This window comes from Paenibacillus sp. V4I5 (assembly GCF_030817255.1).
GTDB lineage: Bacteria > Bacillota > Bacilli > Paenibacillales > NBRC-103111 > Paenibacillus_E.
The window spans coordinates 2249067-2306737 of sequence record NZ_JAUSZB010000002.1 but is presented as its reverse complement, the minus strand read 5'-3'; the positions used below and the strand labels follow the sequence as shown (position 1 = coordinate 2306737).

The 57671-nt window shown below is 45.6% G+C and carries 42 protein-coding genes and 4 pseudogenes (2 of these 46 cut by a window edge); 37 read left to right on the top strand and 9 right to left on the bottom strand.

Translation table 11 applies throughout. The features are described from left to right. From QFZ78_RS12375 to QFZ78_RS12355, 5 genes and pseudogenes are all read left to right on the top strand, one after another. Nucleotides 1-399 carry the 3' end of a carbohydrate ABC transporter permease gene (locus tag QFZ78_RS12375; RefSeq protein WP_307547841.1) on the top strand. It extends 483 nt beyond the left edge of the window, so the window shows 399 of its 882 coding nt (coding positions 484-882); its start codon lies beyond the left edge, outside the window; it ends in the stop codon at nucleotides 397-399. Between the two features lie 54 nt (nucleotides 400-453). Next, complete coding sequence (locus tag QFZ78_RS12370; protein ID WP_307547839.1) at nucleotides 454-1962, top strand: extracellular solute-binding protein; 1509 nt, start codon at nucleotides 454-456, stop codon at nucleotides 1960-1962. A gap of 99 nt (nucleotides 1963-2061) precedes the next feature. After that, entirely contained in the window at nucleotides 2062-4311 is a 2250-nt protein-coding gene (locus QFZ78_RS12365) for a helix-turn-helix transcriptional regulator (RefSeq protein WP_307547837.1), read from the top strand. Between the two features lie 52 nt (nucleotides 4312-4363). Continuing rightward, nucleotides 4364-5482: a glycoside hydrolase family 88/105 protein gene (locus tag QFZ78_RS12360; protein ID WP_307547835.1), complete on the top strand. Its 1119-nt coding sequence runs from the start codon at nucleotides 4364-4366 to the stop codon at nucleotides 5480-5482. A 59-nt stretch (nucleotides 5483-5541) separates the two neighbouring features. Continuing rightward, nucleotides 5542-5688 (top strand): annotated as a pseudogene (locus tag QFZ78_RS12355) (TetR-like C-terminal domain-containing protein); the annotation flags it as partial. 18 nt (nucleotides 5689-5706) lie between these two features. On the opposite strand, the gene QFZ78_RS12350 reads toward QFZ78_RS12355, so the two are convergent. Next, complete coding sequence (locus QFZ78_RS12350) at nucleotides 5707-6627, bottom strand: LysR family transcriptional regulator (RefSeq protein WP_307547833.1); 921 nt, start codon at nucleotides 6625-6627, stop codon at nucleotides 5707-5709. A gap of 142 nt (nucleotides 6628-6769) precedes the next feature. Here QFZ78_RS12350 and garD point away from each other — a divergent pair, with 142 nt between their 5' ends. The 17 genes from garD (at nucleotide 6770) to QFZ78_RS12265 (ending at nucleotide 32426) form a co-directional block, all read left to right on the top strand. Then, nucleotides 6770-8305, top strand: a complete 1536-nt coding sequence (gene garD / locus QFZ78_RS12345) for a galactarate dehydratase (RefSeq protein WP_307547831.1) — start codon at nucleotides 6770-6772, stop codon at nucleotides 8303-8305. A 282-nt stretch (nucleotides 8306-8587) separates the two neighbouring features. Further along, complete coding sequence (locus QFZ78_RS12340; RefSeq protein WP_307547829.1) at nucleotides 8588-10951, top strand: helix-turn-helix domain-containing protein; 2364 nt, start codon at nucleotides 8588-8590, stop codon at nucleotides 10949-10951. Nucleotides 10952-11215: 264 nt separating this feature from the next. Then, nucleotides 11216-12076, top strand: a complete 861-nt coding sequence (locus QFZ78_RS12335) for an ABC transporter permease (RefSeq protein WP_373460379.1) — start codon at nucleotides 11216-11218, stop codon at nucleotides 12074-12076. Between the two features lie 58 nt (nucleotides 12077-12134). Continuing rightward, on the top strand, nucleotides 12135-13013 hold the full coding sequence (locus tag QFZ78_RS12330) for a carbohydrate ABC transporter permease (protein ID WP_307547825.1): 879 nt from the start codon (nucleotides 12135-12137) through the stop codon (nucleotides 13011-13013). Between the two features lie 26 nt (nucleotides 13014-13039). Further along, a complete protein-coding gene (locus QFZ78_RS12325; RefSeq protein ID WP_307547824.1) occupies nucleotides 13040-14635 on the top strand; it encodes an extracellular solute-binding protein in 1596 nt (531 codons plus the stop codon). A gap of 26 nt (nucleotides 14636-14661) precedes the next feature. Next, complete coding sequence (locus QFZ78_RS12320) at nucleotides 14662-16266, top strand: glycoside hydrolase family 43 protein (RefSeq protein ID WP_307547822.1); 1605 nt, start codon at nucleotides 14662-14664, stop codon at nucleotides 16264-16266. A 299-nt stretch (nucleotides 16267-16565) separates the two neighbouring features. Beyond that, a complete protein-coding gene (locus QFZ78_RS12315; protein ID WP_307547820.1) occupies nucleotides 16566-17852 on the top strand; it encodes a glycoside hydrolase family 1 protein in 1287 nt (428 codons plus the stop codon). 149 nt (nucleotides 17853-18001) lie between these two features. Beyond that, entirely contained in the window at nucleotides 18002-18757 is a 756-nt protein-coding gene (locus tag QFZ78_RS12310) for an SDR family oxidoreductase (RefSeq protein ID WP_307547818.1), read from the top strand. A gap of 231 nt (nucleotides 18758-18988) precedes the next feature. Then, the gene (locus tag QFZ78_RS12305) at nucleotides 18989-19954 is read left to right on the top strand and encodes an ABC transporter permease (RefSeq protein ID WP_307547817.1); all 966 of its coding nucleotides are present in this window, start codon (nucleotides 18989-18991) and stop codon (nucleotides 19952-19954) included. Between the two features lie 14 nt (nucleotides 19955-19968). Beyond that, entirely contained in the window at nucleotides 19969-20853 is an 885-nt protein-coding gene (locus QFZ78_RS12300; RefSeq protein ID WP_307547815.1) for a carbohydrate ABC transporter permease, read from the top strand. Nucleotides 20854-20951: 98 nt separating this feature from the next. Next, complete coding sequence (locus QFZ78_RS12295) at nucleotides 20952-23045, top strand: hypothetical protein (RefSeq protein ID WP_307547813.1); 2094 nt, start codon at nucleotides 20952-20954, stop codon at nucleotides 23043-23045. Nucleotides 23046-23219: 174 nt separating this feature from the next. Next, nucleotides 23220-24974, top strand: coding sequence for a sensor histidine kinase (locus QFZ78_RS12290; protein WP_307547811.1), 1755 nt, complete (start codon nucleotides 23220-23222; stop codon nucleotides 24972-24974). Beyond that, nucleotides 24971-26584: a response regulator transcription factor gene (locus QFZ78_RS12285; RefSeq protein WP_307547810.1), complete on the top strand. Its 1614-nt coding sequence runs from the start codon at nucleotides 24971-24973 to the stop codon at nucleotides 26582-26584. The genes QFZ78_RS12290 and QFZ78_RS12285 overlap by 4 nt, the downstream gene beginning before the upstream one ends. Nucleotides 26585-26687: 103 nt before the next feature. Beyond that, complete coding sequence (locus QFZ78_RS12280) at nucleotides 26688-28217, top strand: ABC transporter substrate-binding protein (RefSeq protein WP_307547808.1); 1530 nt, start codon at nucleotides 26688-26690, stop codon at nucleotides 28215-28217. Between the two features lie 519 nt (nucleotides 28218-28736). Next, a complete protein-coding gene (uidA, locus tag QFZ78_RS12275; protein ID WP_307547806.1) occupies nucleotides 28737-30539 on the top strand; it encodes a beta-glucuronidase in 1803 nt (600 codons plus the stop codon). A 100-nt stretch (nucleotides 30540-30639) separates the two neighbouring features. Next, complete coding sequence (locus tag QFZ78_RS12270) at nucleotides 30640-31401, top strand: SDR family NAD(P)-dependent oxidoreductase (protein WP_307547804.1); 762 nt, start codon at nucleotides 30640-30642, stop codon at nucleotides 31399-31401. Nucleotides 31402-31865: 464 nt separating this feature from the next. Continuing rightward, entirely contained in the window at nucleotides 31866-32426 is a 561-nt protein-coding gene (locus QFZ78_RS12265) for an NADPH-dependent FMN reductase (protein ID WP_307547800.1), read from the top strand. Between the two features lie 268 nt (nucleotides 32427-32694). Here QFZ78_RS12265 and QFZ78_RS12260 read toward each other — a convergent pair. The 3 genes and pseudogenes from QFZ78_RS12260 to QFZ78_RS12250 form a co-directional block, all read right to left on the bottom strand. Beyond that, a pseudogene (locus QFZ78_RS12260) lies at nucleotides 32695-33341 on the bottom strand (aldo/keto reductase); the annotation flags it as partial. A gap of 87 nt (nucleotides 33342-33428) precedes the next feature. Beyond that, complete coding sequence (locus tag QFZ78_RS12255) at nucleotides 33429-35009, bottom strand: FAD-dependent oxidoreductase (RefSeq protein WP_307547799.1); 1581 nt, start codon at nucleotides 35007-35009, stop codon at nucleotides 33429-33431. 348 nt (nucleotides 35010-35357) lie between these two features. Further along, nucleotides 35358-36137 carry a sporulation protein gene (locus QFZ78_RS12250; RefSeq protein ID WP_307547797.1) on the bottom strand — a complete coding sequence of 260 codons (780 nt, stop codon included), beginning with the start codon at nucleotides 36135-36137 and terminating at the stop codon, nucleotides 35358-35360. 489 nt (nucleotides 36138-36626) lie between these two features. Here QFZ78_RS12250 and QFZ78_RS12245 point away from each other — a divergent pair, with 489 nt between their 5' ends. The 7 genes from QFZ78_RS12245 to QFZ78_RS12215 all read left to right on the top strand — a co-directional run bounded on the left by QFZ78_RS12245 (nucleotide 36627) and on the right by QFZ78_RS12215 (nucleotide 45627). Continuing rightward, nucleotides 36627-37523, top strand: coding sequence for an ABC transporter permease (locus tag QFZ78_RS12245; protein ID WP_373461115.1), 897 nt, complete (start codon nucleotides 36627-36629; stop codon nucleotides 37521-37523). A gap of 20 nt (nucleotides 37524-37543) precedes the next feature. After that, nucleotides 37544-38425 (top strand): carbohydrate ABC transporter permease, encoded by an 882-nt coding sequence (locus QFZ78_RS12240; RefSeq protein WP_307547795.1) that lies wholly within the window; start codon nucleotides 37544-37546, stop codon nucleotides 38423-38425. 38 nt (nucleotides 38426-38463) lie between these two features. Further along, entirely contained in the window at nucleotides 38464-39975 is a 1512-nt protein-coding gene (locus QFZ78_RS12235; RefSeq protein ID WP_307547792.1) for an extracellular solute-binding protein, read from the top strand. Nucleotides 39976-40051: 76 nt separating this feature from the next. Further along, the gene (locus QFZ78_RS12230) at nucleotides 40052-41095 is read left to right on the top strand and encodes a glycoside hydrolase family 88/105 protein (protein WP_307547790.1); all 1044 of its coding nucleotides are present in this window, start codon (nucleotides 40052-40054) and stop codon (nucleotides 41093-41095) included. Nucleotides 41096-41514: 419 nt separating this feature from the next. Further along, entirely contained in the window at nucleotides 41515-43782 is a 2268-nt protein-coding gene (locus QFZ78_RS12225; protein ID WP_307547788.1) for a helix-turn-helix domain-containing protein, read from the top strand. 251 nt (nucleotides 43783-44033) lie between these two features. Continuing rightward, nucleotides 44034-44777, top strand: coding sequence for a C40 family peptidase (locus QFZ78_RS12220; RefSeq protein ID WP_307547785.1), 744 nt, complete (start codon nucleotides 44034-44036; stop codon nucleotides 44775-44777). 529 nt (nucleotides 44778-45306) lie between these two features. Further along, nucleotides 45307-45627: a hypothetical protein gene (locus QFZ78_RS12215; protein WP_307547783.1), complete on the top strand. Its 321-nt coding sequence runs from the start codon at nucleotides 45307-45309 to the stop codon at nucleotides 45625-45627. Nucleotides 45628-46463: 836 nt separating this feature from the next. Here QFZ78_RS12215 and QFZ78_RS12210 read toward each other — a convergent pair. From QFZ78_RS12210 to QFZ78_RS12195, 4 genes are all read right to left on the bottom strand, one after another. Next, nucleotides 46464-46712, bottom strand: a complete 249-nt coding sequence (locus QFZ78_RS12210) for a hypothetical protein (protein WP_307547781.1) — start codon at nucleotides 46710-46712, stop codon at nucleotides 46464-46466. Between the two features lie 294 nt (nucleotides 46713-47006). Further along, nucleotides 47007-47639, bottom strand: coding sequence for an IS110 family transposase (locus tag QFZ78_RS12205; RefSeq protein WP_307547780.1), 633 nt, complete (start codon nucleotides 47637-47639; stop codon nucleotides 47007-47009). Between the two features lie 460 nt (nucleotides 47640-48099). Beyond that, nucleotides 48100-48609, bottom strand: a complete 510-nt coding sequence (locus QFZ78_RS12200; RefSeq protein WP_307547778.1) for a dihydrofolate reductase family protein — start codon at nucleotides 48607-48609, stop codon at nucleotides 48100-48102. A gap of 51 nt (nucleotides 48610-48660) precedes the next feature. Beyond that, complete coding sequence (locus tag QFZ78_RS12195; RefSeq protein ID WP_307547776.1) at nucleotides 48661-49551, bottom strand: alpha/beta fold hydrolase; 891 nt, start codon at nucleotides 49549-49551, stop codon at nucleotides 48661-48663. A gap of 266 nt (nucleotides 49552-49817) precedes the next feature. Between QFZ78_RS12195 and QFZ78_RS12190 the strand changes: the two genes are divergently transcribed. Together QFZ78_RS12190 and QFZ78_RS12185 are read left to right on the top strand one after the other, a co-directional pair. Further along, nucleotides 49818-50159, top strand: coding sequence for a winged helix-turn-helix transcriptional regulator (locus QFZ78_RS12190; protein WP_307547775.1), 342 nt, complete (start codon nucleotides 49818-49820; stop codon nucleotides 50157-50159). A 126-nt stretch (nucleotides 50160-50285) separates the two neighbouring features. Continuing rightward, entirely contained in the window at nucleotides 50286-50573 is a 288-nt protein-coding gene (locus tag QFZ78_RS12185; RefSeq protein WP_307547773.1) for a hypothetical protein, read from the top strand. Between the two features lie 108 nt (nucleotides 50574-50681). On the opposite strand, the pseudogene QFZ78_RS12180 reads toward QFZ78_RS12185, so the two are convergent. After that, nucleotides 50682-50842: pseudogene (locus tag QFZ78_RS12180) on the bottom strand (DDE-type integrase/transposase/recombinase); the annotation flags it as partial. Nucleotides 50843-51135: 293 nt separating this feature from the next. On the opposite strand from QFZ78_RS12180, the gene QFZ78_RS12175 reads away from it, so the two are divergent. The 6 genes and pseudogenes from QFZ78_RS12175 to QFZ78_RS12150 all read left to right on the top strand — a co-directional run. Next, nucleotides 51136-52335, top strand: a complete 1200-nt coding sequence (locus QFZ78_RS12175; RefSeq protein WP_307547771.1) for an aspartyl-phosphate phosphatase Spo0E family protein — start codon at nucleotides 51136-51138, stop codon at nucleotides 52333-52335. Between the two features lie 498 nt (nucleotides 52336-52833). Further along, nucleotides 52834-55797 carry a rhamnogalacturonan lyase gene (locus tag QFZ78_RS12170; RefSeq protein ID WP_307547769.1) on the top strand — a complete coding sequence of 988 codons (2964 nt, stop codon included), beginning with the start codon at nucleotides 52834-52836 and terminating at the stop codon, nucleotides 55795-55797. Between the two features lie 163 nt (nucleotides 55798-55960). Beyond that, nucleotides 55961-56089 (top strand): hypothetical protein, encoded by a 129-nt coding sequence (locus QFZ78_RS12165; RefSeq protein WP_307547767.1) that lies wholly within the window; start codon nucleotides 55961-55963, stop codon nucleotides 56087-56089. 56 nt (nucleotides 56090-56145) lie between these two features. Next, a complete protein-coding gene (locus QFZ78_RS12160; protein ID WP_307547765.1) occupies nucleotides 56146-57036 on the top strand; it encodes an SDR family oxidoreductase in 891 nt (296 codons plus the stop codon). A gap of 264 nt (nucleotides 57037-57300) precedes the next feature. Beyond that, nucleotides 57301-57384: pseudogene (locus tag QFZ78_RS38525) on the top strand (DoxX family protein); the annotation flags it as partial. Nucleotides 57385-57516: 132 nt separating this feature from the next. Further along, nucleotides 57517-57671, top strand: partial view of an ArsR/SmtB family transcription factor gene (locus tag QFZ78_RS12150; RefSeq protein ID WP_307547763.1) — the 5' end (the start) only. The gene runs 175 nt beyond the window's last position; the window shows 155 of its 330 coding nt (coding positions 1-155); the start codon lies at nucleotides 57517-57519; its stop codon lies off the right edge, out of view.

The window sequence follows — 57671 nt, the reverse complement described above, 5'->3', positions numbered from 1 at the left end:
TTTTTTCAGCAAATTCCCGACAGCTTGGTAGATTCAGCGAAGATTGATGGCTGTAATGATTTAGGGATTTTGTTTCGTATTGTTTTGCCATTATCGATGCCGGCGATGGCTACCTTTGGACTTTTCTATGCTGTAGGACATTGGAATACATTCTTTAATGCGGTGATGTACATGAACGATGCTGAGAAGTTTCCGGTCCAGGTTATTTTGAGACAAATTGTTTTGTTATCTCAGGATCAAATCGGGAACACCACATCACAGCAAGATCCAACCGACTATTTACCGCAGACCATTCGAATGGCTTCTATTGTAGTTGCGACCGTCCCGATTGTGCTCGTCTACCCGTTCTTACAGAAGCATTTTGCCAAGGGTGTACTATTAGGATCGGTAAAAGGATAACTCTATTTCAAAGAGTAACCGTTTACATAAACAAACATTCAGGAGGGGTTATGTATGGTAAGTAAGCGTTTTATCACTTTGGTTTCATTGCTGACGACTGTAAGTGCTTTAGCGGGGTGCGCAGGCGAGAAGAGTTCGCCAACTGCACAACAGGACAATACGCCGCTTCAAGTTACTATTGCTACGCCTCAAATCGGGGAGGCTCCGAAAAAAGGCAGTGAAGTAGAGCAGGCTATCGAGAAATACACGAATTCGAAAATTGATTTTCAATGGATTCCATCCGCTGCTTTCGAAGATAAGAAAAATATCATGATTGCTTCTAATGAAATGCCCAAAGCATTTAAAATTACGTCAAACGCCACTACGCTTAGCGCGATCCAATCCGGCTTGTTTTGGGAGATCGGCCCTTTGTTGAAGGATTATAAAAACTTATCAGGCGCTAACGCAATGTATTATGACAATTTAAAGGTTGATGGAAAGTTATATAGTTTGCCCTTGTACCGGGACATCGGCCGTGCCGGTATCACTTACCGGAAGGATTGGTTTGATGGACTTGGCCTAAAGACTCCGGTAACTTTAGACGACTGGTATAATCTCATGAAAACCATCGCGGAGAAGGATCCTGATAAGAATGGGCAGAACGATTCGTACGGTATGTTTCTTGAAAAGTCCTATAACGACCCGGTTGCTAGCAGCTCCTATCTGACCCGACTCGCAGTTTCTCAGGGAGCGCCGAATAAATGGGGATTAGAAGGAGGTAAGGTGATAGCTGAATTTATGACCAAACCGTATTTGGATTCCATGAAGCTGCTTCGCAGATTATATCAGGAAAAATTAATCAATCAGGACTTTTCCGTTGTTCAGGCAGCTGATGCCGATAATAAATGGAATGCAGGTAAGGTTGGGATTCGGATCAATACCGTTGCCTCGGCAGGTGCGACCTCTCAAGACAACCTAAAGAAGGCTGTACCTAATGGCGTAGTTGATATTGCCCCTTATATGGGACCATCCGGAAATCGTGTACCGGCTGAGCCCGGCAATAACGGCTTCTTCGTCTTCCCGAAATCGAGTGTTAAGTCAGAAGCGGAATTAAAGCGACTGCTGGGCTTCTTCGATAAGTTAATGGACCCGGAGATGTCGACACTTCTGACCAGAGGGATTGAAGGTAAGCATTTCACGAAGACCGATGACGGAAAAGCGCAGTTTAAAGACTTGACCCTATTTAATCTCGAGGTTAAGCCTTATCGTGACAGTCTGCCTTCGTTTGAGGTGACCGGAACGGGTCTTCCTTTGAAATTATCGGATTTGCAGGCAAAAGGCTGGAAGGTCATTGCTGACAACCTGAAGAATGTGGTGCCCAATGTAGCGTTAACAATGAACTCCAAGACTTATTCTGAAAAGGGTGGAGAATTGGATACATTAATTCGTGATGCCCAAACCAAATTTATTATGGGGAAAATTGACGAGGAAGGGTGGCAAGCAGAAGTAGAGAAATGGAGAAAAGCCGGCGGTGACAAGGTGATTGAAGAATATACGGCCGAGTATTCGAAGCAGAAGAAGTAAGACGATCTAGTTCTAGCATTTGTAAGCATAGGCATCGTAGATTCATTTGATATAATGGTAATGTCGAATCCTTGAAAGCGAAGAAAGGAGAGGTTTCCGTTGCCTAAATACTTATATCGAATGCTTGTCTTCTCTCTTCTGTTGAGCGCAGTTCCGGTCGTTTGCATCGGGCTCATCTCCTACTATATTGCTTCAAAGGATATTGGGAAGAAGGTTAATGAGGGTAATGTACAGATCCTGCTACAAAACCAAATGCGAATGGAGCAAATCTTAAAGAACGTGGAAATGGGAGCCGTACAATATATCAATTCACCTTTGGTAAGCGATTTCATATACCATGATTTACAGAATGATGATTTTCAAACGATCAATAATCTATCCAAAGGCTTATATAATCTTCATTCTATTGCGGGTGTGGCCGACACACAGCTGATTAACTTAGAGCACGACTGGATGATCAGCAATCTCGGTTTTACATCAACCGAAGATTTTGTAAATCGAGGTTTACTGAGCGATTATGCCAAGCGCCAGCAAAATTTATTTTGGTTAGCTAATATCGGTACCTCCTTAGATGAAAATAAGATCCGGGTGGTCGTCAAGCTTCCAATGATTGCCTCTACGACCACTCCTAAAGCGTTGTTGATTATTGACATGTCGCACGATGCGTTACTGAGCAATTTGGCCCAAAACACCCAATTAGGAAATATTTATGTACTTAATCGAAACAGGGAGCCGTTCTTGGCCAGTTCCAGCCCTGTAGGGATCCAGTCTTCCATTCTGGAAAAGATGAATGTCGCGACAGAACCGGAGGGGTCCTTTGAAACGGGCGATATGGGGGTCAACTATAAAGTTTCCTCATATAACGGCTGGTCCTATGTTTCTATCGTTTCCATTGATGCAATTACGAAGGAATCTAAGAAAATTGCATTCATCACCTTAAATGCTTGCGTGATTATTTTTATTCTAATCACATTGGCCGCCTTCTACGGAACCAGCCGCATGTATAGGCCGATCCATCGGCTATTTATGATGATGGAGCAGTTGGGAGGAGAGTCCAAAGGGAAAAAAAAGCGGGATGAATTCGCTTTAATCGAAGAGCGGTTTTCTTCCTTGTTCAGCACGAGAAAGCAGCTTCAACAGCAGTTGCAGGTTCAGAGTGGGCAAGTGAAGGAATTTTTCCTATTGAAGTTGATAATGGGACAGGTCACTGAGAGTGAATTCTCCTACAAGTATGAGACTTACGGCTTTGGGGAAAAGGGAAAGGCTCTCGGAGTGCTTGCCCTGCAAATTGATTCTCTTGAAGACACCCGATACTTGGATAGTGATAAGGAGCTGCTATTATTTGCGATCAATAATGTCGTTGGGGAGCTAATCTCTAATGACCGTATCTTGGGTACTTTGCTGCTGGATCAGTCTCAGGTAACGATACTGTTAGGCGATTCGGAGGATCCGGATGAGCTCAAGGGCTACTTCTACCAAATGGCGGAGCTTATGAAGTCAAAGGTTCACGAGCTGCTTCAACTCAAAATCAGTATCGGCATCAGTCGGCCTTTTCATAGGTATACGAATGTGATGGATGCCTACTCAGAAGCGTTGGAGGCTCTGAAACGTAGAATTAGTCTTGGAAATGAGCTCATCCTGAACTATGAAGATATCGAACCGGTTCATCGGAACAGCGTTCAGACTGGTGCTTCTTGGAATCACATTGAAGAGAGCTTGATGAACGGGCTTAAAACAGGCGATGCTGCTTCTGCTTACGAGTATTATAACCAATATGCATCAGCGATTTTGGAGAAGAGCATTTCGTTCAATGATTTTCAAATATTTATGCTTCAATTAATCGCCAAAATGTATCGGCTTGTTGGGCAGCAAGGTGGCATGCTGGATGGATTAGTCGGCGCCAAATCGGTCATTATCCGATTCATGAAATTGAATACGGCGGAGGAAATTATGACGTGGTTTAAGACGGAGCTGATCCCGCCCACCCTTGCCTTCCTGCAGAGCCGTATTGATTCGCAATATATCAATATTGCACACCAAATGGTTGAGCTCATTCATGATAAATACGATCAGGATCTTACTTTGGAATCGTGCGCTGCGCAATTCCGTTTTCATCCTGTCTATTTAAGCCGAGTATTCAAGAAAGAGATTGGAACGACGTTTATCGATTATTTGACGAATTACCGGATGAATATGGCGAAAGTGTGGTTAAAGGACAGCAATATGAAGATTACGGAAATCGCGGAGCGTCTTAACTATACCAACTCCACTGGATTTATCCGGACCTTCCGCAAAGCTACTGGCATGACACCGGGCCAGTATCGAGATGCCCTTTCGAGATCACAGTAATTGCTAGCTCGTTGACTGACCTAATCGCGTTATCCATCATGGAGGTGTACCTGTGACCTATGAATTGGTAGAAAAACTGAAAGCAGAATATATGTCCAGCGAGAATTGGTATTCAGTAAGGTGGCATTATATCGAGGGCTGTATCTTAAAGGCGTATTTGGACAGCTACGAGCAAACCGGTAGTGAAAGAGATTATAACTTTGTAAAAAGCTATATGGATCAGCTGTTTGACTCGGACGGCAATATCCCTGAAATCCAAATCAGCAGTTATAATATCGACCAATTCCGGATGGCTGGAATTTTGTTTACTCTATACCAAAGAGAGCGGGATCCCAAATATAAAACGACCATGGATATGTTGTATCAGCAGTTGGCTTCTTATCCGAGAACGAGTTCCGGTTCGTTCTGGCATAAAGAAAACTACCCCTTCCAGGTTTGGTTGGATGGATTGTATATGGGGCAGCCTTTCTATGTTCAGTACGTGAAGCAATTTGTAGAGGCGAAGGATTATTCCGATACGCTGCAGCAGTTCAAAAATGTCCGCCAATCTATATATAACAAAGAGAAGCGGTTGTATAGCCACGCTTATGATGAGAGTCGCAACATTTTCTGGTGCGATAAATCAACAGGGCAATCACCAAATGTGTGGGGGCGTGCGGTCGGCTGGTTCGCGATGGCATTGGTGGATGTGCTGGAGCTGCTGGAAGGAGAGCCGGCGGATACCGGCATCCTCAAAGCCTATCTCAAGGAACTTATAGATGACATGCTGCCGTACCAGCATAGCGAGGGTATGTGGTACCAGGTTGTGGATAAGCAGGAGCATCCGGGCAATTATCTCGAAGCCAGCGGTACGCTGATGTTAGCTTATGCCATTCTGAAAGGTGCTCGATTGGGATATGTGCCAAAGGAGTATGCCGTATACGGCATACAGGCGTTTAACGGAACGATTGCATGTTACCTTAGGGAAGAAGACGGTGAAGTGCGACTAGGGGGCATTTGCCGAAGTGCCGGCCTTGGCAAAAAGCCGGAAACCGGTCAAATGCGAGACGGGAGTCTTGCGTACTATTTCTTTGCAGAACAGATCGTGGACAATAACGGTCATGGTGTAGCTCCGCTGCTGATGGCCTATAACGAGATTAAACGGCTTGGCTATGTAAAAGTTCATGATTGATACACTTGATGGGCACAAATGACATTCAAAATGCCCTGAACCGCAAGCCGCTGCATCATGCCGGAATTCAAAAAGACATCGCGATATGGTACGGTTCGGCAGCCTTGATCGGCACGATTGTGGCTTGGGTCCGAAACGACATGCCTTATACACCACAATTTTTAGCCAAACCGTTTTTTTTGCTGCATCGGGTCTTGGGGAGATGAATATCATGCTTAAATTTTTTATCCGTAGTTCATCATTTTTTTTGTCCAGTAATCCGTAGAAATTCGTATTAGATCATGGGCTACATTGCATAGGTAGCTGCCTTTTTTATAACTAGCTGCTACTTCCCACTCTGGATTTTGTTTAATCGAAAAATAGGAGATGTTCGTGCTGGGCTTGGCGTACGTAATCGGAAATATAGAGCAGCAGATGCCCTCCGCAACCATTTTGAATAAGGTTTGACAGCTTCTGGTTTCCAACAAAATGTCAGGACTGATGTTTTCTTCGTTGATCAGATGATCATAGATTTCGCGAAGGGTCGAACCTTTTTGCATAATGGCAAAGGAGTCGTTTTCAAAACGCTTTAAGCTTATTTCAGGGAGTTGTTCGCCAATCTTACCTCCTAAATGTGCAAGAGGATGAGCATTTGGAACACCTAAAATAATCTTTTCAGAACAGATATGGATATAATGATCATTCGTTTTTTGGGAGTTTTGCAAAGTTAAAAATCCAATATCAAGATTACCTTGAGAGATTTCATATTGTTGTTTTTTGACAGGCATTTCAATAGGCTCAATTTTTACATTCGGATATTTTTTATAGAGAATAGGGTATATAGCTGCAAACATCTTAATACCGCGCTCCGGAGTTAATCCAACAATCAATTTTCCTTCTTTTATCTCAAGCATATCGTTAATCCGGTTGTACGTTTCTTTTTTTATGCGTACGATTTCTTTTGCGTTCTCGACATAAATTTTCCCGGCATGCGTCAGGTGCCAATTGCTTCTTGAGCGTACGAAAAGCTGTGTGCCAAGTTCTTTCTCAAGTCTTAAAAGCTGCTGGTTTAAGGCCGATTGGGTGATAAACAGTTTTTCCGCAGCTTTTGTTATATTGTTTTCTTCCGCTATTTTAATCATATAATCCAATTGTTTTAAATCCATTCGAAAAAAATCGCCTCCTTACTCTTAAATTTATTTAGAGAAATCTAAATATTTACACTTTTACTTAATTACAAATTCAGATTACGATGTTTTTGGATATATAACAAGTAAAAAGCAACTTATCCGGATGGAGGTCACCCTCATGACTTTGAAACAAACGCGGAATGAAACTCCTCTTTATATTAAAGTACATCCCAATGACAATGTTGCGATTATTGTCAATGAAGGCGGATTGCCTAAAGGAACGGTATTTTCTTGCGGGCTCGAGCTAACGAATCATGTTCCTCAAGGACATAAGGTGGCGCTAAAAGATCTCAATCAAGGCGAAGCGATCATGCGTTACGGAGAAATGATCGGGTATGCCGTTCAACCGATTGTAAAAGGCAGTTGGATCGACGAATCGTTGGTTCAGCTTCCGACACCGCCTAGGTTAGAGGAACTATCGATAGCTAGCAACGTGCCGGCATTGTTGCCTCCTCTTGAGGGCTATACGTTTGAGGGTTACCGGAATGTAAATGGCAGCGTTGGAACGAAAAATATTCTTGGGATTACGACCAGCGTGCAATGTGTCGCCGGCGTACTGGAATATACGGTAAAGAGAATCAAAGCGGAGCTACTTCCGAAATATCCGAATGTCGAGGATGTCGTAGCATTAACGCATACTTATGGATGCGGGGTTGCGATCAATGCGCCGGATGCAATTATTCCGATTCGCACGATTCTAAATCTTGCCCAGAACCCTAACTTTGGCGGAGAACTCATGGTCGTTGGATTGGGCTGCGAGAAGCTGAATCCTGAACGTTTGGTGCCGGAAGGGGACTCCGGTAAGATCATATCCTTGCAGGAGCATCATGGATTTATTCCTATGGTCAAATCGATCATGGAGATGGCGGAAGTCCGGCTCGATCGATTAAATCGCCGAAAGCGCGTCACTTGCCCCGCTTCCGATTTGGTCGTCGGTTTGCAATGCGGTGGAAGCGATGCGTTCTCAGGTGTTACGGCCAATCCGGCAGTCGGTTATGCCGCCGATTTGTTAGTACGCGCCGGAGCGACGGTCATGTTCTCCGAAGTCACAGAAGTGAGGGATGCCGTGCATCTCTTAACACCGCGAGCATCCAGCGAAGAAGTCGGCCGGGCCTTGATTCGTGAGATGAAATGGTATGACGATTATTTGCAGAATGGTCAATCCGACCGAAGCGCCAATCCAACACCCGGCAATAAAAAAGGCGGTCTCGCCAATGTGGTTGAAAAGTCGCTCGGATCGATTGTGAAATCAGGCACCAGCCCGATTGTCGGGGTCCTATCCCCTGGCGAAAGGGCTGTCGAAAAAGGACTTATTTTCGCTGCAACGCCAGCTAGCGATTTTGTTTGCGGTACTTTGCAACTAGCCTCCGGTATCAACTTGCAGGTGTTCACGACGGGGAGAGGGACGCCTTACGGTCTGGCTGTTGCTCCGGTGATTAAGGTGTCGACAAGAAATTCTTTGGCGGAACAATGGCATGATCTGATCGATCTGAATGCGGGGAGAATCGCAACGGGAGAGGCAACCATCGAGGAAATCGGCTGGGAAATCTTCCACTTGATCCTGGATGTCGCCAGCGGACGTAAGAAAGCATGGGCGGATCATTGGGGACTATACAACGATTTGGCATTATTCAACCCTGCGCCTGTTACCTGATCCGGGTTCATATCTAGCCCGGAAGGCTTCTAGATTCAAGGTCTGGCTGGTGGCTCAGAAAAAGGATATAGTATAAAAGTGTCCGGAAGGGCACTTTTATATTTTAATAAAAACAAATGCGCACGCAAGACAATAAAAAGTATACAATTAAATTAAGAAATGAGTTAAATTAGAGTTTTCTGCAACCGTTTACATCATGCAATACCGACTACAGGATTCATAATACCCTCCTCAAATAAATATGGCCCGGATCCCTGGTACTGTTCAAAAGGAGGATACGCTTTGAAATTAATCCCGCAAAGTTTAAAGGTATTTAAACAAAAGAGTATCTTTGTGAAAATGTTGTTTCTGTTTAATATTTTCATTTTGATCGCTATTCTTGCATTTGGGTATGTTTCGTATACCCAATCCTCCTCTCTGCTCATTGAGGAAGTAGTGAAATCGAACTATAAATATATCGAGCAGGCTAGAGACAACATCGATGAAACATTGACCTCCCTGGATAATTTGTCCTTTCAGATTTCACTTCAATCGCAGATCCGACGGGCGCTGTATTTATCGGAAACCACATGGGATCTTGACCAATTGCTGTTTCTTGATATTATTAAATATTTAAAAAGCGTCAAGCAGGCGAATACATTGATCTCGGATATATGGATCCAGTTCTACCGCTATCCGATCGTATTGAATCAGGAATCCAAATACAATCTTGATTATTATTATGAAGATATTTACAAAACCGGGCAGTCCATAGATTGGACAAGTCCGAGTCAAAACCACCATGGGCTTAATCCTATCGGCAGATTTCAAGCAAACTCGTATGGAATAAGCTCATCCGTAATTACATTTGCGCGGACGGTTCCTCTAAGTGAAATCAAGCCTATGGGCGCTTTGTACCTGAATATCAAAACGGATGATTTTTCCAACAGGGTTCAAGGTGTCAGTGATCCTTATCCGGCCTTCATCTATGCGTTGGACACCAAGGGAGAGGTTGTATTTAACAGCAAAATTCGCAGCGATCAGGATGAATTGATTAATTCTGTCAAAGGGGCCATTACAGAGAAAGTTAGAGGAAACAGTGCTGATAAAGGCTATCTGGAGCAGACGATTGCAGGTAAATCGTATCAAATTTTGTTTACTTCATCGAAGGTGAATGAGTGGACGTATATCAGCGTGGTACCGACGGCTTTTATCACGGAAAAGGCAAATGCGATCCGTCAATTTACATTTGTAACGGCTATTATTTGTCTGATAGTCGGCTTGATTATATCCTATTTTTTGACCAACCGAATTTACCGTCCCATCAACAAAATTGTCGGATATATTAACGTATTAGGCCGCACTCCGCCCTCCAGCCAGGACAATAATTCCAAGGAAGATGAACTTGGCTTTATCGATCGAATCATTAATTATGTGTATTATGAGAATCAAAGCTTGAGGGGCTCTTTTGAAAAAAACCTTCCGGCACTTCAGCAAAAATTTCTCTATGACCTCATTGATGGCAGAGTATCGTCGGCCAACGTGCAGCAGCTTGCAGAGGAAATTCAATTGGAGTTCAACTACGATTCGTATCAAGTGATTGTGTTTGAAACCGTCGACTTTTCTCTAGAGGATAAAATCAATCTGCGTTACCGGGATATTCTGGAAATCGTGGATGGGATGGTTAGTGAGCTGGACGACGTACATCTGGGTGTACGATCAATCCGCAAGCGCAATGACAAAATCATTTCTCTGTTAAATCTTGATCATCCCAATCCGAAGCCTGAGGTGATTCACGACTTTATTCAAAAGGTCATCTCCTTCTTCGAGCAGGAGCATTCCCGGACTTTCACGGTGGGGATCGGCAATATTTACAGCACGGTAGATGAGGTGCCCCTATCTTATGTAGAAGCTTTGTCCGCTTTGCAGTACAAGATCGTCAAGGGAGAAGGCAGTGTGATCTTTGTTGATGAGGTTAACAAATTTCCCGAGAGTTCCTTCAGTTATTCGATAGAAGTTGAGAAGCATATCATCAACTGTGTGAAGACCGGAAACCATATGGCTTTGCATCAACATTTGCAGAAAGTTTGGGGGGATAATTTAAAGCAAGGGGATATAACGCCGGAAATTATTACTTACCTGTTTCAGGCTCTGGTAGGCACTGCAATCCGGACGATTTACGAAGTCCTATCTACGACCGGGGAAATATTCAGCGAATCTTTTGATTTATATAAAGAGGTCAATCAGCAATCACGCTTGGAGGATAAGAAGGAGTTTATTGAATGGATGTTCCAGAGCATTAGTGACTGGATTCAAAACAAGAAGCAGGGGCAGGATAATACCTTATTCAATCAAATTAAAGATTATGTGGAAAAAAATTATCATCTGGACTTATCGTTAACGATTCTCGGGGAGAATATCGGATTATCGCCTTCTTATCTGAGCAGTATTTTTAAAGAAGTCACGGGTATGAATTTTGTTGATTATATAAATACAAGGCGGGTTGAACAAGCTAAAATCCGGCTGCAGCAAACCCAGGATACCGTTTTTGAAATTTCCGAGAAGGTAGGATTCACCAATTCCAATACCTTTATCCGGGTGTTCAAGCGGCATGAAGGGATTACACCGGGCCAATTCAGGCAAATACATACGAAGAAAGACCTCTAATTACTAACCGTCAGGAGCTGATTCCTGACGGTTTTTGCAATGATCATGAAAAAAGTAGATGTATCTAAAGAATTATCGATATACGAAACTCATGTAAGGGGATACATTGAGTAGGCAAGCGAAGTACATGAAACGTTGAGAGGAGAGTCTTTCCCATTGACTAAGCAAACTATAACTGCTGCGAGTCCGTCACCCATAAGTGTAGGATATAAGAAAACATCAAGCAGACGAAGCACTTTCAAAAAAGTCCTGCCGTACTATCTGATGTTCCTGCCACCTCTGATTTATTACCTGATCTTCAGATATGTACCTGTCGTCATGGCCGTCGTGATCTCTATGATGGACTACAATATTTACAAGGGGATTTTTGGGAGTGAATGGGCTGGATTTAAGCATTTTATTGATTTTTTTAACTCTGTTTATTTTGGTAGGTTGCTGCGCAATACACTGATGATCAATCTTCTGAGCTTGGTGTTTGTATTTCCTGCACCGATTATTTTTGCCCTTTTATTAAATGAGGTTCGGAACTCGCTGATCAAACGCATGGTACAAACGATCAGTTATTTGCCTCATTTTGTATCGACGGTTATTGTAGCGAGTATGGCGGTAACCTTTCTTTCGCCCAGCGTAGGATTAATCAACAATATTTTAGTGCAATTCGGTATGGAACGGACGAATTTTTTACTGGATCCGAATTATTTCTGGGGAATCTTTACCTTTATGGATCTGTGGAAAACACTCGGATGGTCAGCAATCCTGTACTTTGCCGCTTTAACGGGCATCAATACGGAATTGTATGAAGCTGCAAGAGTGGATGGCGCGAACCGTTGGCATCAGACCTGGCATATTACGCTCCCGGGTATCGCCCCAACGATTATTATTTTGCTGTTACTGAAAATCGGTCATATGCTGGAGATCGGTTACGAATTAATCGTGCTATTGTACAACCCGAATACGTATCTGACTGCAGATGTCATTGGTACCTACGTATACCGGAGGGGAATATTGGATGCTAACTACAGCTTCGCATCTGCAGTCGGACTGTTTCAATCGGTCATGGGACTGCTTCTGATCATAATCGCCAATAAACTGGCCAGAAAGTACTCGGAAACGAGTTTGTGGTGATTTGTAAGCCTATAAAGAAGCGGGCTTTCCACATAGAAAGCGCTAAGGAGGTAATGGTATGGTTTTCAGGCGTATGACGCTTGGAGGATTGGCGTTCAGTTGCATCAATGCATTGGTTCTGGGGTTAATTGTCGTTATGACCTTGTACCCGTTTCTTTATGTCGTGTCCGCTTCATTGAGCGAGCAATTGTACATTCAGCAGGGGAGAATCGGTATTATACCGATGGGATTCCAATTAGAGGCTTACAAAAGAGTGCTTGAGTTTCCGATGCTCGGAAGATCCTATTTGAATACGATCCTATATACGGCGCTTGGAACGGCAATAAGCCTGGTGTTAACGGTATGTGCCGCCTATCCGATGTCCAGACGGGGCTTGCCGGGCCGTAGATTAATGACCACGATCGTGCTGATTCCGATGCTTTTCGGAGGCGGATTAATTCCTACCTTTCTTGTCGTGAATGCCCTCGGGATGCGGGATTCCATATGGGCCATCGTCATTCCGGCGGCGGTGACTTCTTTCTATGTATTTATCCAGCGAACATTTTTTGAGCAAATTCCTGTCGAGCTGGAGGACGCTGCCAAAATAGACGGGTGCTCGATGGTACAGACACTGGTTAAAATTATTTTGCCGTTGGCGCTTCCGTCTTTGGTGACGATTGGCTTATTCTATGCGGTTAACGAATGGAACAGCTTTTTCCCAGCTATGATTTATTTGAATGATGAGAAACTGTTTCCAGTGCAAATCCTGCTTCGGGCGATCGTGATTCAGAATCAGACGGATCAGGTTTTGGTTGATGTTTTTGACGACAAGAACCTGTTAAGCGAATCGATTAAGTATTCGACTTTGGTTGTAGCGACACTGCCCATTCTTATTGTGTATCCTTTCATTCAAAAATACTTTGTCCAAGGGTCGATGATGGGATCTATTAAAGGTTAAAACACAAATGTATAGGAGGCGTCAACATGAAAAAAGAAAGATGGATGAAAGGAATAACCGGCGTAATATTGGTATCGGTTACATTGGCCGGATGCCAAACAGGCGGGCAAGAGAAGGCAGCAGCGACTCCGGAGGCCATGGCAGGCGAGGCGAATAAGTCTGTAAATGCGAATGGAAAGATCCTGGATAAGCAGATCGAGGTTAGTGTCTATATGAGGCCGAGACCTGAATCAGTGGAGTCCAATGAACTACTATGGATGAAGCCGATTTCCGAAAAAACCAACGTCAATTTCAAATGGCTGAAGGCACCCGCAGACGTCAACGATTATATCGAAAAGTTCAATTTGACCCTGGCTGGCGGGACGCTGCCAGATCTGATGGAGGCACCACTGGATTTATTAAATAAAGGCGGGGAGAATGGCGTATTTGAACCGTTGAACAAGCTGATCGAGCAGAATATGCCCAATTTTAAAAAGATTACCGAGCAAAATCCAGCGATCTTGAAGGATATCAAATCCGATGACGGAAACATTTACTTTTTCCCTCAAATCTCTGCCGTCAAAACGATCAATCTGCAAATCTTCCGTCAGGACTGGCTGGATAATCTCGGGTTGAAGGCACCGAAGACAACCGAAGAAATGTACCAGGTACTGAAGGCATTTAAAGAAAAAGATCCGAATGGAAATGGCAAGAATGATGAAATTCCTTTCACAACAAGAAGTAAACTGAAAGGATTGCTGCCATTCATCGAGCCTTTTGGCGTATCGTTTGAAGAGGATTTTTATGTGGAAAACGGTCAGGTGAAATACACGTACACCAATGCCAAATTAAAAGATGCGCTTGAGTATACAGCCAGGCTGTACAAGGAAGGCCTGATAGATAAGGAATATATAACGAATGATCAAAAGGTCTGGGAGTCCAGATTCACGAATGAAGTATCGGGTGCTACCTTTGATTCATTCCCACGAATCGAGGCTCTTGAGAAGCTGGTTGGCAAGGCCAATCCGAAGGTCAACTTAACTGGTTTGACACCGCTCCAAGGCCCAACGGGGATTGCTCCTTTTACCAAAAGTCAGCAAAACCTGATCAAGAACGGTTTTGGCATCAGCTCCAAATCGAAAATCAAAACCGAAATTGCCAAGGTACAGGATTGGTTTTACAGCCCCGAAGGACAGCTGGCGATGAATTTCGGTAAGCTCGGCGAAACGTATACGATGGATAATAATGAACCGAAATACACGGATCTCGTGATGAAGGATAAAAATAATGCACCTCTGATCAAAATGTATGAGCTTGGACACCGGGAGTTTGCTTATCAATGGGACATTCGTTACGAGAACGCAATGGTTTCACCTAAGCTGGCTCAGATCCGTGATTCGATCACGCCTTTTATTAAACCCAAGTATCCGGTTGCCTTGTCCTTCAAGCAGCAGGAGCGTGATGTTCTCAACTCCAAATTCACAGAGATTACGACTTATAAAGACGAGATGATGAACAAGTTCATTATTGGCTCGGAGCCGATCAGCAAGTTTGACGATTATGTCAAACAGATTGATAAAATGGGCATAGATGCAGTTTTGAAAATCCAACAAGCCTCTTATGACCGATACCTGAAACGATAAAAGCAGAAAGCGGTGACGATCAGAAGATGGTTGAGCATATCGTTCATTCCGTTCCCAATCCAGTGCTTCCAGGGGATCATCCAGATCCCTCGGTAGTTCGGGTGGGAGTAGATTATTATGTTGTTACCTCTACCTTTCAATATTTTCCCGGCGTCATGGTGCACCATTCCCGTGATCTGATACATTGGCGCCCCATTGGTCACGTCATTACTCGAAGCAGCCAAATTGACTTGACCGGGGTACCGGATTCACATGGCGTATTCGCGCCCGATATTTCGTATGCTGACGGGAAGTTTTGGGTGGTCGTTCCTTTTTTTCATAGCCAGCCACGTTGCACAAACCTGCTGTTCACAGCAGAACGTCCGGAAGGGCCTTATTCCGAAGGCGTGGTACTGAATCATCACTTTATAGACCCATCCATATTTCACGACGATGATGGTCGTCGATACCTCGCCTTTGGCGGAGGCTGGCTGCAGGAGCTTCATCCCGATGGGTCCAGGCTTATTGGAGATGCCAAGCAGGTGTGGCCCGGGACTGGAGGCAACAACCCTGAAGGTCCGCATATCGTCAAGCGCCATGGCTATTACTATCTGATGCTGGCTGAGGGAGGGACGCGCTTTGGACACATGGAAACATTGGCCCGCAGCGGCTCGATTTGGGGACCCTATGAGTCATGCCCACACAATCCAGTGCTAACACAGACGGACCCTAGCAAGCCTCTGCAGAAGGCAGGCCACGGTAAGCTGGTGGAAGATACGAAAGGGAATTGGTGGATGCTGCACCTTGGAGGACGTCCGTTGACTCCAAATGGCAGTACTCCTTTAGGGCGTGAGACTTTCCTTGAATCGGTTCGTTGGACAAACGATGGCTGGTTTGAGGTTGGAGACGAGGGAAGCCCGCAGGAGCATGTGCATGTGCCGCTCGAAAGTGGGCAGGAACCCATCTTGGTTGAGGCCGAAACAGATCGTTTCGACGAACCAGAGTTGTCTCCTGTTTGGGAGTGGGTGCGTCACCCATTGGAAGGAAGCTATACGTTAACGGGAAACGGGCTTGAGCTGGAATGCGCACCTTACCCGTTATATGTCCCCGGGTCGACCCTTATCCTGACTCGCCGATGGGAGCATTTCTGTTTTGAGGCGCACACACAGCTTTCTTTTGTACCCCAGTCGTTGGGCGACGAAGCAGGGCTGGTCCTGTACCGTGACATGGATGCCATGCTGCTTGTTAGTGTCCGTTATGGGATCGGTCAAACCGCAGGACAAAAGTTTGATGCCGCCAGGTTGCACGAGAAGCAGGAGGATGATGGACTCTATGTTCAGATTGATCGCTCGGAGAAATGCCATCGACATATGCTGTATCGGAAGAAGCTTGATATGGAACCGGGAGCGGACTTGTGGCTGAGAACCCAGCTTGATGCAGAGAGTCAGCAGATCACTTTCGCGATATCGGTTGAAGGCGTGGAGTATAGGGAGCTGGAATTGTCCGTTTCAGCGGAATTTCTGTATCCGGAGCATTTTGCCAGATTCAATTGTTTCACGGCTCCCCGTGTAGGCATCTTTGCTCGTGGTGTATTGTATCAGCAGCATGGTAAGGCGTTGTTTAAACAATTTACGTATCGCGGAAATTCGTAGTGTAATTGGTTTGTAATTCGTCTAACAGGAAAGAACGGGAGGTTGCATTTTTGCTGAAGCTCCTTTAGTAAGAATAAGGAAGCCGGATCCAATTAAGGATTCGGCTTTTTGCTTGTATTTTTCGAGTATTGCCCCCCTAGCCCGATTGCAGAATGTGTTCTACAGGGAGTTTGTTATTTAAAAAGTCGTAAAAGCGTTAGTCAAGTAGTCGCCATAGTGTTAGTCACCCTGAATGCATTGAAATAAAATGAAGAGTGAGTTCGATACTTTCTTACTTAAATAAAGGAGGAATTTCAGTCATGGCACTTCACTTTCCCGTTGGATTCTTATGGGGAGCATCCACAGCTGCGCATCAGGTAGAAGGCAATAATACCAATTCCGATTTTTGGCTGATGGAACATCTGGAGGGTTCCACGTTCAAGGAGCCATCAGGCAGCGCCGTAGACCATTATCGCCTCTATAGGGAAGATATTGCTCATTTATCTGAATTGGGCTTGAATACCTATAGGTTCTCCATCGAGTGGGCCCGGATTGAACCGGAAGAGGGGCTTATTGACGAAGCAGCCATCGATCATTATCGAGATGTGCTGAATGCTTGCAAAGAATGTAACGTAACGCCTGTCGTGACGCTGCATCATTTCTCATCGCCGCAATGGCTCATTCGCGCGGGTGGCTGGGAATCTGAGGAGACGCCTGCGCGATTCGCCCGTTACTGCGCTCATGTCATGCGTGAATTGGGTGAGCTGATTCCTTATGTTTGTACGATAAATGAGGCGAACATAGCAATTGGAATCGCTAAAATCATGAAGCGGTACCAATCGGGGGCCCCTGGTGCGCAAGTCGGAATGAATATGGAAAAGATGGATCAAATGCAAACTTACTATGCGGAATTGAGCAAGGCATTCGGGCTTCCTCCTAGCGAAATAAATACCTTCCTGGCTCCACGTACGGAAAATGGAATGGAAATCATCTTCAGCGCGCATGTGGAAGCCAGGGCTGCAATCCGGCGAGCGAGCCCGCATACTCAAATCGGGTTGACCTTGTCTCTATACGACATTCAAAGTATCCCGGGCGGGGAGGACCACGCAGCTCATGCCCTTCAAGAGGAGTTCCTTCAATTCATTCCCTATTTGAAGGACGATGATTTCTTCGGCTTGCAAAATTATACACGTGCGGTATATGGGCCTGACGGTATTATGCCTGTTTCGGCCGATGCCGAGAAGACTCAGATGGGGAACGAGTTTTATCCAGAGGGGATGGAGGCTGTCATCCGATACGTTTCGAAGCATCTGAATATACCGATTCTCATCACGGAGAACGGTGTGGGAACAGACAATGATGAACGCCGCATTGCCTGTATTGATCGGGCCTTGAAGGGTGTGCATGCTTGTATCGCTGATGGTATTCCCGTCAATGGATACATGCATTGGTCGCTGTTGGATAACTTTGAATGGCAGCTCGGTTTTTCAAAGACATTCGGTCTTATTGCAGTGGATCGATCGACAATGAAGCGGACTTCGAAGCCCAGCGCTATTCATTTTGGGGAAATCGCGAACAAGAATGAGTTGAGTTTAATGGCATATTGAAGCAAGTTAACGAAGAGCCAACGGGTGAAAAAATAAAGTCTTGAAAGTGCTATTACGAATGTCATCTAAACGGAGTCCGCTTCATGAGCTGATGATGATCATTAGTACGAATGAAGCCAAACGATTATAAGGAAGAAGGGGATGTAAGGATGAAATTGCACAATAAAGTGGCGATCGTTACGGGGGCCGCATCCGGTGTTGGCAAAGCCATTGCAGAGCTATATGCGAAGGAAGGCGCCAAGGTTGTGGTTGCGGATATTAACAATGACACCATCTCAGCAGTTGTCGACGGGATAAACCAAGCCGGTGGAACAGCTATCGGCTTGGTTGCCAACGTCATGAAGGAAGAAGACATCCAAGCGATGGTGGACAAAGCTGCGGATGAATTCGGAAGCGTAGACATTCTCGTGAATAATGCCGGCATCATGGACGGCTTCCGCCTGATCGAGACCGTTCAGGATGACCTCTGGGAACGGGTTCTCACTGTCAATCTGACCGGACCTATGCGTGCCATTCGCAAGGCGATTCCTTATATGCTTGAGAAAGGTGCGGGCGTGATCATCAATATCGCTTCGGCGGCGGGTATAACCGGCGGTAAAGGCGGCGTCGCTTATACGTCTGCCAAGCATGGCCTTGTGGGTTTAACCAAAAATGTTGGTTATATGTATGCCAAGTCCGGTATTCGGTGCAACGCTATTGCGCCCGGGGGGGTTCGGACCAATATTGCTCTAAGCAATATCGATATGGCCGGGATGCAGACCTACAGGGAAGGCGCGGGAACACAGCGGTGTGAGCCGGTCGACCCTATGGAGATTGCAACCGTCGCCCTCTTCCTTGCATCCGACGATTCCCGTTTTGTAAATGCCACTGTCGTCGCAGCCGACGGGGGCTGGACAGCGTATTAACGGAGCAAGGGCCGGTCGGGTGATCATAGCCCTGAAAAAATGAAAATCCACAACCTTATCCGGTTGTGGATTTTTATCATACAAAATAACCAGGAGATTGGGGGGGTATATTCACGAAAAGTCGTCAAACCGTTATTGAAAAAGTCGTCATACTGTTAGTTGGCCGTGGGGCCTATCCCTTATGATAAGGCTAAGGCTATTAAGTATAAAACAAAAGGAAGTGATCTTCATATGGAACAAGCCGCAACGGCTGCTGGTCTGCAGACTGGGCTGAAAGTAAAGAAAAAGAAGAACCAATACCGGAAATATTCGCCACTTCTGATCATGATGGTACCGGGTCTTCTTTATCTGTTATTCAATAACTATCTTCCGATGATGGGGATCGCTATCGCTTTCAAGAAAGTGAATTTCGCTAAAGGCTTTCTGAAAAGCGAATGGATCGGATTCGACAATTTCGAATACCTCTTCAAAACTTCGGATGCGTTTATCATTACGCGGAATACGATTCTGTATAATGTCTTTTTCATTGCGTTAGGAACGATTCTAGCTCTAGCTTGTGCGATTTTGCTAAACGAGATTAAGAACAAGATGTTATCCAAATTTTATCAAAGCGTTATCACACTGCCGCATCTGATTTCCATGGTTATCGTCAGCTACCTGGTCTTCGCCTTGATGAGTGCGGAGACTGGGTTCATGAACAAAACGGTGCTCCCCTGGTTCGGCATCGAAGAGGGAATTTCGTGGTACAGCGAAGAGAAGTATTGGCCCGTGATCCTGACGGTGGTGCACTTCTGGAAGGGTGTCGGTTATTCCAGCATTGTGTTCTTCGCCGCACTGCTCGGCATTGACGAAGAGTACTATGAGGCGGCGAAACTCGACGGTGCGAGCCGCTTGCAGCAGATCCGCCACATTACTTTACCGATTCTGTCACCGGTTATTATTATGCTGACGCTGCTCAGTGTCGGACGTATCTTCTATTCCGACTTCGGCTTGTTCTACCAGGTTCCCATGAACGCTGGGGCATTATTCAACACGACGGCCACGATCGATACTTACGTATTCAGGGGACTGATGGGCTCCGGCGACATCGGCATGTCCACTGCGGCGGGGGTCTATCAATCTATCGTCGGATTCTTACTCGTCATGTTTGCGAACTTTATGGTACGACTATACAACAAAGAAAACGCATTGTTCTAAGGAGGCGGCCACCCATGAAAAATGAAAGTAGAGGTTTAACCTGGTTTAGCCATACCATGATGATATTGTTCTCCGCAGCATGTATCATTCCTTTCATTCTGCTTATAACAGCATCGCTCACGGATCAGAATGAAATTATAGCCAGCGGATATTCCTTCTTTCCCAAGACGTTCAGCACAGCGGCTTACACGTATCTGTTAGAAAGAGGATCGGATATTGCACGTGCTTACGGGATCACGATTTTCGTAACGATCGTCGGAACGGTCATTGGCGTGTCCATAATGGTGCTTCTGGCCTACCCGCTCTCCAGGAGTGTAACACCGCACCGCAATCTGATTATGTTTATTGTCTTCTTTACCCTGTTGTTCCATGGAGGTCTTGTGCCTTCCTACCTGGTGTACACGCAGCTCTTCCACATCAAGAACAGCATTTGGGCGCTGATCGTCCCGGGGCTGCTCATGAACGGATTTTACGTCATGCTGATGCGGACCTTCTTCCAGACCACGATTCCCCCCGCCTTGATTGAATCAGCACAGCTGGACGGAGCAGGCGAGTACCGCACTTTATGGACCGTCGTGCTTCCACTTTCGACACCTATTCTGGCAACGATTGGTTTGTTCGAGTCCATCATGTATTGGAATGACTGGCAGCTAGGTATGATCTATATTACAGACCCCAAATACTTCAGTATCCAGAATCTGCTGAACCGAATCATGCAGGACATACAGTTTATCAATATCAATATGAGTAGTAATGCTAGCAATGCAATGGAGCAAATGCCATCAGATTCGGTCAAGATGGCCATGGCGGTGATCGGGGTTCTGCCGATTCTGCTTGCGTACCCGTTCTTCCAGAAGTATTTTATCAAAGGCATTATGATAGGCGCTGTGAAAGGGTAGCCGAGAAACAGTAGAAATCACCCAATATCAGGGACTCAAACTCCAATCAGATGTCCGATGAAAATAAATTTTTAGACTGAAAAAAAAGGAGGTATACTATGACACTTCATGAAGCTGAAAACACAAACAAACACTCAATTTTAACTCAAAGCGTTTCCCAGAATGCTGCTTCACAAACAGTAGCCCCGCTCTATGACGGGACACAAGACCCTCAGTTCCAGCAGCCCTATGTGGATATCGATGAATGGCGGGATCAGCCGGTGTGCCATCGGTACATCCACGGAGGATTCGAGGGTACCAACACCAGATTTTCGTATTATTTCCCCCTGAAAGAGGATTATGAGGGACGCTTCTTTCAAGCTGTCTACCCTGTTCAGGGCAGCGAGAACGCATCCCAAAGCCATTGTGACGGTGTGGACAACAAAATTGGCTTTGCCATTTCCAGCGGCGCTTATTTCGTAGAAACCAATATGGGCGGAATGTCCCCTGACGCTACCCTCGTTTATCGTGCGAGCGCCGCCGTGGCGCAGTTTTCGAGGGTCAAAGCAGCGGAGTTGTTCGGCCCGCACCGCCCTTACGGTTATATTTACGGCGGAAGCGGCGGCGGATTCAAAACCATAAGTTTCATAGAAAGCACGACAGGCATTTGGGACGGCGCGGTACCTTTTGTCATCGGATCGCCCATGGCAATTCCAAATGTCTTCACTGTACGCGTCCATGCCATGCGAATCCTCAAGGATAAGTTCCCTGCGATCATTGATGCGCTGGAGCCAGGAGGCAGCGGGGATATGTATGCTGGATTAAATGAAGAAGAAAGACAAGCTCTTGAAGAAGTGACCCAAATGGGGTTCCCGCCTAAGGCATGGTTTGCCTATAAAGAAATTGGGGATGGAGCGCTTACGGTTCTTTCTCCAATAGTTATAAAGGCGGACCCCTCCTATTTCGAGGATTTCTGGACGGTTCCCGGATACCTTGGCGCCGACCCAGAAAGTTCTGCTTCTCGGGCGCGTCTTCAATACAAGACCGTTATAACGGATGTCATTCGACCCGAAACGCACGCGGCTTCGGATTCTGACAAATCGGTGAATATGGGAGTCGACGAAGCCTGGAAAATGCTTACGGAGGCTGAGGGGAAAGTGCCTTCCTTCCGCTTGGATAATGTTCCTAAGGGGGACGTGTATCTGGATGGGGCATTTATACACATAACTAGTGGCGAGGCCGCTGGCGAGAAAATCCCTCTAGGCCAGTTAAACGGGAACGTCGTCACGATCAGCTCGGCATTCGGATTTTTCCCATCGGCTCAAAGCCTGGATAAAGTGAAGCCGGGCGACGAGATCGTACTGGATAACTCGGACTATCTCGCCATCCAAACCTATCACCGGCATCAGGTTCCGACCCGCGATTATTACGTATGGGATCAGTTTCGGGACGATAATGGTGACCCGTTGTATCCGCAGCGTCCATTCCTGGTAGGGCCTTCCGTTACAGGAGCCGGCTCGGTTCAAAACGGCCGGTTTGAGGGGAAAATGATCGTTGTGCAGACACTGATGGACGAAAGTGCATTCCCTTGGCAAGCCGATTGGTATCGAACCAAAGTCAAAGAATCGCTGGGAGAGAATCTTGAGGATCGTTTTAGACTTTGGTACGTAGATCACGCATTGCACGCCGATACGAGTTCGAACGATGTATTGGACGGACTGCATATTGTAAGCTACATCAGCGCCCTGCATCAGGCGCTTCGCGATCTGAGCGCATGGGTAGAAAGAGGCGTTACCCCTCCTGCCAGCACCAGTTACGAAGTTATCGAAGGCCAGGTCGTCGTTCCATCCAAAGCCGCCGAACGTAAGGGCATTCAGCCGGTCATAACCCTGAACGCCAACGGCGGCGAGTATGCCGAGGTTTCGGTGGGCGAGGTTGTCTCCTTCTTGGCGACAATCGAAATACCGCCGTATACCGGCAAGATCGTATCTGCAAAATGGGATTTTGAAGGGGAAGGCACTTATCCAATCGACGGAACCTTTAGCCACGTCAATGAAGATGCCTCACAGGTTGTTGTCGAGGCGGCATATGCGTTCTCCAAACCCGGCACATACTTTCCCGTATTGCGCGCGGCGTCAAACAGGGAAGGCAATGGCAGTGACCTGTATACTCAAGTTATGAATCTTTGCCGTGTAAGGGTCGTGGTAAAATAAACCGACATAGGTTTCTAAACGATTATCGATCTCAGCAACCTGCTTATTTTGTAAAGATAAAGGGTAAATTCATAATTCATATTCGTCCAAACGCCACAGCGGTTCATATTGTGGCGTTTTGGCTTTATGTGTATGATGGAAGCAAGATTACATTTAACCTAAGGGGCCGATGACATGAACATTCGCAAATGGCATGGGTGGCGAAGTTCCTTGCGATACAAGCTTATAGCAAGCGTACTCATCATGACGATGCCGCTGGTCGGCATGCTCTTGTATAACAACTTTTATGCCATTCATGTCGTTCGTGGACAAGTTGCCGATTCTTATAAGAATATGTTAACCCTTTACATGAACCAGATCGATACTGGCCTGAACGATAGCGATTCCTACATGAATACGGTGGCCGGTTCCAATTATGATCTGGTGTCACTCGGTCAGGCTGCAACGGATTCGGATTATTATAGTGCGAAAGTTTACTTGTTCAACAGACTTTCCAGGGATATCTCGTTATACAATTCGTTAAGTTCATTCTTTGTGTATGAAACACGTCGGCAGGATTATATGGATATCTCCAAAAGCAATGATGTTTCACTTGAGGAAAAAGAGAGTGTTGAGCGCCATATCATCGATTTGATTCATTCCCAGCAGATTCCAAAAGGGATCTCCACGAAAAGATGGCAGTATTTCCGAATTGGACAAGACTATTACCTTATTGATATCGTTCAATCAGGTAATGTTTATCTGGGAGGTTGGGTAAAGACCGAACAATTGTTAAAGCCTCTCCGCTCCCTTCAAATCGGAGAGGGAGAGGTTTTATTAGCCAATGGACAGGGTGAACCCATAACGGATACGAACCTCGTAAGCGACAATGGCATCGAACTGCACAAGAACGTAAGTGATTATTATCTGTCGGGTTTAACCAAGAAGTTTCTTGTCGTCGGCGCTGCATCCAATAGAGGAGACTTTAATCTGGTCGCCCTTATTCCAGATACTCATATTTTGGCCAAGCTTCCTTATCTTCAGTGGATCGTTTGGCTGATCACGATCGCCTCTTTACTCTTTGTACCCATCGGTCTGTATTCCATGAGACAGGCCATCTTGGTTCCGTTATATCGGGTCTTGCTCACCATGAAGAAAGTCCGCGAAGGGGACTGGAGCAGCCGGGTAGTTCTAACCAACACTTCGGACGAATTTAAACTGCTCGGGGGATCATTTAACGCGATGATGACGGAGATCGAAACGCTTCGCGTCAACGTTTACGAAGAACAGCTGAATAAACAAAGGGAGGAATTGCAGCGGCTGCAGCTGCAGGTCAACCCCCATTTTTTCCTAAACACATTAAACATCGTTTATAATCTGGCCAAGGTCAAGAACCATGAATTGGTCTTGGAAATGACAATGTCCTTGATTCATTATTTCCGGTTTATGTTTCGCAGCAACACCTCTTTCGTGAAAATGAAGGATGAGCTGGATCATACCCGGAATTATCTGAAAATCCAGAGCTTACGATTCCCGGGCCAGCTGACCTGGACCCTCGATGCTCCGGATTATTTAACGGATGCTCCGATTCCTCCTCTTATCATTCAGTCGTTCGTCGAGAATTCGATTAAACATGCCGTCACGATGGATGAGCCAATTGCCATTTCCGTACAGATCGATTTCTTGGATGAAGAGAAAGGTTCCAGAATGAAAATTTGCATCAAGGATACCGGACAAGGATTCAATAATCAGGTGCTTAAAGATTTGCAAGCAGGCAAAAGAATCGAGAATGATCAGGGGGAGCACACCGGGATCTGGAACGTGCAGCGGAGGTTGAGATTGTTGTATGACGAAACCGTATCTATTCAATATGATAATGATAAGGAAACCGGCGGAGCGGTAGTGGAAATCATTCTTCCTACCAACCCGGGTATGGAGGAAACAACATGACCTATCAAATGTTGCTAGTGGATGATGAGATACATGCCATCGAAGGTGTGAAATCGGATCTTGATCTGAACAAGCTGGGAATAACAGGGTTATTTACGGCTTATAATATCAGACAGGCGAAAGAGATATTGGATAAAGAGATCATTGATATTCTGCTTTGCGATATTGAAATGCCGCAAGGCAGCGGATTGGAGCTGTTGTCCTGGGTACGGGAGCATCATCCAGACACGGCAACAATTTTCCTGACAAGTCATGCCGATTTCAAATATGCCAAGGAAGCACTGCAGCTGGGGAGTCTCGATTATCTGCTGAAGCCCGTTCTTGCGGGCGACTTGGAGAATGCCATTCGAAGAGCGCAAGGCGTGATTGACCGGAACAGTGAAATCAGCAGGAATAGCAAGTCCCATCAATTATGGCTGAAGCATCATTCCTTGATCATCGAGCGGTTTTGGCTGGATATCATCAACCACTCAACACCAAGTCATCCGGCCGCGATCCGCGAGCAGGTAGAACGTCATCATATCCCGGTATCGGAAGATTCCAGGTTTCTTCCGATTTTGATCTCCGTTCAGAGATGGAAAAAAACATTGAAGCGCAGAGATGAGAAGATTCTAGAGTACGCCCTCAAGAATTCTGCCGAAGAACTCATTATCGACAGCCATGGGACCGGAATATGCTTTCACCTGGAACGGGGGATGCTGCTTGTGATCCTTGTTGCGAGCTGTGGAACGGATTGGAACTATGCTCAAGCAACGGAGGCATGCAATCAATTTATTGATTCCTGCAACCGTTATTTTTACTGCGACTTGTCCTGTTATTTCGGTGAGCCCGCAGAGGCGCATGAGATAGCCGACATGCTAACGAAGCTTAGGACTCGTGACCGCAACAATGTAGCCTTTGTAAATCAAATTTATCCCTATCATGATACCGGGCACACTGATCAGCCTATTAAACTGCCGGCAATGAGTAGCATATCGTCCCTACTCAAGTCAGGCACGAAGGAAGCCGTCATTCAAGAGGTAGAAAAGTTTCTTAGCGATCTCGTTCGTAACCAAGAGATGGATGCTGAGGTTCTGCATCAATTTTACCAGGACTTTATGCAGGCGCTTTATTCCTTCCTGAACTTGAGAGGGGTTCAAGCCCATCAACTATTTGGAGATGATGAATCAAGGCGCGTTTCGGAAACGGCGGGGCGATCCGTAACCGATATGCTTGCTTGGGTTCATCATGCCGTGAATAAGGCGATGATTCAAGCTGAGGCGGTTAAAGAGACGGATACCGTCGTCCAAACCATCAGACGATATATTGCTCTTAACATAGACCAGGATTTGTCCCGGGAAATGATTGCGGATCAGGTCTTTATGAATCCTGATTACTTGTCAAGAATTTTCAAAAAAGAAACGGGATATTCGATATCGGACTATGTCCTGCTGGAGAGAATCAAGCTTGCTAAGGAATTATTGTCCCAAACGAACATCTCTATAAGCGCCATTGCTTCATCCGCAGGATACACCAATTTTTCCCATTTCACCAAAATATTCAAAAAATATGCCGGGATAGGACCGACAGAATATAGAAGTCAATTCGGGCATGGAACAAACGTTCATTAAGTCGTGAAAGCGTTATTAATAAAGTCGTCAAAGTGTTAGTTGATAATGGGGGCAAGCGCTATGATGAAAGTGTAATCAAACGATAACTATTGGGGGGAATACAATGAGAAGGAAAGTGAAGGTTGCTAGTTTATCGCTTGTAGCGGTTATGTTAATGAGTATGCTCGCCGCATGTTCGTCAACAAAGAACGAAGGCGGCAGTGCATCGAGCATAACCCCTACTTCAAGCGTAAGCACGGATAAAGCGACGAAAGACCCATACGAAATCACGATGGCCACTCCGATTTTCGGAGCGGTACCCAAGGACGTGGAAGCGGTTCAAGCCGAAATCAACAAAATATCACAAGCTAAAATCAACGCTACGGTGAAGATCCTTCCCATCAGTATCGGTGCTTGGCAGCAGCAGATGAATCTAATAACGTCAGGCGGCGAAAAGTTGGACTTAGCTATTTCATTTGGTGCAAGCTACGGTAGTGCAGCGACAACGGGTAAAATTGTTCCGATTGATGATCTCTTGTCGAAATACGGCCAGGGAATCCAGCAAGCGGTTGCACCCGAATATCTGAAGAGCGCTCAAGTCGGAGGGAAGATCTATGGCACGCCAAATATCAAAAATTATGGCGGTAGAACTGGCATTATTATGAGGAAAGACCTTGTTGAGAAATACAAAATTGATGTTGCTTCCATAAAAACACTGGACGATGTGGAGAAAGTATTAAAGACGATTAAAGAGGGCGAGCCTACTATCGCTCCGCTGGCAAGCGGCTTATCCCCTCTTCTGGAGAGCTATCAAACCTATGATAAACTCGGTGATCGATTTGGTGTTTTGCATGGTTTCGATAATGGACTGAAGGTAGAGAACTATTTTGAATCCAAAGAATATGAAGACTTGTTGAAACGGATGAATTCCTGGTTCAAGTCTGGATATATCAACAAGGATGCAGCCACGACCCAGACCAATGAATTTGATCTCATGAAAGCAAATAAGGCATTCGCCTACATTGCGAAATATAAACCGGGATTTGTCGAACAGGAAATGCGAAAAACCGGTAAAGAAATGGTATGGGCTGATTTGCTTCCGGCAGCTTATGCGACGACTGATGATGTACTTAACGCATTGTGGACGATTTCCAAAAATTCCGGCAATCCTGAACGTGCCATGATGTTCCTCAATCTCATGTACAGCGATAAAAATATCACTAATCTGTTGTTGTGGGGCATCGAAGGAAAGCACTACGTAAAGGTTTCGGATAATGTCATTGATTATCCGTCTGGCGTAGATGCGAAGACGGTCGGGTATTCCAATCAAAACTGGATTATTGGCAATTCATTCCTAACCTACCCGTTTAAAACAGACGATCCGGATCTGTGGAATAAAACGAAGGCATTTAATGAACAAGCCATTAAATCGAAAGCACTCGGCTTTTCTTTCAATTCGGAACAGGTCAAGAACGAGATTACAGCCCTAAATAATGTATTGGAACAATATAGAAAAGCACTAGAGACGGGAGCCGTTGATCCGACCGATAAACTGCAGGAGTTCAGATCCAAGCTGAAGGCCGCAGGTATGGACAAAGTCATCGCGGAAAAACAAAAGCAGTTGGACGCTTGGGCGGCTGCTAACAAAAAATAAAGGCATGAGCCTGGTCCTCTTTTGAGGAGCAGGCTTTTATTTTTAGCTTAATGTCGAGTGAGGGCTTTGCAATAAGTCGGCAAAACACTATTGGAGAAGTCGTGAGAGTGTTAGTTAGAAGCGGGAATTTCTCTTATGATTGAATTAAGGCTATTGCATAGGAACAGGCTTAGCAGCAGCGTATTACGTTCCAGGGAATTTCTTAGATTAAGGAGGTTAGATGCAGTGCCATCCCAAATCAAGCAATACTCTAACCCGGTAATAATTTTCCGGGTGTACCGATCTTCCATTGCCGTGATCTCGTCCATTGAAAGCAAGTCGGTCACTGCTTAACTCGCAAGAGCCAGTTGGATATGGAAGGGTGCAGAAGCTCGATGGGAATTACGCCCCGTCCCTCCGTTTCCATAAGGGCCGCTGGGAATGGAAGAACCTCTATGGCTCCTGCATTCTTTGACTGGTTCGGATACACCCCGCTTTCGTAAATTACAATAACCTTAACTACAAAGGAGTTAGAGAAAAATGTTATATCCAATTGTAACGGAAACCCGCAGCATGATCGATTTATGCGGCATTTGGAATTTTAAACTTGATACAGGAAAAGGATTTGAAGAAGAGTGGTATATCTCTTCCCTTACTGACACAATCTGTATGTCTGTGCCATCTTCATTTAATGATGTAGGGGTCACGGGTGACATTCGGAATCACGTAGGCTGGGTATGGTACGAAAGAGACTTTTCGGTACCGGGTCTGCTGTTATCGGAACGAATTGTGTTACGCTTTGGTTCCGCTACGCATAAGGCAAAGGTTTATGTGAACGGCAATCTTGTCGCGGAACATATAGGCGGATTCACACCGTTCGAAGCCGAAATTAATCCGTACTTGCAAGCAGGCAAAAATCGTTTGACGGTTGCCGTGAACAATATCGTAGATGAAACGACGCTTCCGATGGGCACGTATAGCGAAACGGAGGTGCCCGGACTGGGCAGAGTTGTCAAGAACAGCCCTTATTTTGACTTTTTTAATTATGCGGGTCTCCATCGTCCGGTCAAGATCTATACGACACCCAAAACCTATATCAAGGATGTCGCGATCGTAACGGATTTGAATGGAACGACAGGGACCGTCCATTATGAGGCGGCAATCGAAGGCGATACGCACGTGAAGGTAACCGTCGTTGACCAATCGGGTGCAACCGTCGCAGAAGCTGTCGGCCTTTCCGGTTCGATCCGCATCGAAGACGCGAAGCTGTGGGAGCCGCTTGCTGCTTACCTGTATAGTCTTAAGCTTGAATTGATTCAAGATGGACAAGTAATCGACGCATATGAACAGCCATTTGGGATCAGGACGGTTGAGGTGAAGGACGGAAAATTCTTAATCAACAACAAGCCTTTCTATTTTAAAGGCTTCGGTAAACACGAGGATACCCCGATTAACGGGAGAGGATTGAATGAAGCTGCCAATGTGATGGATTTCCGGTTGATGAAGTGGATCGGAGCCAACTCGTTCCGGACTGCGCATTATCCTTATTCGGAAGAAATCATGAGACTAGCAGACAGAGAAGGGATTGTTGTCATTGACGAAACACCCGCCGTCGGTATGCATCTGAGCTTTAATGTCACGCCTCAAAGGGGACCTAAGAGGAATACTTGGGAAGTATTGAAGACTCAAGAGGTTCATCAGGAAGTCGTGCGGGAACTCATCGCACGCGACAAGAACCATCCCAGCGTGGTGATGTGGTGCATTGCGAATGAGCCGGCTTCCGAGGAAGACGGAGCGGAGGAGTACTTCCGGCCGCTCATAGCACTGGCCAAGGAGCTGGACCCGCAAAAAAGACCCGTAACGATTGTCAATATTATGATGGCCACACCTGATCGCGATAAAGTGGCGGAGTTGGTCGATGTACTGTGCCTTAACCGCTACTATGGCTGGTATGCGTTTGGCGGAGACTTCGAACTTGCCAAGATCAAGCTGCGTGAAGAATTAAATAGCTGGTGCGAGCGTTGCTCTGGCAAACCGATCATGATGACCGAGTATGGCGCCGATACAATTGCTGGCCTGCACGATGTCGATCCAGTTATGTTTACAGAAGAATACCAGGTTGAATACCTGCGGGCTAATCATGAGGTATTCGATGAATTCGAGCATTTCGTCGGCGAGCAGGTATGGAATTTTGCTGATTTTCAGACCAGCCAAGGCATCATTAGGGTTCAAGGGAATAAGAAAGGGATATTTACGCGGGATCGAAAGCCGAAATATGCGGCACATGAACTTCGTAGAAGATGGCAATCCATTCCGGAATTCGGCTACAAAGGAAAGCAATAACCAACAGATTGATTATGATGATATCTCTCACCATGCTATACAAATAGTCTCAATCTTATAATTAGATCGTACTGGCAAATACAGAAAGGTGGACTGCTTTATGGGTATTCTGAAAGGAAGAACTGCGCTAGTAGTTGGAGCCAGTTCCGGTGTAGGCTATGGCTGTGCGTTGCGTTTGGCGGAGGAGGGAGCCAATGTTCTGGCTTGCGCAAGGCGGCTGGACAGATTGGAGAAGCTGACCAAGGAAGCGGAAGGCATGGATGGAAAAATCGTGCCGATGACCTGCGACATCTCCAAGGAAGAAGACCTTGACAAGGTTGTGGAAAGAACCATCAAGGAATTTGGCAAGGTGGAGATTCTGGCCTGCATTGCTCAGGGGGGAATGGAGCATCCCACCAACCTCATTGATACCACAACGGAGCTGGCTCTCGAGAGCTATAATACCGGCCCTCTCTATACGATGCTTTTAATGCAAAAATGCTTCCCCTACATGAAGGAGCAACATTATGGACGAATTATCACTTGTGCCTCCGGTTCGGCTGTATCAGGTACGCCTGGATTTGCCGGATATGCTATGGCCAAAGGCGCTGTTATGTCGCTGACCCGTTTTGCTGTCAAGGAATGGGGAAAATACGGCATCACCACCAACTGCTTTTTGCCGGTAATAAAGGCTGATAATTTCGATAGCAGCCCCCAGGGCATGGCAGCGATGGAGCAGGTTATGAAGATTAGTCCTGTTGGTTATTTCGGAGACCCCTATAAGGATGCCAGCCCTATAGTCGCTTTTATGGCCAGCGAGGGATCCCACTACATGAACGGACAGATGATTGGTATCTGCGGCGGCATCCAGATACTGGCCTAATACAAGTTGAGGTCACAAAAGAAGTGATGAAGATCGCGCAACGGCAGCCCCGACATTGATGCAGGGTTGCCGTTTTCACTGTTGAATAAGTTATCAACATGATAAGTTTGATTTGAATGGGCCAGCCATGTCCAAAAGCCCCCGCAATAAATCGCAGAAGAACATCATCACTTAGTATGTGATTTTTTCCTTCTGTTGTGGTTTGTCTAAGGCAACTGCTCCTTGTTGTTTTATATATTTCAATTAATAGGCATATACGTATGTAGCGTTAGTGTTAGTGAGAGAATTAGGCAATCATTTAGAGAAATGAGATACCAGTCTTTTTTTCATTTATTGCATAATAAGGTTACGCCTGTTTCAAATCATTTCTTACTACAGAACTAAAGCCATTCCACACAAAATGAGGAAAATATTATATGATTAAATGAGAATGGCTTCTAAATTCTATGAGGAGGTTGGCTGATTTGAAAAGAATAGGGATTATTGTTGGTAGTTTAAGGGGAAATTCGTTTAATCAAATGATTGCGAATACAATCCCTGAACTCGTAGATTCCGCGAAATATGAATACATATCGATTGAGAATCTTCCCTTGTATAACGCGGATTTGGATCATGGAGAAGGGCCAGACCCAGTTATGCATTATCGTGAGGCGATTAAAAAGACGGATGGCATCATCATCGTTAGCCCAGAGTATAACTCAGGAATACCGGGTGTACTGAAAAATGCACTGGACTGGGCATCGACACCAACCAAAACAGCCGTCCTAATTCATAAGCCTGCGGGTGTGATAGGTGCAACGCCAGGCGCAAAAGGTACGATTCTGTCGCAGCAGCAAATTAGGCAAACGTTGGATGCCACTCAGTCATATGTTATGCCGTCTCAAAAAATGTATATATCTCAAGTTTTAGATAAGATTGATTCAGATACTCGCAAGCTCATAGATGAAACGACCCGCAAATATCTGCAGCGCTATGTACAATCGTTTATGCAATGGATAGACCAGGTACAACGCCTGAATGAGTAGTACAGGTTCTACATACAGATTCCATCGTTGATCGAATATTAGAAGAAGTTAAAAGCAGGTTTTCTTGACTTAACAAACAGAGACGAACTAGAGGAGCTTGCAGCGAAGCAGCTCCTCTTTCTCATTGAAGTATTCCAGCTATAGCTTGTCAATATTTAATTATTAATGGCAAATTCATGAGGCGGTATACAATAAACATCGGAGAAGGCTGCCGAAATCACAATTAACAGGTAGAATTGTTTAATAAATACCTTCGAAATAGCGATTGTTAGATATCAAGTTTACGGGTACTGATCCATTTCACCATTTCAGGATCGCGATGTGAAAAGAACAGGCTATGTTTCGTATCTAACGTAGTAACCGACTCCATTTCCTCTTGGCTTAATTCAAAATCAAAGATATTGAAGTTTTCGATAATTCTTTCTTTACGAACAGACTTTGGAATCACAACGACTTCTCTTTGTGTCAACCAATGTAAAACCACCTGAGCAACGGATTTATTATATTTTTCAGCTATGGATACTAATACCTCATTCTGGAACAAGTTATTTTTTCCTTCAGCAAAAGGTGCCCAGGACTCAATCTGAACAGAATAATCAAATCGATCAGACGATCCGCCTGGAAGTTACTAACGCCAATTGCACGGACCTTTCCTTCACGATACAGTTCCTCCATAGCGCGCCAAGAGTCATACACATCGCCAAATGGCTGGTGAATTAAATACAAATCCAAATAATCCAATTGCAATCTTTCCAGTGATTTTTCGAATGCTTTCTTTGTGCGTTCATAACCTGCATCCTGAACCAAAAGTTTCGTAGTGATAAATAATTCCTCTCTTGCCACACCACTCCGTTTGATTGCTCTGCCAACTGCTTCTTCATTTAGATAAGAGGCAGCGGTATCAATCAGACGATATATGGGAACAGCCTTTCTGTGTTAGGGTTTAAGACAAGAAATTGAATATCCTCGGCTTCAAGTAAAAAAAGCCGCTTGCGCAGCTTTTCACTTCTCCAATATCGCTTGATATTTGAGAAGTTCCCTCTGAAGAAACTCGATTTGTTTTTGGGTCGGATTCGAAAGCTCGAAATCGCCCCGAAGCGCAAGCGCGGCGGCAGCGCCGGCGGCGTCTCCAAGCACGATGAGATTCGGGTACACCCGCATCGCTGTCCAAGCGAACGAATCGATGTTCGCGGCGTACCCGGGAATCAAAACGTTCGTGAGCGAGGGGCACAGTAAAACATCGTATGGAACGTACCAAGGTTTAGCCGGGAGCGGATTGGAGAGCGGTTCTCCTTTTTTGTAAGAATTCGAGTCGAATTGGTAGTAGCCGAGTCCGATACGGCGCTTGTAGTAGCGGCTGTCGCCGCCTGTGACGCCGCTTTTGTCCAACGCGAATTCGTAGATTCGCCTTTCCTTGTCAACCTTGATGGCCGTATGGACGCTTTCCCTGATGTAGAGGGTTTCGCCCGCAGCGGGCTTTCCGTTTTCAATAACGATTTCCGCACTGCCCCATCCGGGGAGGCGCCTGAGCATGGAAATAAACTCGAGCTTGGCTATTTCCTCAAGCGCGAGCCTGCGCGCTTCGCTCGGCTCCGTTCCGCCCTTCGAATTGGGAATCCCGCTTTGTAGCTGCGCGTCCACGTCGTAAATCAAAAGCCCGTTGACCCAAAATTCCATGTCTTTGGAGCGCGCGGAACCCTTTTGGGAATAGCCATCCTCTCCCGCGTTGTAGGGTTTGAAGCGGTAAGGGGAGGCGGGATTTTCGTTGTAAGCGGAAAAACCGGGGTCGGTGTTAAGAATGTAGCCTCCCCAAAGCTGCAAGGAGCCCTTTTCCGAAAGAGTGCACCCTTCTTTGGTCCAATCTGTTACTGCTTTTTCTACATCTATACCCTTAGCCTTGAACATGAGCGTGGCCGCCATCTGCTTTTCGTCGGGGTTTTGGTCTTCCCTTCCTACGGTTCCGATGTGGTGCCCCGTCAGCCGAACGAGCCTGCCCGTTTCAGACGCGTCGATAAACACGAGGCCCCGAATGATTTCGGGAGGCTTTTGAAAGTCAAAGGAAAAGCCCCCGCCAACGGCGCGCTTTAGAGGCCGGACGGCAACGGATGAAACGCGGTACGCACTGCCTTGCGACTCGCAGTCAACCCTTTCGATGTCGGTTTGATAGAGAACACGTATGTTTTTTCTGGCGCCTGTTTTATAGGAAAAAAATTGCTCCATTTGGCTCGGAGGAAAAACGGGCGAAAGCTCCCGCAGAAAATAAAAAAGCGAGCCAGCTTGAGCACCTTTGTAATCTGCTGGAATTCCTTCTGGAAGCCGGGAGGGCTTATAGCTGTTCAGATCAAACAGATTTTGCCCGCCAGCAGTTTGAATTGATCCAAGCCGATTCTCCGGGACAATCATCGTTACCTGCCCGCCAAAACCGTCCGCTGCCTTAAGTGCCGCGGCTACGGCTTGAGGGCCTCCACCGTATATGACGATTCTTTCTTCGGGTTGCTTTTGAAATACGAAAATGAGAGAAGCTGCGGCTGCGATCAGAAGGCAGGCCGTTAGCAAAGCGCACGTCGTCCTTACAATTTTCAAAATTGTCTCAACCTTTCCGGCTTCTGACTCCTATTTTTCAAGTGTTCCCCTTTTCTGGCGGTTCTATTTTCCGGTCATTCGAAGGCGTAGCTTTAGGTCTCCACACCGAGGAATTTGTACATGAAATTTCAGGGGACGATTAAATGATGGGAGTACAAAGATTTTAATCGATATAGCCTGGTGGGCGACAATCGGCATGTCCAGATGAACATCGAAAGTCTGGTGGAGTACTTGAAAGGGATGTGCTTACGCGACAAGGAATAGGTTCTACGACTTGAAAATAAAGAAGCCTCTCCTCATTGGGAAAGGCTTCTTAGCGTTTGTTGCCATGTTAATGCCGGTGAAGTCTTATACGTATTTGCGGATCAAGTCGGCCAGAACACCGGCAACGTAGGTAGTTCCGGAAGCTAGTTGATTGCGCTCGAACCGTATCTTTACAAAACTTTCATCCGTACCAGTCGCTTCGGCGAACATGCCGGCTAGCCCGCGCGCTTTGCGATCGATCTGCAGCAGCAAGTCGACGCCGTTCTCGTCCGGGGAGAAGATAATTTCCAATTCATCCAGTCGGCCCCGGAATTGCGAGGAGGGGACGAATTCGAACTCTTGAACGAAAGGCAATCCATTCTTTCTGCCATAAGTTGGCATGTATTCGCATGTCACCTCGCGGAGTCGGAATCCGAGTTCATTGACCGCCTCCAGTATAACCTCGGAATGCGGGTGCGGTCTTACTTGAAGCTGATCCTGATCCTTCGGATCAACCGCTTCTTTAATATCAAGTCCGGTTTGAATCCAAACAGGGGTTCTTCCCATCGTTGCTGGCGTAATGGCTGGAAGCTGGAACGAGACGGGGAACTCGTAGACCTGCTCCGCCTCAACGGTAAATTTTCCGGTAAGCTGGAATTTGGCCACGGCAGCTTCCACTTGCATTTTTGTATCGTTCTGCTCCTTCAAGTAACGCGTCATGACGAAGGCGTAAACGTCATCGATCTGCTGATCCACGCGCCCCCCCTGAATCCGGACGACGCCGCTGATCATATCCCCCGCGTTCACCGTATCTTGATGGAGCATGAGGTCTACTTGGGCAGCGCCGATCCCGACGGTTGCGAGCATTCGTTTAAATATGGACATGTGTAAATTTCCTCCTTGTCATTCATATATTCACTGATACGATGTAAAGCACAAAGTAGTTTCATATGTTTGCGGAAAAAAAACGGAAATTACTGTCGAATTGTACCATTCTGGGCACGTTCGCATATTTGAGTTCCGCTCTCGAGCGTTTGTACATGCCTCTCGCGCGTCTGCCAGGAGCGAAAAATGAGCGGCAGCTCGCTGAATCGATCTTAGTTAAGCTGCTTCCCTGAAGCGGCTCTTTTTTGTAATGCACCAACAAAAAAACAATCAGTGACAACGAGCGCAACTAATGACTATTTGCGGTTTATCGCCCCAGGAACAGCATACGACAGACAATCTGAACAAGCAGGGACTATCGACGGCAAACAAAGCCCTCCGATATGATGGAGCTACAGTTTCACAGTCATAAGCTGAAAGGAAGAAAGCAGCATGCAAACAAGTATGAAAGCACGAGTCGCTACGTCTTCGGCTACGAGGTCGTCGACAATGATAGGCAGACTAGTGCGGAACCGATGGCTCTATTTCATGGTCCTCCCTGGCCTTTTGTACTTTCTCATTTTTAAGTACTGGCCGATGTACGGAATCTTCATCGCATTTAAAGACTATCAGCCATTTCTGGGCTTCTGGGATAGTCCGTTTGTAGGTCTTAAACACTTCGAACGTCTCTTTAGCGATTCGAACTTTCTCGTTCTCTTTCGGAATACGTTGATTCTGGCCACTTACAATATCCTGTTTTTCTTTCCGCTACCGATCGTGATTGCACTCATGCTAAACGAGCTAAGGCAGGAATTCATTAAGAAGACTGTTCAAACGTTGATATACATTCCTCATTTTATGTCCTGGGTCGTAGTTGTGGGGATTGCCTACATCTTCTTAACGACGGAAGGCGGCATTGTGAACGAGCTGCTGGTGCGTTACGGTGGAGAAAAGATCAATTTTCTAGTGAGTAACGATTGGTTCAGGACGATCATTACCGCTGAGGTTATTTGGAAAGAAATGGGCTGGGGCACGATCATTTTCCTTGCGGCACTAGCCGGCGTCGACACACAGCTGTATGAAGCAGCACGCATGGATGGAGCGAACCGGATCCGCCAGCTGTGGCATATTACCCTGCCAGCCATTCGCAGCACCATTGTCATTCTACTGATCCTCCGACTGGGACATTTTCTCGATACGGGTTTTGAGCAAATCTTCCTTATGCTCAACGCGATGAACCGTGAGGTCGGAGAAGTATTCGACACCTATGTCTACTCTGTAGGGATCAGCCAAGGACAGTACAGCTTCAGTACAGCGGTCGGTTTGTTCAAGTCGATTGTTGGTTTGATTCTTGTCCTTGTATCTAATCATTTAGCCAAAAAATTTGGTGAAGAAGGTATCTACTAGAAAAGGAGTGTTGAACCGCTATGCCGCTCAAGCAAAGCTGGGGAAGTCGAATATTCGATAGCTTGAACATTGCGCTGTTGATTGTATTCGCTTTACTTACTGTAATCCCATTCATTTATGTCGTTGCTGGCTCGTTCGCCACACAGAAGGAGTTGCTGATGCGTGGATTCATCTTATTCCCGACAGAATTTACTCTGGATGCGTACAAATATATTTTCTCCACCCAAACGCTGGTCAGAAGCTTGCTAGTTACTATCTACATCACGATCGTAGGTACGCTGATCAACATCTTCTTTACATGCTTAATGGCGTATCCGTTAGCGCGCAAAGATATGGATTTCCGCAAACCGATCTTGATGCTGGTTGTGTTCACGATGCTGTTCAGCGGCGGGATGATTCCGACGTTCCTGGTTGTCAAGCAGTTAGGAATGATCAATACCTACTGGTCCTTGCTGATTCCAGGCGCCATCAGCGCCTTCAACTTAATCATTATGCGGAACTTTTTTCAGCAGCTGCCGGACGGCTTGGAGGAATCCGCCAAGATCGACGGCTGCAACGATCTAGGAATCTTTTTCCGGATCGTGCTTCCGCTATCCATGCCCGCGATCGCAACCTTCTCGTTATTTTACGCGGTAGGTCACTGGAATACGTTCTTTAGCGCCGTGCTGTATATTAATGACAATACCAAATGGCCGATTCAAGTGCTCTTAAGGCAGATTGTGATTATGGCTTCGGGCGGGATCGGGGACTCCACCGCGATGGATGCGGATTATGTCTCTCCGCCGGAGCAATCGGTGAAGATGGCGGTAATTGTGGTATCTACGCTACCGATCCTGATGGTATACCCGTTTTTGCAGAAGCATTTTGCCAAAGGGGTAATGCTGGGCTCGGTTAAGGGTTGAGATATAATAGCATAAGGGAAAAAGGGAGGATATAAAAAATGAACAAAAGACATCAGAAGACAATGGTCAAAGCCGGAGCTTTGCTCACTACAGTGGCACTAGTTATTACCGCCTGCGGGGGGAAGGATCAAGCCGCTCCCCAAGGCAATGGTGGTGCCGGGGTGAATCAAGGACCGCTGCAACTAACGATGATGCTGCCGACCTACAATCCGGAGCAGATGCCCGCGGACAGCTCGGTATTAAAAACGCTCGAGGAAAAGACAAACACGAAACTTACGGTGTCATGGGTGCCTTCCTCGTCCTACACGGATAAATTAAGCGCTACCGTTGCATCCGGCGAGCTGCCGAAAACGTTTGTTGCGCTGGAACCGAAAGCTTCCAATATCGTTAACGCCGCCCGCAGCGGTATGTTCTGGGAGGTCGGGCCCTATCTGAAAAGCTATCCGAACCTGAGCAAGATGTCGGACATCGTACTGAAGAACATATCGATCGACGGCAAAATTTACGGTGTGTTCCGTGAGCGGGATCTTGCTCGCTTCGGTTTGATGATCCGTCAGGATTGGTTAACGAACCTGGGCTTACAGGCGCCGAAGAACGTAGATGAACTTTATACGATTCTGAAGGCATTCGCAACAGGAGATCCGGATAAGAATGGTAAGCAGGATACGCTTGGACTTGCTGTGGGGATGCAGGGAAGTAATATTGCTGGCTTTAAAGATATTCTGGTATATATGGGCGGTCCGAATGAGTGGGAGCTGAAGGACGGCAAGCTGGTTCCGGCTCATATGACAGCAGCATACTTGGAGACAATGAAGTTCTACAAGAAATTGTATGATGAAAAGATTATCAATCAGGACTTCGCGCTCGTCCAAGACGGCCGGGCCGTAATGAACAAGGGTCAAGCCGGACTTTGGATCGATAATATGCTGGACGGCAAAGTTATCGAGGAGAACATGAAGAAGGTCGATCCGAATGCAAAAATTAATTTAATTAACCGCATCTCCGGTCCGAAGGGCGAAAGAACCCGCGCCGGTGCCGGCTATTTGGGCATGTACGTGATACCGAAAACGAGCGTGAAGACGGAAGCTGAACTTAAGCAAATTCTTGCTTACTTCGATAAAGTATCCGAGAAGGATATTCAAAACCTGATGAAGTATGGTATTGAAGGGAAGCAGTACACGACTGAGAATGGCAACTATACGCAAAATCAGGATTCAAAGATAAAGGCGGAAATTAAGGATGGCAATCAGTTTATGATTTTGCAGGATCAAGTTGTAAACTATGGAAACGAGCTCGAGAAGCTCAGCACGAAGCTGTTCCAGGACAATGCTACGATCGCCCTAGCTAATCCCGCCGCGCCTTTTATTTCCAATACGGAGATTGAGAAGGGCAAAGAGCTCTCGAAGCTCATTGCGGATGCTACAGTAAAATTCATCATGGGTGCGATCAATGAGGCTGAATGGAAACAGACGGTTGATAAATGGCTGCAAAGCGGCGGAAGCAAGGTCATTGAGGAATTTAATGCAGAATACGCTAAAGTAGCGAAGTAATGAGGCTTGCTGATTGAGGAAAGGGATATATGGCCCTTTCCTCATATATCGTTTAACGGGAGAGGAGTTAAAAGAGATGCCGAAGATAATATTCGACGAAGAAATGATCCGGTCGGCTATCGACCGGGTAGTAGAACGTACGTTCAAGATGGATTTTAGCTGGGATTGGCCGGGTGGGGTTGCATTTTATGGCGTGTGCGAAGCTTATGCTGCTACAGGCAGGCAAGAGTACTTAACCAAATTGCAAGCTTGGGTCGACGAAAATATGGAGGACGGGCTGCCGAAGCTATCAGTAAACGCGGTATCAATCGGACATTCCATGCTTACCTTATATCAAGTAACGCAGGATAAGAAATATTTGGATGCAGCGACGGATATGGCGGAGTATCTAACACACGAGGCCGTGCGTTTTGATGACGGTATTTTCCAGCATACCGTTAATTCGGAAACATACAATTTCCCAGAACAGGCTTGGGTGGATACGATGTTCATGGCCGGGTACTTCTTGCTTCGCATCGGAACCCTACTTAAGCGTCAAGATTACATTGAGGATGGGCTCAAGCAGTATCACGGACATGAGAATTTCCTGCAGGATCCGGTGTCGAATTTGTATTTTCATGGATGGGACAACATTGCGAGAAACAACCTTTCCGCTATCCATTGGGCGCGCGGCAATTCCTGGGCAGCCCTGACAATGGCCCGGGCGCTCGACCTTGTTCCAGTTACGCATCCGTCCTTCATGATCATCGACGGTTCACTTCGCGATCAACTGAGCGCACTCGTACGCCTTCAGGATGAATTGGGGCTGTGGCATACGATCGTTGATGAGCCGACCTCCCCGCTGGAGACTTCGGGTTCGGCGGGAATAGCGACAGCATTATTATCGCGCGGCCGCTTATACAATAAGTACACGCAGAAGTCGATCGACGGCATCTTAGCGCGCATTACCGCAGATGGCACGGTAATCGGAGTTTCGGCTGGCACTGCGGTCATGAACGATGCGGAAGGATATAAGAACGTACCGGATAAACGCATTCAGGGTTGGGGACAAGGGCTGACGCTGGCTTTCCTTGCCGCGGTGCTGGGCTCGCAGAAAAATCTGTTCGGTCACGGCTGCTGAGATCACTATCATACTTGCTTAAATGGGCAGTTATGCTCCCCATAAGGTAGACAGGTGAAATAATGAAAATCTGTTTATCCTATGGGGGGCTTTTTGTGCAACTACAAAATAGCAACCAGTGACAACGAGTGCAACTAAAGACTATTTGCGGTATTGCTACAAGAAAGGCATTTGGCAGCCGATCTGAACAAGCAGGGACTATCGACGGCAATCCAAGCCTCCCGGTATGATAGAACAACAGTTTCTCAGTCCTAAGCCGAAAGGAAGGAAGTAGCATGCAAGCTAGGTTTAGGGTTGTAAAGAGTAGGATCACCGCCTAATAGGAAACCTATATTATTCCAGATAAATGAAAATAGACACTCTACAGAATTTTCATGTAAACTTGAAGTACTGTCATGGAACTATAACTTGGAGGCATTATGCGATTTCGGTCCTCGTCCTATTTATTAAAGCTGATGTTATTGTCCATCTTGATCGGCACCATACCGGTCATTCTGCTGGGCACCTTTGCCTATTACAATTCCTCCCGAACCGTACAGGAGAAAGTAAACGAAAGCAATAAGCAGCTTCTGCAGCAAATGCAGATGCGTGTCGAGCAGACGCTGAGGACGATTGATAACTCGGCAACGCAGCTTCTGCAATCACCCGTCGTCACCGGCGCCTTCGAGAAAGATATATCCAATTATGATTTCGAAATGGTGCATGAACTGTATAAAGGAATTTCGCTGATTCAAACCTACGAGCTTGGCATCAGTGATGTTTTTCTGTTCAGCACAAGCAAGAAATGGATGGTCACAAGCAAAGGGGTTAATGAATACATTTCCCCGGACTTCAGGCCGCAGTTAGAGGCATTCTCCCGTATAGCGGGAGGCTCCTTCTGGACAAGTAGTCCGGATGATCTACCGAATTCCTTTCAGTCCATCTACTTTGTAAAGAAGTATCCAATTAACTCTGTCGATCCGACTGGGATTATCTGCGTCGTGCTCTCGTCTGATGTGATAAAGGAGCTTGATGCGTTTCAAAACGGCAAGCTCGACAGTACTTTTATTCTGGATAAGAATTTCCATATCATTGATCATCGCGACCGTACTCAGCTGGGAACTAGCATGTCGGGTCAAACTTACTTAAAGCCCCTCCTCGAAACGAAGGATGCTTTCGGCCAATATGCTACCGAGCTGGATGAAGAGGTAGTCACTGTCACCTTCCGGAAGTCCTCCTATAACGGCTGGAGCTATGTCTCCGTAGCCTCAAACGAGCAAGTGAACGAACAGAATAAAATCATCGGCTGGATTACTCTACTCGTATGTATGGTCATCTTGCTGGTCACGCTGATACTAGCTTGGTTCGGATCAAAGAGGATGTACAGTCCGATTCAATCCATCTATACCGCTCTCACCAGCATTCCTTCCTCAGTTGATGAGGGGAAGCCAAACGGCGAGCTTCAGGTTATAGGGGAACGCGTCGATTATTTGATCAGAAATCAGTCCCTGATTATGAATGAGCTCAAGGGGCAGCAGGTGCAGCTTAAGGAATTTTTCATGCAAAAATTGTTTAGCGGTACGATCCATCCTGGAGATTTTGAGGAAAAATTGAGCTTGTACGGTTTGGAAAAGCTTTGGCCCTCCATGTGCGTGGTTGCCGTTCAAATCGATACACTGAAGGATACCAGGTATGAAGAGGCGAATCGGGATTTGCTCATGTTTGCAATCAGCAATATCGTCGGTGAGCTTGTACTGACAGAGCAAAGGCTGGTACCAATTGTCAGATCGGATTGCCAAGTGACTCTGATTGGTTCATCAAAAGAGGGGACGGACTTTAAAGAGCAGATTTTCACACTGTCCGACGAGATCCAAAAAGCCATTTTTCAATATTTAGAGATTAAAGTGAGCATCGGAATCAGCAGTCCTTTTAGCTCGCTCTCGGATACCCAGCAGGCGCTGCATGAAGCTATGACCTCGTTGAAGTATAGGGTAGGACTGGGGCAAGAGTCGATTTTGTTTATTGAGGATGTGCAGCCACAGAAGAGCAATCTGTATATGTTCCCGCAAGAAGGGGAGCAGGCCTTGTTCGATGCGATCCGAGCAGGAGATCTGGAGCAGTCGGAGCTGGCCTTGAAGCATTTTATCGGAGAGCTGTTCCAGCCCCATACGCAGCATCGGGACTATCAGCTGTCATTGATGCGTCTGCTGGTCGATCTCCTTAAATTCGGGCAGGAATTGTCCATCCCCTTGGACCGGATTGCAGAGGATGAAGCCTCATTGATTCAGTCTCTGTTCAAGCTTCGGAACGTGAATGAGATGGAGCACTGGTTCTGGTCGATGTTTGTGTATCCTTACATTCAGGAGCTGGGCAATCGTCGCGATTGCCAATTCAAGCATATTTCAGAAGCGGTAATCGATATGATTAGGCGGGAGTTTGATTCGGAGCTGACACTCGAGAAGTGTTCTTCCCGCATCAACTATCATCCCCACTATGTGAGCCGTGTTTTCCGTCAGGAGACCGGCATTAATTTCGGCGATTATTTAACGCAGTATCGAATTGACGTGGCTAAGAAATGGCTTAAGGAGTCCGATTTGAAGATTATTGAAATCTCCGAGCGATTGCAGTACAACAACTCCGCTAACTTTATTCGCTCCTTTCGCAAAATGGTAGGCATGACGCCAGGGCAATACCGTGAAGAGGGGTAAAGTTAAGCTGCTTAAAGCATAAAAATGACATAATCGTTGTATTGGGGGAGTTTGCTTTGAGGCGGCTCCTCTTTTGGTTTATTGAACTAACGGGCAGGATTGCGTGGTGGTTGAACCTTAATCGTCAGCTGTTGGCTAAAATTACCATATGTCTAAAGGCTTCTCTATGAACAATTCCGTGCATAAGATTCATCATGGGACAACCGCACAACGGCAAAAGCCCAAATACATGCACATGGAAGGAGTTCTAAATGAAGAAAGTTTTGATCTTTTGGATAATGGTGTTGTCACTGTTGATCGGTACAAGCTCGGCTTACGCAGAAACATCCCAATTAACAACCATTGTCGAGAACGTGGAGGTCGGATACACCTATGAAATCGGTGTGAACGTAAATGAAACGGGGATCAACTTTCGTTCAGGCCCGGGAACGCAATTCGACCGTATCCGCTATTTTGCTCCAGGAGAAGAATTCAGAGTCATAGAACGTGTAACCGGAACAACTTGGGCGAAGGTAAAAGATGCAGCTGGCATTATTGGCTTTGTAACTACCCAACCACAATATACACTCTTTCGAACGGTAAAAGTTGTCCCCGCTTGGGAAGTAAAGGCGGAAGCGATCATTGCTACTGGAAAAGAATACCTCGGCGTTCCTTATAAATTTGGCACAGAGTACGAGAATGACGGACTTTTTGATTGTTCATCCTTTATGCAATACATTTTTAGTAAACACGGTATTGCTTTACCTCGGACTTCAAAATTGCAAAGCCAAATAGGAAAAACAGTTTCCTTTGAAAACGCCCGTAAAGGTGACCTGATTTTCTTTGATGTGGTTTCCAGTCGGGAGGGTATAGACCATGTAGGGCTATATATGGGCAAGGACGATCAGGGGCAGGATATCATGATTCATTCAAACCCAAGCGGTAATGGCGTGAATATCAAGGTTCTGGATCCATTGTGGAAGGGCCGTGTAGTCAAGGTGCAGCGATTAATTTAACCCTTTGATGAATTATTCTAACGGGGTGAACTGCAGTACACAATGAAGAGAAGGCAGTCGGGGAGGACTTTTAAGAGGATAGGAAGCCGAAAGGTGTGGCACATTAACTGCGAAAAAGATGGCTATCGATTCCGGAATTTGGTTGCGGAGTTGTGCCAGGGTCTTCTCCAGCATGGGGGAGACCGCTTCTTTTACTTAGGTGTTTATTAACATTATTATTTTTCATTTCTGTCCTGTCGGGTCACCGCGTAAATCGCGGTTTTTTTGTTTTATGGATAAAGTTGTTGTCACCGCCAATCCCGATTTTGACAAGAACATTATCTCATTCCCGAAGTATGTACACTGTAAATTAAAAATGAATCCCTTAGTCGGTTATTCAATTAACGGGCAGGTTTAACAGAACTATTTCTCAATAATAAAACAGGCTGCCGGCATATTCGCATATTCGGAAGCCTGTTCAATATTATATTTCATTTAGTAAGTAGAAAGTAACGGATGAGAAATATGTTGACTATGAGGAGGGACAACAGTGGAAAATAATGAACTGATAGCAAGATTGAAAAATGTTTGTAAGGAGCTGATACTACAACTAAGAGGTAATAACGGCGAAAATGGAAATGCATTGATTGATAGTAATTTGATTAGTGCTTTGCACTCATACATTGATTTGTATAAACAGTCAATAAGTAATGATAGTATGGTTTCTAAAGAGATTGTCGGTATTCTACTTAATACTTGTAGTAGATTTTACATTCAAAGCAAATACTCAAAGAACTCGGATGATTTGTTGGAAGAATTCGATAGGATAAACGGTAAATTATTGGGGATATTTGTACCAAAGGACATGTAATTTTCATTCAGACTAACGCAGAACGATAGTTGAACATCGAAAGGGCTGCTGTGGTAGCCCTTCATTACGGGCAGATTAAGTGAATGAATGTTTCCCAAAGTTATTGGACAAATTAACTGGAAAATGGCGGTAGCTGCCTGCTAGGAGCTGGGTGAATTGTGGCATAACACATGCCGGGGTTCAATTTTTACAAATATAACAGGAAATCTGTATATCGATTTATTAATCATAATGATAATAGGTTTGATTTTCATTGGTTTTAGTTTTCCTGGAGTTTATTCCGAGTATAAGGACGTAAAGCAGGAAGAGAATCGGATATGGAAAATAATTTGGGTGCTGTTGATGACGGTCTCTCATAATATGGGAGCACTTGCTTTCGGTTGCATTCTTTTCTTGGTTTCAATTTCAAGCATGATTTTAGAATTGACATGCTAACTGAGCATATATTTAACCTCGCAGATGCCCCCTTGTGATTGGAGCCTTGCAAGCTAACGGATCAGTTTAACTAAACGTCAAATAGATTGTACCGTTTTCGCGACGGGTTAACCAGAAAGTAAAAAACTCACCTAAAGTTAGGTGAGTTTTCTTTTAAGAGTTGTTCTGTTGTTGAGGGGGCTTAACGATATAATCTCGCTAATTCTTATGGCTATAGGTCTCTGTCCTGAAATGATAACAAGCACGTCTTTGCCGACAATTCTTAAAACGCCGTCGAATTCAGCTGAACCGGCTTCATCGACGGCGAGTGCGGTTGTGGAAATGAATACCCGTCTTCCTAATAATCTTCGTACTCTCTGCCGGAAAGTTAACATCTAAAAACCCCTTTCCTTATCGTTTACCTAAGGCTTCCTCTTATTTCTTGTTCTCGGTCTCGGTGTGACCAAAGCAACGATCTCATCGTTTCTAATAATGATGCGTCTTCTCTCATCCGTAATAAAACAAATGAAATCTTTTCCTGCTTCGCGAATCATACCTTGGAATCTTGCAGGTTCAGGGGTTCCGTTTAAGCCGCGGGGCGAGCCTGTTGTAATAATGACAACACGTCTACCAATAAACATCCTGGCGAAGTTTTTGAAAGTTAAATTCACAAATAATCTCCCCTTCCTGAAGATAGCAGCAATGCTGGACGTGAAGGTTGATTTGAATATTTTCTTTCCGCTATCAGGTACTACAGAATATGTGAATAACGAAAAAAGGAAACGGTGGCTCCTATTTTTTATCGAGAGTTGAAGCATTTCTTTGCCCTAGCGGCAATAAATTGGTTCAAGTCTCGTTTTTCGATGCCTTAGATGTGCAGCCTTCTCTAGCCCTGTAGTTCCGCCAGCTCGTTTCATGTGCTTTCTCCAGCTTGCTATGACTTCTGCTGCTGTAGTCACTCCATGTTAAGTCTGTTGGACAGGGAACTCATAAAGTGTCGCCGTGGATCGTTTGCAGGTCCAATCCGAAAAAACTGATGTATATTCGGGGAAACGGATATCCAGCCAGCGAATGATTCGGTTCTGAAGCCGTATGCAATTCGCAACCCAAAACTTTCGATCGCTCATGATAACGCGCAACCTTTGAAAAGAATGCGATTGCTTCGTGTATTCAGAGTAATAACCCCGACTGACAACATCCGCGATGACAAGAGCGTCCTTCGGATCATTTTTGGAAGGAGAATTATCCCTATTCTCTTTGTTTCTCTTCGTCGTAACAGGGTTCACTAGAACAACGCTTAACCTCTGTTCTACCAGCCAATTCGCTAGATTAAACCAATAGTGCCCCGTCGGTTCCATTCCAATTATTATGCTGTTCAAACGGTGTTTCTGCTGCAACTCATTCATCCAACGTCCAAACCTTTCAAACCCTTTCTTGCTGTTGGTAAACGTAAGATGTCGTTTAGAAAGAACGATTCCGCGAAAGTTCGTTGCCTGTGCAACATGTGCATCCTTCGCCATATCGATGCCAATTACTAAGTGAGATGGAGTAATTCGTTCTATCCGTAGATTTTGTTCATCTGATTGCTTAAACTTCATAATAAGAGCGCCTCCTTGATGGTGTTGGGTTTACCCGTGGACAAACCCTTCATACCGAGGCGCTCCTTTTTTGACAAAGACTATTTTTTAGGTCCTACAGGAAGGTTCAACAGGCTGCCGACTACCAACTGCCTGGGCCGATTAACTGAAGAGGATATTTTAGAAAATAAATGGCTTTTGGAACGATGGGGATATAAGGACAATAACAAACTCTAGTCTTTTTAGTATAGGTGTGTTTAATCCAAGCGATGATGAAATGGTAACGTTCTTAACGGAATATTGGAGTGTTACAATTTACCAGTAGCACAACTACGTTTAATTTGTGAGCGTACTAAACTAACGGAGAACGTTAGTTCATATTAAATACACAACGAGGCTGCCACGGAAACGATCGACGGCCTCATTGAACTTGCTCAATTGCCCCACTCATACGTTTGGTGCGATTTACCTGGCTGCCGTTTTAATGATCAATCGCATAGTGCAATTGAACGACGCCGCTGCCGAGTGATTTGAAGTTCAACAATTCCACTTCTTTGTATTGGTACTTCTCCGTGTCAATCAATAGATTGAGCCCCTTCCCTTCCAGTACCGGCGCGATATTGAATATGAGCTCGTCAACAAGCCCTTGACCCAGAAAAGCATTGTGAAGATCCGCTCCCCCCGAGATGAGGGCGGTTTGATAGCCTTTATCCTGCAGGTAGCTCAAGGCTTCGAGCGGCGAGCCGACAACCGTCACACCGGGAATTTCTTTCACACTTGCCGATACGACGACGATATCCATGCCGGTAAAAGCACCCCCGCCTCCGCTCGCCAACATCCCTTCAAACGTACGTCTTCCGACAATGAAATTACCAGCTGCTTGAACTTGTGCCGCAAAATCGCAGAGTGCTTCCTTTTTTGGGGGATTATTCGGACTCGATTGCGCGTAGTTGCCATTGCCTGTTAGTGTTGCCCATAGAATTGTTTTCATTGGATAGCCTCCTAATAGTCGATGAAAATAAAACGGTGATTATCGTTCAGCCTAGCTTTCTTGATGCTGCGATGTCCGTTCAAGGACTCTGCGGATGGAAGCGACCACCCGGTCGGGCCGATCTTCCTGCACGTAGTGGGAGGCATCGTCTAACGACTCGGTTTCGTTCAATTTCAAATAACCTTGCCATTTAGCCATCTCTTCGGGTGGAAAGCCCGCGCTATCCTTCATCCCCCACAGAATCTGTGCTGGCAAATTGGATAGAACCGGCAGTTTCGCCTCGATTTCCGCGAGCCACGGACGCGCTTTTCGGATCTGCCTTGGGAATACCCATGTCGGTTTCCGGGATTTTGGGGTTGGGAATGGATCGGTGTAGGCTTTTCTCAAGATATCCGTGATTTTCTCGGAATGATAGATCCCATGCGGGACAATCTTCTTGGCGAAGAAGTTTCGCCTTATTTGCAGCCAATATCCGAAGGGCCATCCGCCCATAGCAAACGAGAATAGCTTCATCGCAGGGAGCGTGGCCGGCCATGCCCAGGTATTCATCACGACAATTCCGCGCAGGTTCTCACGGTGCCTTACTGCGTAGTTGAATCCGATCGGGCCTCCCCAATCTTGGACTACTAGTACGAATTCCTTGAGATTCAGTCGCCAGATGAATTCGGTGACAGCCTCAGAATGCTCCTTCGGCGTATAGCCATAATCGGAAGGAGCTCGTGACATTCCGAGTCCCGGGTAATCCAATGCAATCAAGCGGCATTCGCCGCTCAATTCTTTGATGACGTTCCGGTAAAGATACGACCAGGTGGGGTTTCCGTGTAGGAGAAGAATGACAGGCCCATGCCCCTCGTCAACGTAATGAATCATGCCATCGCGATAAGGCATCCAGTGGTCCTTGAACGGATACTCCGATGCATCTACATCAAACGGTCTTTGCATTTATGCCTCCAATCTGCCAATTGTTTCAAGCAGCGTTTAAATCGTACGGAATATTTATTTGAATATTCAGACTATTAATGCGATTCAAAGTCCTGTTAATATCGATTGAGCGCCCCGGTTGCGCGCACCACTCAGGGGTTGATATCGATATGAAGTAGAATTTTGTGTTTCGTCTCTTTAATAAGACTACAATACAGTGGTATATTTGAAAAGTAGTTACAATAAAGTGCAATAGTTTCAAAAAATGAACTATGGAGGAAACGTCAATGTTGGATCGCTCTTGTATCGAAGCCATTGATCCTTTGCTGGAAATCTTGGATGGTAAGTGGACCCTCCCTCTTCTGTTAGAGTTGTTTGTCGGCACCAAGCGATTTGGTGAGCTGCGGCGAAAGCTACACCCGATTAGCCCGAAGACGTTAACGGATCGACTGCGGGTGCTGGAGGAGAAGGGGATTATAACGCGTACGCAGTACCCCGGTGTGCCCCTGCACGTCGAATATGAGCTAACTGAGCGAGGGTGGAATCTGCAACCTATTTTTGCGGCAATGTGGGCATGGGTTCAAGAAAATGGCTTAAGTGCCGAGCATGGGGCGGAAGAGATGGCATAGATGTGAATGTAACAGAAGCACGGGAGCGCAGACGGTTGGGAGTGGACCTAATGATTGACACGATAGCTTCCCTCATCTCGAAAATGCGGTAGGCTCTTTTTTTAAGTTTTTAGGAGGGGATTGTTTATGGAGAAAGAGGTAGCTAAAGAAGTATTGACTGTATTCGAACGATTATCTGATGATGATAAAAATTCAATATCAATCGGACTTAAAACGTATTACGATAAACAAATAAAGTTTTCAATGGATGAATTATCCAAAATGGATCAAGAGGAATTAGAAACAATTAAATCAATTATAGTTGGAATAATAATTACCAAAGAGAATGCACCAGATATTCTAATGGTCCATGAGAGATTAAAAGATAATAATTTGCCTTCTAAGATATCATTCGGAAAACAACGATTAAACTAACGAAGAACGATAGCTCCAGAATAATATACCCTCTAGGCTGCCGGTGAATCGCTCGTAGCCTATTCCTTTAATGTGCAGGTTAGTTTGGTGGCTGTCTTGAATAGATGAAGAGGACAAAGCCTTTGTAAAGAAGTGCTTAGCTGCCTGCATATCCCGATTTTCAGATAACATGAAATCAATGGTTTCCCCATAGAATCAACTGCTCGGTATAGATACTTCCACTGACCTTTGACTTTGACGTAGGTTTCGTCAGTCCTCCAAGAATCGTTCTTAAACTATATTTCAAATACCATCTCACCGTTAGTAAAATAATCGCCGTTGTGCATGTCTGGAACAAAAGCCTGCTTTCAAGTGTCAATATATCTGAAAGGGTTATTTCGTGGACGATGTTAGGAATCCGTATCCCCACCTAATTTGGCCGAGAAGGAGGTGAGAAACAGCATGTTTACAAAGGATTTAGGAACAAAAGGAATGATCTGGTTTGGGAGTTTGTGCATCGTATTCGTTCTGGCGTTCTTCCAGCAGATTGTGTATCCCCACATAGCCCGTTTTATCCAACGTTTTGCCAGACAACGGAAAGACGGATCCATCTTCGACCAACCAGGCGAAAGATTCGCGCGAGTCTTTGCCAGCTGTTTCGACTCCGTCTGCGGAGAAAACCTCCGGACACGTTATGCTTCCGCTTCCCGATCTGCAGGTGAAAACGCCTTCTATTTCAGTTGAAACGCCATTGGTTAATGTGGACGTTTCATTAGCGAAGGCGGAAGTATCCACTGATCGGATACCGTTGGCGTCGGTTAACTTGCCTGCAACAAAAGTGGACACGCCAATCGTGCAAGTTAAGACGCCAGCGGTTCAGGCTGAAGTTCTGACGCCGGTACCAGCACCCCAAGTCAAGGTAGTTACCCCGGCCGTTCAAGTGAAAACGCCTGTGACGGATATCCTAGTACCGAGCACGAGCCAGACGAATTTCCCTCAGATCGAGGGAAGAAAGGCTGACGTAGGAAAGAAAGAACCCCTTACTAAAACAGACGGAGCCCAGAATCTGCCTTTCAATACGAGTGGGAATGAAAGTCCTATAACTAGACCGTTTCCAGTGAACGGTAGCGTATCCGGTGCACCGGTCAAGTTAGCTCCGGCAGCGGATCAGTGGAAAGACGGCTCGGGAAGCAAATCATCTCCGAGTTCCACGACCAGAGCTCCTGAACCATTTGAAGCAACGCCGATTCGTACGGATCCCGCGAGTACTTGGTTTTCCGCCCCGTTGACTCTTTATACAGGAAATGGTTCAAATGGCGGGGGCTCATCATTCGTTACTGGATGCAGTGCGTTCTTTGTAAGTCTGGGTTTTCTTTTTCCTGATATTCTTCTACCTCCGCCGAAAATAAAGAACCAAAATTATGAACACTCCCGGCCTTGTGGTGTGAATCAATGGTCGAAGCCGCCACCAGCTCAACCGCCTCGGTATACCTTCTTCTCAGTCGTCGTTAAACAAGATGAGAAGGAGTGCAAATCATATGAAAAATATAAATCCATGGGAAAGATTCCTTTGAAGCGGCAGCAATCAAAAGCGCTACATGAACAAGCTGTGGACAACCTTTCAACAATCGATCAGGCCATTTACGAAAAACGGCAACAATTAAATAAATATGCTAGAACATATGGTCTTTCAGACCCTAGATGTCTTCATTGTTCGATAGAACTCGATGAATTAATTAATGCTTTTAATAAGATGAATAAACAATTGATTAAACCTTTGTAGGACTCATTATGTCAAAAGAAAACTGAACCATTTAAAATGCCGGCTCAAGTTGTCGGCTTTTTTCTGTTTAATAGTAGGCTATAGAAATTTAATTTAAAGAAAAGCTTGCTCAAGAGTAGGATTTACTTTTCCAATCTGAAATCATATTTTTATCGACGTTTTACTCTTCATATCAAAAAAAGAGAAATACAGTCAAAAATGTGCTAAATCTTTAAAAACCTTGATTCAAAAAGGTATCACTTATAAAAAAATGTTCTATAGACGGAGTTGTTCATCAGGTAATACAGTTAACTCATTGGCCGGGTTTTCGTAGGAGTAAACGGTATGAACGTGGTCATTTTATTTACTACTTTTAGCGAAGGGGGATGGTTAACCGACGGATTCCGTATATGGTTGACTTTTTTTATCATAATTTGTAAACGCTTGCATTCTTGAGAATTGCCCGGAGTAATTAGATTATCCTTTCGTATCGTAAACAGAAGGAGTGAAATGAAAAACGTGTCAACTAACAGAAAATTAAGAAATATTATTGCTTTACTTCTTGTATTGGTCCTCATTCCGAATTGGTCAATTGTAACAGCGGCTGAAGCTGGTGGAGGTTCGGCCGCCCAGAACAATGGGATTTTACTTGACGGTGTATATTATAGTGATTTTGGCGATACGGTTGCGCTTGATCCTGTGAATTGGGGCTTTGCAACAGCAAATGCTACGGTATCCATAAATACCTATGATATTGGAGGAAATAACACCCCTAAGCTGCAGTTCACTCAGACGAACCAAAGCGGGGGACGAGTTGCAACGAAGAACTTCGTTACTTCTGTGAAAGGCAGCCAGATCCTTGTTCAATTCGACTGGTATCCGGGCAAGGTTAATGATAAAAGCGCCAGCAACCCAAGCGAAAACGGCGGCGAGTTTAGAATCCTCGATAGCACCGGTAATACGGTATTTACTTTAAATAACACTAACAATGCACCTCTGCAATATTTCGTAGGAAAGCAGCCTGCTGCAAGCACCAGCATTACGAATCCCCAAGCATGGTATACGGTAGGGATTAATCTTGACGTGGAAAATAATGTGGTCATATGCAAGCTTACCGACAAAGCTACGGGAACAAGTCAAGAATATACTTCATCCTTAAATGGAGTAGCTTTTGACGGGTCTGTAGCCTCGGTTAAATTAGTGGGCATGCGTACATCCGGTAATAATATTGCATGGACTACGTACCTTGATAATTTCGGTGTTTATCATATACCTATTCCGGAAAATAGAATTACGAAAGTGGATAAATTACCCTATCATACCGTTTATGTAGATCAAACATCAGCTGACATCCATTCCATCGGTTTACCTCAATCGGTAAAAGTTACTCTTGCTAATAATAGTAAGATAGACGTGCCTGTAAGCGAGTGGGTTAATGTTGGTAAGGCTTGGGATCCTCATGAATCTGGCGTTTACACGTTTAAGGGGATTCTTGCTGTTCCCCAGAGTCTGGAGAATGGATTTGACAGATATGCAACCAATTATGTATACAACCGTCTTGCTCCACCGAATACGGCAAGGCAGACGGAGTGGCTGGACAGAGGAATTATCGCTTTGAAATCTACAGATGGCATATTTGTAAGCTGGCGTCTGCTTGCAGATGAATATAATCAAGATGTGAAATTCAATATTTACCGTAATGGGCAAAAACTAAATAATGAGCCATTGTCTATTACAAACTATATGGATTCAGCCGGTACTCCAGGAGATACCTATAAAGTGGAAACTCTTGTGCAGGGGAAATCGGATACGAACGAAGCGACAACAGCAGCAGCTAACGATTATCTCTCGATTCCTATGCAAAAGCCTGAGGGAGGAACAACGGCTACAGGAAGCTACACGTATAGTGTAAATGACGCGGGCGTAGGGGATTTAGACGGTGACGGCGAGTTCGAGGTTGTTGTGAAATGGTATCCTTCTAACGCGATCGACAGCTCACAAAACGCGATGACTGGACCGACTATTTTTGATGCTTACAAACTGGACGGTACGCTTTTGTGGCGAATCAATATGGGGCTTAACCTGACATCAGGAGCTCATTATCATCAATTTATCATAGCTGATTTTGATGGGGATGGAAAAAGTGAATTCCTCATTAAAACGGCAGACGCTACAACCGTATATGGGACAACCCACGGAAGGTTCGATAGCAGCAAGGTTATTAGCGTAATCGGCAATGCCAATGATAATGGAAAATGGGTCAATGATAGCGGTCATATATTCGGGGGACCTGAATATATATCCATATTCAAAGGCGAAACCGGTAAGGTTATAGACACGATTGATTATGCGTTTCCGCTAGGGGATGTCGCTTCATGGGGAGATACATGGCATAACCGTTCAGACCGATTCCTTGCAGGACTGGCTTATCTGGACGGAGTGACTCCGAGCGCCATATATGGCAGAGGTTATTATGAACGGACTACCTATGCGGCTTATCATTTAGTTCATGGGAAGCTCCAAGAGCAGTGGACTTTCGATTCGGCCCAAGCAGGCAGAGGGGGAGGCTTAGGTTTTCATAATCTGGCCACTGCAGATGTCGATAATGACGGTTTCGACGAAATTATTGCGGGTTCGTTGACCCTTGATCAAGACGGTACAATTCTTTATGAAATGGATGGCGAAATGCAGCGTGAACAAGGATCACACGGTGACGCGCTTCATGTAGGGGCATTCGATCCAGCTCGTGAAGGTCTTCAGGTTATGGCAGTTCATGAGGTTCCGGCTGTTGCATCCGTTGAGCTCCATGATGCCGCAACTGGGGAAACACTGATGTCTTACAATGGTTACGTGGATACTGGACGCGGATTGGCTGCCAATATTACATCTGGAGCTGGATATGAGTTCTGGGGGACCGGCGGTACAACCCCGGCAGCAGGCGGAGGAATTTACAACGTACAGGGTCAGGTAGTAGCCGACAGCTTCAGAACGGCAGGCCTTTCCGTTAACTTCGCTCTTTTCTGGGATGGGGATTTATTAAATGAATTGCTTGATAATACATCCATCTCCAAGTATAACCAAAGCACGAAGAAAGCTGAGACAATAAAAAGCTTTGCAAATGTAGTAAGCAATAATGGAACTAAGGCTACTCCGACCTTACAGGCCGATATCCTTGGAGACTGGCGTGAAGAAGTTCTTCTGCCTACAACAGACAGCTCGGAATTGAGAATCTTCAGTACGACGATTCCTACAGAGTACAGACTTTATACACTCATGCATGATCCCGTATACAGAAACGGTATTGCATGGCAAAACACAGCCTACAATCAGCCGCCGCATTTGGGCTTCTATCTTGGTGAAGACATTAGAGAAACTGTTCTTGCAGGAGGGCTGCATGCGCCTAATGTTGTTTATACCACCAAGTCCCACAATGGGGAACCAAAGGATCCTAAAGAACCCAAAGATCCAAATAATCCCAAATAACCTAAGAAATAAATGTAACTATTTTACGATTGTTCCGCTAACGGGGTAGTAACACGATTATGCAAGTGTGGGATCCAAGGGAAAAGGGGACTCTACTAGGTTTTGACTTAGTTGAAAGTAAGCTTAGAGGAACATGATTCATTACGCTAACGAGGAAATATAAATGAATAAACATCAACGTTATGAAGCTGCCGGCACGATCGGCAGCTTCATAACGTTGATGGGTAGCATAGCTGAAAAATATACCTTCGCAGTTATTAATATGACACATATTGACATATTAATGGTTTAAAATGGGCGGTAGATCAACGAAAGGAGTAATAGATTATGTAACTCCTAAATGGAAAAGTGGCTTTGGTGGCAGGTGCAACACGAGGCGCTGGTAGAGGAATAGCTATCGAATTAGGCGCGGCTGGGGCGACTGTTTATGTGACAGGACGCACGACACGAACACAACGCTCCGAGTACAATCGTCCTGAAACAATTGAAGAAACCGCTGAACTTGTAAGTAATGCGGGTGGTCGAGGAATAGCGGTTCAAGTGGATCATCTGGATCCTGATCAGGTACAGGCTCTAATTGCCCGCATTGAAAATGAACAGGGGAGACTGGACATCCTGGTCAACGATGTTTGGGGGGCTGAATATTTGGCACAGTGGAACGTGCCCGTATGGGAGCACTCCCTTGAACGGGGGCTTCGCATGCTTCGGCTTGCAATTGACACACATATCATTACAAGCCACTTTGCACTACCCCTGTTAATCCGAAACAAGAATGGACTGGTAATAGAGATAACGGATGGCACAGCAGAATACAACGATAGAAACTACCGTTTATCAATGTTCTACGATCTAGCCAAGACGTCTGTCATTCGTATGGCTCAGTCTTTAGCTCATGAACTGTCACCATATAAATGCACCGCAATAGCAGTAACCCCGGGTTGGATGCGTTCTGAAATCATGCTTGATCACTATGGTGTTAAGGAAGAAAACTGGCGTGACGCCACTGTGAAGGAACCTCATTTCATCATCTCGGAATCGCCGCGTTTTGTAGGGCGTGCCGTTGCCGCGCTAGCTGGAGATCCGGAAGCTGCCCGATGGAACGGTCACTCTGTGTCAAGCGGTAAGCTCGCACAAGTGTATGGTTTTTATGATCTTGACGGCTCACAGCCTGACTGCTGGCGGTATCTCGAAGAAGTGCAGGATGCAGGCAAACCAGCGACTGCTTCTGGGTACCGCTAATATTCAATAAAAAAGAAGGGATTCAAGTGTTCTGTAGAAAGGTTTTGGGTTCTTACAGGTCGTTTATATTGACGCATTCAAACATTCAACTACCGGGAAACTATAGTTCAATATCAGAAGGGCTGCCGTGCTGCAGCCCTTTGTTGCGCTAACGGGTAGAATAGCGACATAAGCTCCCTGTAACTCTCCAAGCCAGATCTGCTTGACATGACACCAAATTGTGTCCTATAATCAAAGTGTCACTAAATGGTGTCCAATTGGGAGTTAGTCATTTGGAAAGTGCTTGGAGGCATCGCGCTCGTCGTGCCAGGTTTTCCTCGGCTTAAAGAATGGGTTCACACTGGTATCGATTATGGTGATAGCTGGGAGAGCGTGTTGTGAGCGATGTTGTTGACAAGACATCAAATGGTGTCTTATAATCAAAAAATTTCCAGATGGTGTCCGATTGGGAAATAAATAAAATGCTTAGGAGAGGGTGTTGTGAACGAAAACAACCCGTTGCGTGATGTGTTTGACGCGATTGCAGATCCAACTAGGCGCCGATTGATACGTCTGTTATCAGAGGCAGAGGAGATACCGCTTCATGAATTAACGGCACAGTTTGAAATGGGCCGTACAGCGGTATCCAAGCATTT

Coding starts and splice junctions, on each gene's coding strand:
- QFZ78_RS12165 (WP_307547767.1), top strand. CDS start 55,961: ATGAATAAACATCAACGTTATGAAGCTGCCGGCACGATCGGCAGCTTC.
- QFZ78_RS12245 (WP_373461115.1), top strand. CDS start 36,627: ATGATAGGCAGACTAGTGCGGAACCGATGGCTCTATTTCATGGTCCTC.
- QFZ78_RS12330 (WP_307547825.1), top strand. CDS start 12,135: ATGGTTTTCAGGCGTATGACGCTTGGAGGATTGGCGTTCAGTTGCATC.
- QFZ78_RS12230 (WP_307547790.1), top strand. CDS start 40,052: ATGCCGAAGATAATATTCGACGAAGAAATGATCCGGTCGGCTATCGAC.
- QFZ78_RS12190 (WP_307547775.1), top strand. CDS start 49,818: ATGTTGGATCGCTCTTGTATCGAAGCCATTGATCCTTTGCTGGAAATC.
- QFZ78_RS12185 (WP_307547773.1), top strand. CDS start 50,286: ATGGAGAAAGAGGTAGCTAAAGAAGTATTGACTGTATTCGAACGATTA.
- QFZ78_RS12240 (WP_307547795.1), top strand. CDS start 37,544: ATGCCGCTCAAGCAAAGCTGGGGAAGTCGAATATTCGATAGCTTGAAC.
- QFZ78_RS12310 (WP_307547818.1), top strand. CDS start 18,002: ATGAAATTGCACAATAAAGTGGCGATCGTTACGGGGGCCGCATCCGGT.
- QFZ78_RS12235 (WP_307547792.1), top strand. CDS start 38,464: ATGAACAAAAGACATCAGAAGACAATGGTCAAAGCCGGAGCTTTGCTC.
- QFZ78_RS12220 (WP_307547785.1), top strand. CDS start 44,034: ATGAAGAAAGTTTTGATCTTTTGGATAATGGTGTTGTCACTGTTGATC.
- QFZ78_RS12315 (WP_307547820.1), top strand. CDS start 16,566: ATGGCACTTCACTTTCCCGTTGGATTCTTATGGGGAGCATCCACAGCT.
- QFZ78_RS12200 (WP_307547778.1), bottom strand. CDS start 48,609: ATGAAAACAATTCTATGGGCAACACTAACAGGCAATGGCAACTACGCG.
- QFZ78_RS12305 (WP_307547817.1), top strand. CDS start 18,989: ATGGAACAAGCCGCAACGGCTGCTGGTCTGCAGACTGGGCTGAAAGTA.
- QFZ78_RS12300 (WP_307547815.1), top strand. CDS start 19,969: ATGAAAAATGAAAGTAGAGGTTTAACCTGGTTTAGCCATACCATGATG.
- QFZ78_RS12290 (WP_307547811.1), top strand. CDS start 23,220: ATGAACATTCGCAAATGGCATGGGTGGCGAAGTTCCTTGCGATACAAG.
- QFZ78_RS12225 (WP_307547788.1), top strand. CDS start 41,515: ATGCGATTTCGGTCCTCGTCCTATTTATTAAAGCTGATGTTATTGTCC.
- QFZ78_RS12250 (WP_307547797.1), bottom strand. CDS start 36,137: ATGTCCATATTTAAACGAATGCTCGCAACCGTCGGGATCGGCGCTGCC.
- QFZ78_RS12270 (WP_307547804.1), top strand. CDS start 30,640: ATGGGTATTCTGAAAGGAAGAACTGCGCTAGTAGTTGGAGCCAGTTCC.
- QFZ78_RS12195 (WP_307547776.1), bottom strand. CDS start 49,551: ATGCAAAGACCGTTTGATGTAGATGCATCGGAGTATCCGTTCAAGGAC.
- uidA (WP_307547806.1), top strand. CDS start 28,737: ATGTTATATCCAATTGTAACGGAAACCCGCAGCATGATCGATTTATGC.
- QFZ78_RS12320 (WP_307547822.1), top strand. CDS start 14,662: ATGGTTGAGCATATCGTTCATTCCGTTCCCAATCCAGTGCTTCCAGGG.
- QFZ78_RS12205 (WP_307547780.1), bottom strand. CDS start 47,639: ATGAAGTTTAAGCAATCAGATGAACAAAATCTACGGATAGAACGAATT.
- QFZ78_RS12295 (WP_307547813.1), top strand. CDS start 20,952: ATGACACTTCATGAAGCTGAAAACACAAACAAACACTCAATTTTAACT.
- QFZ78_RS12370 (WP_307547839.1), top strand. CDS start 454: ATGGTAAGTAAGCGTTTTATCACTTTGGTTTCATTGCTGACGACTGTA.
- QFZ78_RS12335 (WP_373460379.1), top strand. CDS start 11,216: ATGTTCCTGCCACCTCTGATTTATTACCTGATCTTCAGATATGTACCT.
- QFZ78_RS12280 (WP_307547808.1), top strand. CDS start 26,688: ATGAGAAGGAAAGTGAAGGTTGCTAGTTTATCGCTTGTAGCGGTTATG.
- QFZ78_RS12325 (WP_307547824.1), top strand. CDS start 13,040: ATGAAAAAAGAAAGATGGATGAAAGGAATAACCGGCGTAATATTGGTA.
- QFZ78_RS12350 (WP_307547833.1), bottom strand. CDS start 6,627: ATGGATTTAAAACAATTGGATTATATGATTAAAATAGCGGAAGAAAAC.
- garD (WP_307547831.1), top strand. CDS start 6,770: ATGACTTTGAAACAAACGCGGAATGAAACTCCTCTTTATATTAAAGTA.
- QFZ78_RS12285 (WP_307547810.1), top strand. CDS start 24,971: ATGACCTATCAAATGTTGCTAGTGGATGATGAGATACATGCCATCGAA.